This is a genomic window from Frankia sp. Cppng1_Ct_nod (assembly GCF_920656135.1).
Classification (GTDB): domain Bacteria; phylum Actinomycetota; class Actinomycetes; order Frankiales; family Frankiaceae; genus Protofrankia; species Protofrankia meridionalis.
In genome coordinates this window covers 115,344-166,119 of sequence record NZ_CAKKTK010000002.1, presented here as the reverse complement: position 1 = coordinate 166,119, position 50,776 = coordinate 115,344, and the positions used below count along the sequence as shown (strand labels likewise).

Here is a 50,776-nt window from a genome sequence, read left to right as displayed (position 1 = left end):
AAAAACAAACGATCTACAAGACCTGACCAGTTACGGTCAGACACCCGTATCGTCCCAAGTCAGAGGCACTTTCCCGTCACCGGGGCACCCCACCACCCAGATCAAATTGGCTCCGATGTGAACAGCCGAGGCCAGTGGAAACGCGGCAATTCTTGACGGTCCGATCCACGGCCCCTACGCTGTCATAATGAGTACATATGGTGCCGAATGCAACCGAAAACTCGTCAATGAATGATCAAAAACAAAGATCCAGGATTATTCGATGGACAGCGCTCTTCCTGTCTCCCGTTGCGGCATCCTTCGGATCCACTATTATGGGTTCCACCCCGGCCGAAGCTTATGCCTTTATCGGATGTAAATGGGATCATACTACCATTACCTATACGAACAAAGCCCCGGGTGGCTACGCGATCGGCTTTCGAGACCGAGCTCAATCATGGACGAATACGCCTACACCGATCATTTACAGCGAAATAACGGGTACCGGCGACGTCACGGTTAACGCGGGTTTCGCCGGCAACACAGGTTGGAGCGGGCTGACCACCTGGGGCTGTTCGAATGGGTATTTCATCCATCACGGACTCCAGTCCAGCGTGGTCGCCGTGGCAAACCGTACCTATACGGATGGCCGCGACGACAACACGAACAACGGTGTGCTCTGCCATGAGCTCGGGCACGCGCTCGGTCTTGGTCATAATACCAGTGACCAATACCAGGTCATGTGGCCGGACGACAGTCGATACAAAACCACACCGCAGAGCGATGACATCAATGGAATCAACGCTCTTTATTAGGAGCCCGGTATGCCTGTATGGAACTATCGGCGATCCGCGGTCGCTTTATCTTTGTTCATAGCTGCCGCCGCGTGTGCAGGTACGTCGACATCAGAACAGGTAACCAGACCGGCCGACGGCCGGTATATCGAGATGTCACGAGAGAAAACCTATACATCGCTGGACCAGCTCACTGCCGATTCCGACGCAGTGGCCCGGGTCAAGACGACGTCCAAAACCGCTGTCGTGGAAGTGGATAACATCCCGTTCACGATCACAGACGTCCGGGTGACAGAGGTGCTACGCGGCTCTCTGCCAGACAGCATTCGCATCCGGCAGACCGGTACGTCAGATACCCGCTACCAGGATTCTGGCAGCTCCGAAACCACACGGTCTCCGGTCCTGCATTCAAGTACCACATACCTTTTGTTTCTGGACCGATTCAACAGACCCGGCGAGGACGTCACCAATCAGTATGTCATCGTCGGTGTCGCTGCGGGAATCTTCCGAGAAGAGGGCGACCAGGCTCTGCTTCAAGACAACGAGTCGCCGAACCTGCCCGCCACGGTCAGCATACCCTCTCTCCGGAGCAGGATCGCGGGTTAGTTGGTGAGATGTGATGTCCGGAGAACAACAACCCCGCCCCGCCCTAAGTGGATCATCGCGGATGAACCGCCGGACAGCACTGCTTGCGCTAATGGCGCTCGGAGTGATCTCGGTTGGCTTCGTCACCTTCTACGCGAAGGAAAGAGCCGACCGTCGGTGTTTCCCAGAAATGCCGACTGCTACTCCGGCTACGGTAGAATCAAACCAGAGGATAACAATATCCAGCGTCGGATTCCTGTGTCAGCACCGCCAGTCGGGAATCATCTATCATTTGATCCTAGACCAGGCCGGAACAGAACCCGTCGATCTCGGTTCGATTCCGGTGGAACGCGATGGATCGTTCTCCGTCTCCGTGCATGTTCCGGAGAAAATCCGTCCCGGAGAGGTAGCTTTCAGAATAACCGGAAGCCCGTACGACGACTGCCGCGACACACGATCATGTATAAGCTATGGAGTCAGAGTAACGGTCGCCACACCGACGGAACCTCACTAGAAAAATGCACCAATGAAGAAACTAGGCTACCGGACAATCAAGCTCCTTCTTGGCATAATTAATCCATTTTCTCGTTCCTTGAGGGGAACACGAACTCCAAAACCTTCATCGAGTACCTGGAGAAGCTGCTCCACGACATACTGAAGAGAATCTTAGTAGCTGGACAGCTTCGAGCCCCTGACCTGGGCAGATGCGCCTTGCCGAGTCTGGCAACCAAGATTCTCGTTAGTACCCGGTAATATCTTCCTCATCGTCGACGGCTACCGTGCGCACACGGCCAAGGCGACCAAGAAGTTCGTGGAGTCCACGGACGACCGGATCAAACTGTTTTACCTACCGCCATACTCACCGGAACTCAATCCCGACTGAGTGGGTCTGGAGAAACGTCAAGGGCGGTCATGTCGGGAAGATGGCTGCATGCAGCCAAGACGAGCTCAAGGAAGGCGTCAAGAATGCGGTCGCCCGGCTCCACCGAATCCCAGAGATCGTCTGTGGATTCTTCCGTGACCCCGATCTTGGCTATATTCGCCAGGCGGAACCGAGTCCATTAGACTAGCTTCTCCTTAGTATTTTTAATACACAGGTAGACCCTTCCAGTAAAAAGTGTTAAATAACCGGCAATGGAGACGTGGGAAATGAATATCGATGCCTGCCGCCGTCGATAAAAAGATAATCATCTCTCTGATCGCCCGCCGTTTTGGCATCGATCCGGCTGAACTCGGCCCGCAGACGAGCTTCAGCGCCGACCTTAATTTTGACTCATTACGGATGCTTGAGCTGATGGCCACACTTTCCGAAGTGGGAATTATTTATACCGACAACGGTTTTTATCCGGTACGCACGGTCGGCGACCTGTACAACTACTGCGAACAGGCCGCCGAGCAGAAAACAGCGGTGAAGGTACTCTGGACGAGTGGGGAGAGTCGCCCGGATATCGGTGAGATACGCCCTTCCTCTGCGATCCAGGAATCTCAAGAACTACACCCACCCCTTACAAACGGACTTTTTTCACTCGAACCACCCGAAGGCGCGGACACCGCGTTCCTATACGCTCTTGCCACCGCCGATGAAACCGGTTATCGCTGGCGGTTCCGCGGTCATATACCGTCTTTGGAACAGTTCACGGCCGGCCTGTGGAAATCGGTGCTCACCCAGTTTGTCGTCCGCACCACCGTCGACCGGAAACCTGTTGGTCACGCGGTATGCTATAATGCCGACCTCATCAATGGGTATGCCTATCTCGGAGCAGCATTCGTCCCCCGCGTCATCTCCTCCGGATACCCCGTCGGTGGAGTCTCACTTTTTCTGGGACATCTTTTCTCCACCTGGGCTTTCCGGAAGATCTACCTCGAAGTGCCGGAGTTCAACTACTGGACCATCAGCTCCGGCGAGGGCCGCTTTTTCGATGTCGAGGGTCAACTTGTAAAGCATGACTTTTTTGGGGACCGATACTGGGATAAGTACATTCTGTGCGTCACCCGTGAACAGGCCCGCACATTTTGCTTGACACCTTTCGAATCGGGAGCCGACACGAACTCTTTCCCCGACAGGCACGGAGACTGACCTCCTGTCAACCATATCTGTTCACACGCAGAGAGACCTTCCACTAGCCAAGAGGTAGTTGTCGACCCGGACAACGTCGGGCTTTCAAAGCAAGGAATGGGAAGCTGTCGTCAATATGTCAGAATTCATCGACGCAATCGAACAGGGAACAGCCAGGTCGGGGCTGCTCCGTGTTCACACAGGCGGTCGGGTGGACACCGCAAGTTGGGCCGAGGTGCACGCAGAGGCACGCGGGATGGCCGGCTTACTCCAGCGTAATGGTCTCAGGCCTGGTACGGCGGTGGGTCTGCTCGGTGCGACCACCAGGACTCTGGTGACCGCGATACAGGCCGTATGGCTCGCCGGCGGCAGCGTGACCGTGCTGACACCGGTGCTCCGGCCGGGCACTTTGGGCGAGCACTACCGAGAAGCCGTGTCCGCAGCCCGGCTCGAAATGCTGCTCGTCTGCCCGCCGTTAGTGACAGATGAGACCGACGTCGCTGGTGCTCGGCTGATGGTTTTGGACGATACTCTGGGCGCGGGCTGTTGCGACTCGTTGTTCATACAGCCGCGGCTGTCGTCCCATGACGTAGCTGTACGGCAGTTCACCAGCGGCTCGACGTCGGCGCCAAAGGCCGTGCAGATCACGCATGGAAACCTCTTCGCGAACATCACGGCAATCAAGAAAGCCACGCGCCATGAGGAAGCACATCGTTGCCTGGTTTCGTGGTTACCTCTGTTCCACGATATGGGCCTGGTCGGCTTTGTCGCGCTGCCGATGACCTGCGGGGGCTGTGGCGTCGTCCTGCACTCACCCGAGCAGTTTCTGGCATGCCCACAGACGTGGTTGGAGAGTGTCTCCTCCTACCGAGCGACCGCGACCGCGGCCCCCAACTTCGCGTTCGGACTCGCAGGCAGGATGCTGCCGTCCTCATCGGATCTGGACCTGTCATCACTCATGGTCGTTCTCAACGGTGGCGAACCGATCGATACGGGGGTCGTTCAGAGGTTTTCGCAGACGACCAGGGGTCTGGGTTTCAACCCGTCGACCATTGTCTGCGGCTACGGGATGGCTGAGGCAACTCTTGCTGTCTCCCTGGTACCGATGGGGCGCGGCCTGACATATACCTCCTTCGACGCGGCATCGATCGAGATCGACCAGCACGCGCGGATCACGGACGGGCGGAACCGTGTCCTGCGCCTTCCGCTGCTCGGTCCGCCGTTGCCAGGAGTCGAAGTCAGGGTCGTCGACCCTGAGAGCGGTCAGGTCCTCAACGGGAAGAGAGTCGGCGAGCTCCAGGTGCGTGGCGACTCGGTCGCTGATACATACGTGGGCGAGCCCGATCCGGACGCGTTCCACGACGGTTGGTTTCGATCCGGCGATCTCGGTCTGCTCACGGATGGCGAGATCGTCGTGTGCGGTCGCCGAAAGGAAGTCGTGATCATCGGTGGGCGAAACATCTTCCCTTATGAAGCCGAACGCGCCGCCTGCCGAGTTCCCGGCATCAGACCGGGGCGGGTCGCCGCATTCCGTGGCACTGCCGAAGGCGGAGAAACTCTGCTGATCGCGGTGGAATCACGTGAAGGAGACATCCCGCAACTACGTCGTAACATCGCCCGGGAGGTCCTCGACCAGGTCGGTGTCCGTCCCGGCGAAGTGGTCGTCCTCCCTCCGGGAACGTTACCCAAGACGACGTCCGGCAAGATGCGCCGCGGCGAGGTCCGGCGTCGCTTCCTCACCGGTGAACTGCTGCCGGGAGCCGTGCGATGAGCCCATTCCAGCAGGCTGGATCCACGCATGGACAACAAACCGTCATGACCTCCCGGTCGGGACGGGGCGGTGGCCGAGGGCGTAGCAGGCGATCGCCGCGGTCGCCGCGACGTTGAGGGAGTCGACGCCGTGGGCCATGGGTATCCGCACCCGGATGGTGGCCGTGTCCATGGCGGCCCGGGTGAGACCCGGGCCTTCCGAGCCCAGCAGCAGCGCCAGCCGCTGCTGCTGACCCGTCCGCAGCGCGTCCAACGGCACCGCGTCCGGGGACGGGGTGAGCGCGACCACCGCGAACCCGCGGTCCGCCAGGAGGGACAGAGCCGCCGGCCAGGGGTTGAGACGGGCGTATGGGACGGCGAACACCTCCCCCATCGACACCCGCACGCAGCGCCGGTAGAGCGGGTCCGCGCAGCGTGGGCTGAGCAGGACCGCGTCCATGCCGAGCCCCGCCGCCGACCGGAAGATCGCGCCGAGGTTCGTATGGCTGACGATGTCCTCGCAGACCAGCACACGGTGGGCCCGGTCGAGCACATCGGACGCGTCCAGGGGCAGGCTGCGGCACATGGCGGCAAGTGCCCCACGGTGCACCTCGAAGCCGGTGATCGTGGCGAGTACGTCCGGGCCGGCGAGGTAGATGGGAACGCCCGGGTCGAGGTCGTCCGGCACGCCCGCGAGTTTCGACGGCCCGACCAACAGCGAACGCGGCCGGTAACCGGCGCGCCGGGCACGTTCGATGACCAGCTCACCCTCGGCGATGAACAGCCCCTCGGCGGGCTCCCGCCGCCGGCGCAGCGCCACATCCGTCAGGCCGACATAGTCGCGGACCCGCTCGTCCGCCGGATCATCGATCTCCACGATGCCCAACCGCCGTCACCTCCCGTCCACCGCGATCCGCCGCCGTAACAGTCGCACAGCAGAATCGGCGCCCATGACCGTACGTACTCCACGACCGGAACACGACGGCTTTCCGTCCGCGCCGGGATCCGCCGTCCCACCGGTCGACCTGCTCGTGCGCGGCGCCGAACTCGTCGCGACCGTCGACGACCGGCGCCGCGAGCTGCCAGGCGGCTGGGTCGCGGTGTCGGGGGGGCTCGTCAGCGCCGTCGGCGGGTCGGGCGACCCGGTCCCGGTGGCCCGGCGGACGCTGGAGGCGACCGGCTGCCTGGTCACACCCGGCCTGGTCAACACCCATCATCACATCTTCCAGAACCTGACCCGGTCGTTCGCACCCGCCCTGTCCGCCACGCTGTTCCACTGGCTGCGGACGCTGTACCCGCGGTGGGCGCGGCTGGACGAGGAGGCCGCGCACGTCTCCGCCTATGTGGGTCTGACCGAGCTGGCGCTCGGTGGCTGCACCACTACCACCGACCACCTGTACGTCCACCCCCGCGGCGGTGGGGACCTCATCTCCGCCGAGATAGCCGCCGCCCGCACCCTCGGGATGCGGTTCCATCCCACCCGCGGGTCGATGTCGCTGTCGGTGAAGGACGGCGGGCTGCCACCGGACTCCGTCGTGCAGGACCCCGACGAGATCCTCGCGGACTCGGCGGCCCTCGTCGCCGCCCATCACGACCCCTCCCACGGCGCGATGGTGCGGATCGCCCTCGCACCCTGCTCACCGTTCTCCGTCAGCCCCGAGCTGATGCGAGCCACCGCCGAACTCGCGGAACGTCTGGACGTGCGGCTGCACACCCATCTCGCCGAGGACCCGCAGGAGGACGACTACTGTCTGGCGACCTACGGCCGGCGTCCGATCGAGCACTTCGAGGATGTCGGCTGGGGCAGTGACCGGGCGTGGGTCGCCCACTGCATCTGCCCGAACCCGGCGGAGGTCGCCACCTTGGGACGGTGGGGAACCGGGGTCGCGCACTGCCCGAGCAGCAACATGATCCTCGGTGGCGGGCTCGCCCCGGTCGCGGAGCTGCGGGCGGCCGGTGTACCCGTGGGACTCGGCTGCGACGGCTCGTCCTCGGCGGACGCCGCGTCCCTGTGGCTGGAGGCCCGCACCGCGATGCTGCTCGGACGGTTGCGCGGCGGCGCGGCGTCCACGTCCGCCCGGGATGCCCTTGAGATCGCCACCCGGGGTGGCGCGGGCTGCCTTGGGCGGGTCGGCGAGATCGGCGAGCTGTCCGTCGGCGCGGTCGGCGACCTGGTCGTCTGGCCGCTGGACGGAGTCGGTTTCGCCGGAGCCCTGTCCGATCCGGTGGAGGCGTGGCTGCGCTGCGGGCCGGTCGCCGCCCGGCACACGGTGGTCGCCGGTGAGACGGTGGTCCGCGATGGTGTGCCCGTCCACCGGGACCTGGCCGAGATGCTGCGCCGTCACCGTGTCATCGCCGCGGGCATCCAGGCGGACCGGTGACCGGTCGGTCGCCGCGGCCCGGGTGGTCGCCGCGGCCCGGGTGGCATCGACCTCGGACCACACGGATCGGGTGATCCGTTCAGAGCCGCCGGGGACGAGACTCCAGGAGGTCAGCCATTTAATGATCTTAAGGTTTTCCTGAGGGAGATATCATGGCCAGTCAGGCCACGCAGGCGCGCATTGTCGTCCCACCGACCGCCGGCGCCTACCGCATCGACCCGGCCCGTTCGTCCGTGTCGTCCACGTCCAGGAACTTCTTCGGTCTCCTACCGGTGAAGGGGACGTTCTCGATCCGCGAAGGGCGTTTCACCGTCGGTCACCCGTTGACCGCCTCCACGGCACACGCGGTCGTCGACACCGCGAGCTTCTCCACCGGCAACCGCAAGCGCGACGAGCATGTGCGCGGCAAGAACTTCCTCGACGCCGTCACCCATCCGACGATCACGTTTACCGCCGATGAGGCCCGCGAGCGCGACGACACATGGGTACTCATGGGAGTCCTGACCGTACACGGCGTGACCCGACCGATCGAACTTGCCGTTGACCACGCGGAAACAGCCGGTGACGAGGTCCGTTTCCACGCGGCGGCCAGGGTCGACCGCCACGAGTTCGGGGTCACCAAGATGAAGGGCTTCCTCGCGCGGGCCGTCCGTGTCCACATCGAGGTGGCCGCCACCCGGAGATGACCGACGGGCAGGCCCCGTCCGACACTGACAGGCGTGCCGACGCTGCCGGATGACGTGACCGCCGCCCTGACCGCACCGCTCACCCGTCTCGACACCGATCTCGCCGCGGGGTTCCCCGGCGACCCGGGCACCCCCCATCCCGTACACACCTGTTACGTACCGGCCGACCAGGTCACCGCGACCCTCGCCGACGACTGGGGTGCCGCCGCGCGGGCCGTGCTCGACACGCACGCCGGGAACGCGTCCGTGCTGGCCGCGGCAACCGGCATTCCGGCCGCCCTCGCCGAGCAGGTCCACGCCCATGTTCGCCGGGTCCTCACCGACAGGCCGGTCGCCGACCTGCGGGTCGACCTCGAGGACGGTTACGGTATCCGCACCGACGCCGACGAGGACGCCGACGCCGCGGCGGCGGCCGGGGCGCTGCGCGCGGCTGCCGCCGCCGGAGGGCTACCCGCGTCCTATGGGCTACGGCCCAAGTCGCTGGACCCAACCGTGCGGACCCGCGGGCTGCGCAGCCTCGACATCTTCCTGACCACGCTCACGGAGGGCGGCGAAACCCCGCCCGGGCTGGTGGTCACCCTGCCGAAGGTCAGCGCGCCGGGTCAGGTCAGCGTGTTCTGCGACGTCCTCACGGAGCTGGAACGGCGCCTCGGGTCCGGATCCATGATCCCACTCGAGGTGCAGGTCGAGACCCCGGCGGCGGTGCTGGCGCTGCCGGCGATCGTGGCGGCGGGCCGGCCCCGTCTCACCGGTCTGCACATCGGCACCTACGACTACTCCGCGGCGCTGGGTGTGAGCGCCGAACACCAGGGCGGTGACCATCCAGCGGTGGAACTCGCGACCGCGCTCATGCAACTCGCGACGGCCGGCACGGGTGTACGGGTCGCGGACGGATCGTCCAACCTGCTGCCGGTCGGCGACCGGGCCGCTGTGCACGCGGCCTGGCACCGGCACGCGGACCTGGTCCGCCGAGCTTGGACACGGGGTCTCTACCAGGGTTGGGACATTCACCCCGCACAACTGGTCTCCAGGCACGCGGCCGTCGCGGCCTGCCTGCTCGCCGGCCTACCGGCGACGCTGCAACGGCTGTCCGCCTGGGTCGGCGCGTACCCGTCCGGGTCGGTCGCCGACGAACCCGCCACCGCCAGGGCGCTGGCCGGTCACGTCCGGCGGGCACTGGACGCGGGCCTGCTCGACGACTCCGGCCTCGCCGCCGCCGGTCTGACCCGCGCGGCGGTCACCGATCCTCGGATGTGAATCCCGACCTGTGCGGCGCCCAGGCCTGTCAACTGCCGCGGTAGGTGGAGAAGCCGAAGGGCGACAGCAGCAGCGGGACGTGGTGGTGCGCCGCCGGGTCGCTCACCACGAAGGTGACCACGACCTCCGGGAAGAACGCCGAACGGGACTCGGTGTCGAATACCAGGCGCCACGCCCCGACGCCGTCCACCGGAAGATCCCGTACCCGTCCGTCCACGTCGGTCGCGGTGGAGGTGACGGACCGCCAGCCCCGGGCGTCGCCAGCAAGGCCGACGATCATCCGTTCCAGACGGACCGGCATGCCCTCCACCGGGCCTCCGGCGGCGGTGTCGAGCACATGGGTGGAAACAGTCACTCTGGAATCATGCTCCTATGCCGGCTGGTGACGGCACGACGCACAACCGCCGACGCACAACCGCCGACGCACAACCGCCGACGCACAACCGCCGACGCAAGGCAACCGACGCACGGTCCGGTCAGGAACCACTGATCAGCCGTTGCAGTCGCAGCGCGGTGATCTCGGCCTGCTGCCCGGCCGCCACCCGCAGCTCCGTGGCCGGATCATTACCCAGCCGTTCCCGCAGCAGATCCAGGATCTCCTCGGCGCCGCGGCCCGCGGCGCGGACCAGGAAGATGTAGCCGAAACTGTCCTCGTACTCCTGGTTACCGGCAACCAGGGCCGCTTTCAGGTCAAGGCTCGCGTTGTCCACCGCGGCCTGTTCACGGCGGGGCGCGTCAAGCCCGGCGACGGTCGCCCGGGTGGACGTCGTCGGCGCCGGCGCCGGGGCACCGCGCTCGCCGATCCGGGGATGGGCGGTGAACGCCTCCAGCCAGTCCGCCTCGGTGAGCTGCCACCACTGCTCGGCGGCGGCGTCGAGCAACGCGGGCAGGGTCGGGTACGGCCGGCCGTCCACGACGGCCGCCGCCCAGTCCTCCGAGCCGCAGCAACCCAGTAGCTCCGCGTGAGCAGCCCCCGGGGACAGGGCGTTGAACCAGCGCATGGCCAGTTCCTGGCGTCCGGGTGGTGTCGGGGTGCCGATCAGGCGGAGCCGGGCCAGCCCCCCGTCCGGGATCGCGTCCACCCGCACGTGGGTGGCCTCCACCGGAACCTCCAGGTCGAACAGGTGCCGCGTGTTCGGCTGGACCCGGACCTGCGGCAGCAGCGACTGCCAGTGGGTGATCGACGAGATGTCGTCGCTGTCGAACAGGTCAGGGGCGGACGCCGCCCACAGCGCCACGGCCCGGGGGGCGTTGCCGTGGAAGTGCCGGGTGTCCACCTCGGCCCGGATCACCTGGCCGGTGGTGGCCAACCGGATGACCGCCCAGTCGTAACCCATACCCCGGCGGCGGCGGGTCTCCCAGCCCTCCCCCATCACCCGGGCCTCCCCGGAGGCGTTGAGGTTGTGGCGGTCGCCATAGTGCATGTCACTACATGCCACCACCACCCCACCGAGATAGGCTGCGGCCAGGTCGGAGGTGACCCGATCCAGCATCCGCGGGTCGGCGATCACCGTCCCGTGGACGCGCAGCCGCGCCACCCCACCGTCCGGGTGGATGGTGAGCCGTAGGTGTGTGACCCGGGTGTGACCGGCATGCACTACCGGCAGGACGTTGACCGCATCCGCTTTGATCGGTGTGCGGGGCACCAGCGCGACCCAGTTGACCGACGCCTCGGCGACCTCGGCCGCGGACGGGTAACCGGCGATCGTGGCACCGTGCAGCTCCACCGACTCCGGGGCGTTACCGGTGAAGTGGGTGGTGTCGACGGTCACCGCGCGCACCACACCCGGGGCGCCGAGCCGGACGATCGCCCAGTCCGAGCCGTACGGTTCACGGCGGCGCCGGGTCTCCCAGCCGTCCGTCCACGCGCCCCGTTCGGTGAAGACCCCGGGCCGGGCGATCGGCGGCTCGGGCAGCAGCATCCGCTCGGCCAGTGCGAAGAACTCGTCGTTGACGGCCACCACCGACCCGCCGAACCGGGCTCCGGCAAGGTCGACAAGGTTCGTCAGATCGGGAGCGTCACTCACTGATCGTCTCCTCCTGCGGGATGGGTCCATCGGATACGAGGTGGGTCCCTCGGATACTCGGAACGCCGATACTCGAAACGCGGGTGTTCGGGACACGGGTACACCGAAAGCGGGTGTGCGACACGCGGGCGGGGTATCCGGCTCATCTCGACCGCAGGTCATCTCGACAGCAGGTGGCCACGCGGCGGCCGGTCGCCGTCGACGCGCTCACCGCGCAGGTAGGTCGCTCGCACCACGCCATGCAGCGTCCGTCCAGCGTATGGCGTGACCGGATGCCGATGTGCCAGCTTGGCCGGATCAACGACGAAGGTCCCGTCCGGGTCGAGTACCGCAAGGTCGGCGTCCGCACCCGGGCTGATGCGTCCCTTGCGGTCCAACCCGACGAGGTCGGCCGGGCCGGTGCACATCCAGCGGACGACATCGGCCAGGTCGTGGCCGCGGCGGCGGGCCTGCGTCCACACCGCGGCGAGACCGAGCTGCACGGAGGCGATCCCGCCCCACGCCTCGGCGAAGTCGCCGGATTCGACCGCTTTGCGCGCCGGGGTGGACGGCGAATGGTCGGTCACCACCCCGGCGAACAGACCCTCGGCAAGCCCCCGCCACAGTGCCTCCCGGTTGCCGGTCCCCCGGATCGGCGGCGCGCACTTGTAGGCGGTCGCGCCGTCGGGAACCTCCTCGGCGGTGAACGTCAGATAGTGCGGACAGGTCTCCACAGTCAGCGGGAGGCCGCCGTCCCGGGCGGCGAGCACGTCGTCCAGGGCCGCCGCCGCGGACAGGTGCAGGACGTGCAGGCGGGCGCCGCTCGCCGCGGACAGCGCCGCGAGCCCCGCCACCGCCTCGGTCTCCGCGACCGGTGGGCGTGAGGCCAGCCAGCTCGCGAACGTCCGGCCCGCCACCGGCGGCGCCGCGTCCAGGACAGACGGTGACTCGGCGTGGATGACGGTCAGCGCGCCGAGCCCGGCGGTGCGGGCGGCGGCCCTGGCCAGGACGTCCATGCAAACGTGCGGGAACTCCGCCACCCCGGACGGTGCGAGGAACGCCTTGAACCCGAACACCCCGGCGTCGTGCAGGGCTGCCAGATCGGCGAGGTTGCGGGTGTCCGCGCCGATGATCCCGCCCCAGAACCCGACGTCGACCCGTACCTGGCCGGCGGCGACGGCCCGCTTCGCGGCCAGCGCCGCGAGCGACGTCGTCGGCGGGAGCGCGTTGAGCGGCATGTCGACGATCGTGGTGACACCACCGGCGGCGGCGGCACGGGTGGCGCTGGCGAACCCCTCCCACTCGGTCCGCCCGGGTTCGTTGACGTGGACGTGGGTGTCGACCACCCCCGGCAGCAGGGCGAGGTCACCGAGTTCGGTGACTCCCGGGCCGGCACGCACCGCCTCCGGCCGGGTGACGGCGATGATCCGGCCGTCCGCGATGTGGACCGCGGCCGGGCGGACGCCATCGGGGGTCACGACCCGAGACGAGCGCAGTACGGTCGGACGTTCTGGAAGGTCGAACGGCCCGGGCGGGACCGCCCATGTTCCGTTCACGTCCCCTCCGCCTGTTCACCTGCACCGAGATCTCCACCTGCACCGAGCTCCACCAGATCATCCGGGCGGATCGGGACCCGGCGCAGGTCACGGCCTGTCGCGTTGCGGACCGCCGCCACCACGGCCGGGGTCGCCGAGCAGGTCGGAGCCTCCCCCACTCCCTTCACCCCGTAGGGTGCGTCCCCCTGCGGATAGGTCAGCGCGACGAAGTCCAGCACGGGCACATCGGCGGCGGTCGGCAGGACGTAGTCGTGGAACGTCGGATTGCGCACCACGCCGCCTTCGACCACCAGCTCCTCCATGAGGGCCAGCCCCAGTCCCTGGGCGGTACCGCCCTCGACCTGCCCACGCAGCGACATCGGGTTGAGCACCGTCCCGACATCCTGGGCGAGCGACATGGACACGACCCGGACCAGACCCAGGTCGACATCGACGTCGACGACCGCCCGGTGCGCGGACGCCGCGAACGCCACGTGCACATCACCCCGACCGGCCGGGTCCAACGGCTGGGTCCGCCGGTGGTGGAAGACCTCCACGGCCTCGACCGGTCCGTCGGCGAGCACGTCCGCGACCGGTATGCGCACCCCCGCCTCGGTTCCGACGATCTCACCATCGGTCAGGGTCAGCACCCGCCTCGGTTCGGCGACCACGTCGTCTGGCAGGCCCAGCAGCAGAGCCGCCCGGGCCAGCAGCTGCCCCGCGACCGTGACGGACGCGGCACGCACCGCGCCGCCGCTCATCCACGTCTGGCGGGACGCGCTGGTCGACCCGGCGCTTGCGACGGTGGTGTCCGCCGCGGCGAGCACCACCTGCCCGACGCCGAGCTCGGTCCGCACGATCTGGCCGGCGATCGTCACGAAACCCTGGCCGACCTCGGCGCACGCACTGTGTACGACAACCCTCGGGTCGCCGTCCGGCCCGAGCTCCAGACACACCCGGGCGGTGGAGGAATCATCGAAACCCTCGGAGAACAGCAGGTTCTTGTATGCCAGGGCATAACCGACACCGCGGCGGACCCGACCCGGGTCGGCGGCGGCCGGCCGCCCGCCGGGCAGTGAGGTCGCAGGCGTCCGAGCGGACACCGGCGGTGGCAGCGGACGGGATGCAACCGTCTCGATCGCCTCCCGCAACGGCAGCGGGTCGGGCACGACCTGCCCGGTCGGGAGCACATCCCCTGGTTGCAGCGCGTTACGGCGACGCAGCTCCACCGGGTCGATGCCGAGGGCGTCGGCGAGCCGGTCCATCTGCGCCTCGTGCCCGAAGGCGACCTGCGGCACGCCGAAGCCGCGCATCGCTCCGCACGGCGGGTTGTTCGTTCGCACCACCCATCCGTCCACCACGGCGTTGGGCACGAGGTAAGGCCCGGCGGCGTGTGTCACCGCGTTGGTCAGCACCGCCGGGGACGACGACGCGTACGCCCCGCCGTCCATGAGCACCCGTGCGTGCACGCTGACCAGTAACCCGTCGCGGGTCGCGGTATGCCGGTACCACATGCGGGCCGGATGCCGGTGCGGATGACCGAGGAACGACTCGACCCGGTCGTAGGCGATCCGGACCGGACGCCCGGTGACCTGCGCCAGCAGCGCGCCGTGGATCTGAAGGGTGACGTCCTCGCGTCCGCCGAACGCCCCGGCGACACCGGCGAGAGTGAGCCGCACCTTGTCCTCGGGGATGGCGAGGCAGGCCGCGATCTGCCCGCGGTCCGAGTGCAGCCACTGCGTTGCCACCCGCATGTCGACGCCGCCGTCCGCCGCCGGGACCACCAGGGCGGCCTCGCAGCCCAGGAACGCCTGGTCCTGCATGCCCACGACGTAGGAGTCGGTGACGCCGACCTCGCCGTGGACGTCCGGGTCACCGTGGCGCAGGTGGATCTCCCGGAAGATGTTGCCGTCGGGATGCAGCGGCTTGGTGCCGGTGCCGGTGCCGGTGCTCACCATGTGCTCCGGATCGGTCAGCGGGGGGAGCCGCTCGTAGTCGACCTCGATCGCGGCGAGCGCCAGCGCGGCGGTGCGGGCGTCCACCGCCGCGACCGCCGCGACCGGTTCGCCCTGGTAGCGCACGACGTCGGAGGCGAACACCGGCTGGTCAGCGACGATCAGGCCGTAGGTCGCGGTCCCGGGCACGTCCGCCGCGGTCACCACCGCGGCCACACCGGGCATACGCCGCGCCGCGGCCGTGTCGATCCGGCGGACGCGGGCCCGCGGGTGAGGGCTGCGCAGCGTCCGGGCGTGCAGCATGCCCGGCACCCGCAGGTCACCCGCGTACAGGAAAGTACCGCCGACCTTGGCCGGGCCATCCGGACGCGGTACGGACACGCCGACACCCGCACCGCCCGCGACCCGTTCCCGTGGGAGCGCCTGGTTCTGCGCCGCGGGCGGGTCTGTGGTCACCGGCGGGCGTCCTGGACGGACCTGATAGCGGCGATGATGCGCCCGTAGCCGGTGCACCGGCAGATGTTGCCGGCAAGTGCCTCGCGGATTTCGTCCTCGTCCGCGTCGGGGCGCCGGGCCAGCAGATCGGTCACGGCGACCACGAACCCGGGCGTACAGAAACCGCACTGGACGGCGCCGTAGGCGAGGAACGCCGCCCGCACGGCCCGTGCCGGACCGCCCGAGCCCAGCCCGGCCACGGTGGTGACCTGGGCGTCCGCGGCGTCGGCGGCGAGAACCGTGCAGCTCGCCACCAGCCGGCCGTCCATCAGCACCGAGCAGGAGCCGCACCGTCCCTGCTCGCAGGCGTCCTTGACCGACATCACTCCCAGATGGTCGCGCAACACGCCGAGCAGCGACTCGGAGAAGCAGACGTCGGCCACTTCCCGCACGGCGCCGTCGAGGTACAGGTGGTACGACACGCGAGGGTCGACATCAGCGCTGATCGGGGTGTCATCGATCCCCGTGTCGCCGATCCCGGTTTCGCCGGACGCGTCGGTGCTCATACCCGCAACCGTCCGTCAGGCGCCGATACAACCGGTGCTGTGGATGGTGTGGCTGTGACAGATGCCGTGGACGCGTCCCGGCTCCGTACCGGACCGGACAGGCAGCGCCCGGCAGCTCGGGCCGCCAGCACCCCGGCGGCGTGCCCACGGTAGGCCGCCGACACCAGCAGGTCATCCGGGAGCGGGTCGACGGCGATGCCCGCGGCCTCGGTGACGAGTTCCCCGAAACGGATGACCGCATCGGCGGAGAGGGTGGCCGTGGACCAGTCGACCTGATCGCGAACGAACTCCTCGGCGGCAAGCGGACGCATCGGCCGACCCGCCACTCCGCTGATCGCGCAGTTCACCCGTTCACGGACCCGGTCGACGACCAGCGCGCACGAAACCACAGTAGCCGACGCAGCCTGGCGCGAACCGACCTTCAGATAGAGCTGGGGACCGCACGGTCGGGGCAGCCGGACCGCCGTGACCAGCTCGGTCGGGCTGGCGCCAGCGTCCAGGAACGACCCGACCGGCACCGTGCGCATCCCGTGCACGCCGCGGAGCACGACTTCGGCGTCGACCGCGGTCAGGAAGGTCAACAGGTCTCCTCGCGGGTTGGCGGTACCCAGCGCCCCACCCACAGTGCCCGCGTTGCGGATCTGGGGCGAGCCGACCACCCGTGCCGTCGCCGCGAGACCGGGTGACAACGACCAGCCGACCAGATCGTGGTAGGTCACCCCGGCGCCGATGATGAGAGTGTCGGCGCCGGCGCCGCGGGAACGCAGTTCCAGGACCCGACGCAGGGCGACGATCCGCCGCGGTCGGCGCCGGCCGGTGCGCAGCGCCGGGACCAGATCGGTGCCCCCGGCGAGCAGCTCCGCGTCCCCGTCGGCCAGGACTTCGACCGCGTCCGCCACGGTCAGTGGCCGATACAGGCGAGCGCCGGCCGCGATCACAGAGCACTCCTGACGAGCGCACCCACGGCACCGATGCCGGGTCGCAGGGACGACACCGCACCACACACAACCCCCATGGCAGCCGACGATAGTCGCGGGAGGTTACATGCATGTTCACCATCGGCGACGTGACGCATCTTCCCGTTTGCCCTCGACGACAGCCGACGTCGACCGCCCCGCCCCTATTCACACGGAATATCAAGCCGGTTACCTGCACAGACACACATACCATCGTCTCATGAAACATGACCGTCGCGAACATTCACCCGCATCAGATAGCGGTCACCCTGGGCACGAGATATCAATCACCGTCACCTTGTGTCATATATGGGACGCGAACCCGAAACAGAAATCAGCTTGAATAGTCATACTCGGAGAACGCGATCCACCGAAGATGACTCGACACCATCAGCCGACCCGGCATCCAACGGCCCCTGACCCAGGAGGTGGTTGACGTTCAGCAACGACTGACAAACACGGATCCTTCGCTGCGACGCGGCTGGCATCCGGTCGCGCTCTCATCCGACGTCGGCGAGGAACCGGTGGCCGTCCGCCTCCTCGGCGAACCCTGGGTGATCGCCCGGCTCGACGACAAGATCGTGGCCCTCGCCGACCGCTGCCCCCATCGTCTGGCGCCGCTGTCGGCCGGCCGGGTGGACGGCCCCGAGCTGGTCTGCGGCTACCACGGCTGGCGTTTCGTGGCCTCGGGCGAGTGCACCGCCGTGCCCGCGCTCGGGCCGGGGGCTCCCGCCCCGAAACGCGCCCGGGCCAAACCCGCCTGGGGCGCCACCGAACGCCACGGAATGGTCTGGCTCGCTCCGGAGGAACCGTTCGCGGACATCATCGACCTGCCCGAAGCGGACGACCCCGCCTTCGACTCGATATGGCTGGACGTCGTCCGGACATCGGCCTGCGCGGGTCTGCTCGCGGACAACTTCCTCGACACCGCGCACCTCCCGTTCGTCCATGCCGCCACGATCGGCGCCGGGGAGGACACGGTCGTCCCCCCGTACCGGGCCACCCCGGAAGGCAACGGGTTCCGGGTACGGATCGAACAGGAGGTCGCGAACCCGGAGGATCCGGGCGTGGCCGCCGGGCTGCGACCGCTGGTCCAGCGCCGCCGTTCCACCTATGTCTACCGACCGCCTTTCCAGCTCCGGCTGGCACTGGAGTACCTCGACGCCGGGACCCACAACACGATCCTCTTCTGTCTGCAACCCGAGGACGCCGGATCGACCCGCATCTACACCCGCCTGCTCCGGGACGATCTCGGTGGGGACGCGGGCCGCCTGCGTGACGCCGCCCGCTTCGAACTCGACATCCTGAACGAGGACCTCGCCCTGCAGGAGATGCTGCCGCTCGACGGCCTGCCGCTGGCACCCGAGGCGGGCGCCGGGCCCGAGGAGGTCAGCATCCGGGCGGACGCCGCCGGGCTCGCATTGCGGCGCGTGCTGTCCGTGCTGGTCAGGCGTGCCCGGCGGAACACACCGTCCGACCCGCCGGGCGGTGTCCGCTACGCCCGACGCACGCCCGCGGACTCCCGGCCACTGACCCGCCCATGACCCGCCCATGACCCGCCCGAAAAACCCTGCTTTCGTATCGCCTTCATGCCAGGTGCTTTCGCTCCCCGAAGGACCAGGCCCGGTTCGGCGGGGCCGAACGCTCAGGCTGCGGACTCGGCCTGCCGCCAGGTGCGGGCCCAACCTGCCAGGGCCTGGACGCTGTCGGCCCGCGCATGGTCGGCTCGCAGCACCGCCAGTGTTGCCCCGATCGGGCGGCCGACGGCGCGGAAGGGCCGAGGAGCCAGATCGAGAGCCACTCCGACCCGGTCGACGGCGGCATCGATCTCGCCCCGGCGGGCGTCGGCCAGGGCCAGATGGGCAAGCGCGACAGCAACGAAACCGGGACGGTCCATCGCGGTCAGGGCCGGAAGAGCAAGATCGGCATAATCCATCGAAGCGCGGTAGTTCCCCACGATCGCCGCGGCGATCAGCGCATGGTAGGTGATCTCGACCGGGTGGACCGCGTCCGGATCCTCGCCGCCGACACTTCCCCGCTGCACCGCCGGTAGGTCGAACGCCTGGTCGATCGCCCGGTCGGCGAGCCGGGCGACGTCGTCGGGTTTCCCACCGGGCAGTGCCGCCACGGCCCGCGCCTCGAGCGCGAGCGCAGCGGTCGCCACCGGCGTGGCGGGTGCCCGACGTTGCCCGTCCACCACCAGGGACAGCGCCGGGCCCGGTTGCCCTTCGTTGAGTTCCACCATGGCGGCGACCTTCCGGGCGTAGCCGACAGCCAGCGGATCGCCGGCGTCCCTGCCATGCCGATAGGCCGCCGCCACCAGCCGGCGGGCCTGGTCGACACGGCCGGTGTTGAACAGGGCGTCCGCGCACAGCGCTCCGACCCGGGACGCCGTGGAGTTGAGCGCCTTACGCTGGGCCGGAGCTATCCGACGTCCGGACATGCGGATGGCCTCGGCATGCATGCCCTCCAAACGCGGCAACGACTCCGTCAACGGGATGTCCTCATAGGCGTGGACCAGCTCCCGTAGGCGGGTGTTCAGGTCGGCAAGCTCGTCGACGAACGGCGCGGTCATGAGCGCGCCGCCGGTGCCGAGAGCAACCAGGACGGCGAGCTGTCGCCGGTTCGGAGTTGCTGCGTCCACCGTGACCTCCCTGGCCAGGGCCATCTTTGGTCAGTGTCGGTCCACCGTCGCTGATCGTGCGGTTGATTCAACATCCTTACTCCCCGTGTCCATACAGTCTGCCTGTCGGACAGTAACGGGATGCATGGCTTACAGTGAGCGGAACGCGCCGATGAGTCCACGCAGGACCCATCCGGCCCACTACGAGCAACCTGTTACGAGTGCCGGTCACCACGGGCCCGGCAGACACGACCAGGATCGGTCCCGCGGGGGCGAGGCGGGGGCGGGGGCGCCACCAGGCATGTCAGGTGCAGGTGGTGCCCTCCGCCGGTGACTTCAGATCGACGAAATAGAGGTCGACCGCATCGTCGATGCACTCGCTCAGATGGCCGTAGGCACCATGGCTGACGCCGCGCCAGGTCACCAGCACACCGGTGGCGAGTTCGCCCGCGAGCGCCTTGGCCCCGGCGTAGGGCGCCGCCGGATCACCGGTGGTACCGATGACGACGATCGGCGGGGTACCGTCCGCACGGAACGGCCCTGTGTAACGGGAGGCTGCCTTGACCGGCCAGAACGCGCAGGGAAGATGGTCGAATCCGACCATCCGGCCGAAGCGGGGATTGCGCCGGCCGAGTTCCTCCGCGAGCCGGTCATAGACGGCGATGTCGACCGGATTGATCTCATCGGTGCAGACGGTGGCCGCATTGGAATCCATAAGATTGCTGTAGGTGGCGTTGGGCTCACGACCGCTACCCAGGTCGGCGATGGCGAGCAGCTCCGAACCGTCGTTCTCCTCGTCCGCGGCCTTCAGCGCGTGCTCGAGCGCAGGCCAGGTGAGCTGGCTGTAGAGCGCGGTGATCATCGCGTCGAAGACGACCGACCCGTTGACCGGTCGCGGGTCGGCGCTGGACACGGCCGGGATCGGCTCCCGGTCGAGCCGATCGACCAGGCGGTCGTACGCGGCCGACGGGTCGTCCTTGCCGAAACCGCACTCCGGCCGGGCCTTGCAGTACGAGAAGAAAGCGGTGAGGGCCGCCTCGAAACTCGCAGCCTGCTGGCGCACGAGCTCCTGGGGCCGGTTGAACCAGAGGTCCGGGTCGACCGCGGCGTCGAGAGCCATCGCCCGGACCCGGGTCGGGAACAGACTTGCATAGGTCGCACCGAGCACCGAGCCGTACGAGAACCCGAGATACGACAGCTTTTCATCGCCGAGCGCTATCCGTAACAGGTCAAGATCTCTTGCCGAGGCCTCGGTCGACATGAACGGCAGGAGCGCGCCGCTCGACCGCTCACAGCCCTGCGCGAAACGGCGTGCGTCGGTGACCAGCTCGTCATGCTCCGCCGCGGTGGCGGGCAGGACACGCCCGGTGGATGTCAGCCGATCCTTCTCCGCGTCGGAGATGCAACGCACCGGTGCGCTCCCACCGACACCACGCGGATCGAACCCGACGATGTCGAAACGGTTACGCAGCGGGAGTCCGATGGCACCGGTCGCGGCCCCGGCGCGGACGAACTCGACGCCCGACGCACCAGGCCCGCCCGGGTGGAGGACGAGCGAGCCGATCCGCCGGTACGGCTGACGGGCCGGTGCGCGGATGAGCGCCAGCTCGATCTTGGCCCCGTCGGGTCTGGTGTGGTCCACCGGAACGGGAAACCTGGCGCATTCCAGCCCGCCCCCGCACGGTTCCCAATGCAGCCCGGGTGGACTTCGGACGCCGGCCGTCGCCGTCGCCTGCCGCGGTGGGGCCGGTTTGGGCCGGGCCGGGCTACAGGCGCCGGTTGTGAGCAGGATGACCACCGTCAGCAGAGCCACCGTCAGCAGGGCAGCGAGCGGCGGGTAGGCCGGGCGGGCCAGCCGGGGCAGGGGCATGAGAGTTCGGATCTCCGATACGACTGGTCAGCGAGTCAGGCCAGAACAGCCCAAACCGGATGACTATCACCATAAGAGCTTGACCGGATGCGCACCGCCATTACAGATGAGCGCCCATTCCAGAAAAGCCCGCCCATCACCCACCGCCCAGGGGAGTCCACCCACCCAGGGGAGCTGTAGGTGGAAACCATTGTGGGGATGACGGTTCCTACCTACTGCTTCGCCGTTGAGGCCGGTATCGGGTCTGCGGCTCGTCGTCCACAGGCAGGTGACCTGGGCAATCCACAGGATCGTGATCGCGGTGACGGGCACGGCTCAGGTCGTGCCACCGTGTAGGCATGGCCCCTGACCCCGGCCCCAGCCTCTGTCCCGGCACCTGTCCCGGCACCTGTCCCGGCACCAGCCTCCATCCCAGTGGTTCCGGCAGGGCCGGCGCTGCCCCGGCGCGCGGGCGCGGGCACCACCACGACGCCACCTCGGAGCACAACGCCACCTGGGAGGGGATCGCGCGGTCCCAGTGTGGAGTGATCGCGGTCCGCACCGCCATGAGCTCCGGCCTGACCGAGTCGGAGATCGGATGGAAGCTCCGGACGGGCCGTTGGCAACGCCCGATGCGGGGCGTCCTCGTCACCCATTCCGGCCCGGTCACCGACATCCAGATGATGTGGGCCGCCCTCGCGTCGATCGGACCGGGCGCGGTACTGGGCGGGGCGTCGGCCGCGTCCCTCGACCGCCTGCGTGGATTCGACCGCGGGCCGCTCGTCGTGCTCGTTGACGCCGCACGCCATGTGGCGCCCCGGCGGGGAGTCATCATCCGCCGGAGCAGGTACCTCGGTTCAGATGATGTTCACCCCCGGCGCCTGCCGCCCCGGACACGACTCCCCCGCTCGGTCGTGGACATGGCCAACTGGGCCGCCACCGAGGACGACGCACGCGCGGCACTCGCCGCTGCCGTCCAACAGCGGTTGGTCACCGTCGCCGAGCTTCGCGGTGTCGTGGAAGGGCGTAGGCCGCTCCGCCGCCACAGACTGATCACCGACACCCTGAGCGACCTCGATGATGGTGCACACTCCGTGGCCGAGATGCTCTACCGGACGATCGAAAAACGCTTCGATCTACCCGCCGGCCAACGACAGAAGCAGATCGACGCCGGCGGCCGGCGTTACCTCGATGTCTGGTACGAGCCGTGGCGGGTCTGGGTCGAGATCGACGGCGGATACCACCGGGAGGCAAGCCACTGGTGGGGCGATCTGGCCCGGCAGAACGCCGGTGTCCTCCAGGACCGCCTGATCCTGCGTTTCCCCGTCCACGTGCTGCGGACCTCACCCGCCCTCGTCGCCGAACAGGTCACCGCAGCGCTCCGCCAACGCGGATGGCACCCGGACCTGTAGAGGCCCGTAGGTAGAAACCTTCACCCCGACGATGGTTTCCACCTACAGCCACGGCCGACTCTGCCCAGCCATAGGTAGAAACCATCGCTATCACGCCGGAAACCACCTACGCAGCCCGGCTCAACCTCAGCGAGGAGGGCGACTATCCAAGAAGGCCCGTCGCCGCGGCAACAACATATTTCAATCCGATTCGGTTTTGGTGATCGCCGCGACTTTCAGTAGAGAGAAGGACAGTCGTGACTCAGGAGTTTCAATCCGATTCGGATTTGGTGATCACTACGATTTTCATCCGCATCGTACCCCCTCCGACCTACAGGTTTGCAAGATCATACAAAAACCTCTTTCAATCATCGAGGGAGATGATCTTTATCGGATCTTGAAAAACGATGTTTTCCCAGCTCAGCGAGAATGTGGATGTCGACGCCACATGCGGACGGATCTCCAGCATGGCCAACAAGAGCGGGGTACGGGTGGATGTCGATCCCGGCCTGATCCCAGCCTGACGAGAGACCTGGAAGGCACAGGTTCACCCGGATGACCGGCGGATCAGCAGGCCGGTTCGCACCCACCCCGCAGCATGACCGATCATCGGTCCCGGACGCGATCCCGGAACCGGACGCGATCCCGGGACCGGGACCGGACCAGGGCGCCAGGGGTCCATGACCAGGGCGCCGGGACCGCGCCCGCGAAACCGATGACAGGGAGATCGTAATGCCGGCACGGATCGTCGTCGGACTGAAGCCGGAGTCGGCTGGATCGCTGCCGCCGCCGCAGACCGGCCCGGCGGTGAGCGCGGCCGTCCTCGCGTCGCTGCGCGACGGCGGGTATACAGAACTGGCCACCGCCATGCACGACGCCCATCCCCCCAAGGCGTACGCGGTGACCCCGCTCCTCGACGAGGCGCACCGAGCGCCTGGCCGGGCATCGGAGCAGGTCCGCTTCGAGGTCGGGGTCCTGCGTGACGAGCTCATGGCTCCGGTGCTGGCCGCGCTGACGGCCCGATCACGCTGGGAGTTCGGCCGCACCGGCTACGTCACCGACACCGTCTTCATGGGCGCAGCCGAGCCCTACCCCGAACTGCTGGCCGCCGCCCGGCCTGCGACCACATGGGCGTTCCATCTGCTCACCCCGGTCGCCTTCATCACCGGCGGCCTGCAGGGAGCACGTCGACAACAGCCGTTACCTGATCCGGAACGGCTCTTCGGTGCGCTCCTGTCCCGGTGGAGGGCCCATACCGGGGACCTCTCGCCGCTGCCGGACGGAACGCCTGAGGCGATCGAGGGCCATCTGGAGATCACCGATTTCGAGTTGCGGGCCACCGAGCACCTGATCAAAGCGGGAGTCGGGCCGTTGCGGGGCGCGGTCGGCACCGTCCGCTACACCCTGGTGCAGGCGTCCGCAGTGCCGGCACCGGCCCGGTGCGGGCTCGACGCCCTCGCTCGTTTCGCGCTGTACGCGGGGGTCGGTAACCGTACCAACGTCGGAATGGGCTATGTCCTGCCCGACCTGTCCCGCGTCCGGCCGGGAACGTCAGGAAGGCCGGGGGCACAGCCGCAGACCCAGCGGCGCGAGCGCCAGGAACGGTGAGGGCAACCGGCAACCGAGTGACGCCGCCGCGGAATCGACACCGGCCAGTTGGTCGCGGACGGCCTCCCATGGCGCGTCGCTCATCACTCCGGCTACCGGTAGCGGGCAGGCCGCGAGCACCCATCCGCGATCGACCACGACGAAACCGCCGCCCATTCCCTCCAGCGCCCGCGCCGCCGTCATCATGTCGTGATCGCCAGCGCCGATAATGGCCAGATCGCCGGGTGCGACGCTCGTGGTCATCGCGATCGCACCCTGGCGTAGACCGACCCCGCGGATGAAGCCCACCCGTGTTCCGGCGGCCCGGTCCGGCCGCTCCACCCGGCCTGTCCCCCGGAGGAGGAGGGCGATCTTCAACAGGTCGTGCTCGGGGTCGGCCACGGCGTGAGCGGTACCACTGATGATCACTGGTTGCACCGGAACGGTCTCGATATGGGGTGTCCCGGTCGCGGAGACTCCTATCCGTGTACCGCTGCCCGTCCCCGCCGACAGCGCGGGCACGGCGAACGAGCCACTGTGTAGCCCGAGGGGCAACGCCACCCGGTCACGGCTCCAGTCGGGGACACCGTCGAGGTTGTCGAACAACGGACGGCCCCGGTCGGCGGCCATCCGCCCGTTCACGAGAACGACCTCGGGCGCAGCCGACCCTGCAATATCGCTGACGATCTGGATGTCGGCAAGGCGTGCGGGTGCGAGGGATCCGAGCAGGTGGTCCAGGCCGTACCGCCGGGCCGGATCGAGGGTTGCCATCCGGACCGCGATCATCGGATCCATGCCGGCATCGACCGCACGGCGGACATCCCGGTCGAGATGACCGTTCACGGTCAGGTCGACGACCGTTCGCCCGCCGGACGCCTCCATCAGCGCATCCCAGGCCTCGTCGGCCTCGGTGCGCTCCACCGGCGGATGCACGGCCCTGGGGGGCTCAGGTAAGGGGACGGCCTGGCGCGGCACTCTCCTCGCCGGGTCCGGGAACGCCGCGTCGGGCGGCACCCCGGGCACCCCGGGCACCCCGGGCACCCCGGCGAGTAGTCGGACGGGCGTCCCGGTGGCTGTGACGAGCTGCCCGCCACGCGCGCCGCACAACGCAACCAGCTGACTTGGGTCCGCCAGCAGTGTGGCCGTCCCGCGGGGCACGACAAGGCGGGCAAGCTCTCCGGGCGTCAGCAACGTCCGCTCCACCCGGATGAACCCGTCGACGTAGGCCGGTAGGAGAAAGCGGCCGGACGCGTCCAGAGCACGACGGCCGGCGAGCGCCCCGGGCCGGGTCACCGCGGCGATGAACCTCCCGACGATGAGCAGGTCCCGGCGCAGCAGGTCGCCGGTGTGCACGATGACCACCGTGCCGCCGCGGACGACCAGGTCCGCCTCCTCCTGGCCGCATGCGACCCGCCGGAGCCGCTCCAGCTCCGCTGGTGTCGGGGACAGGTGGGCGGCGGAAACCGCTCCGAACCGCGCGATCCGGGCGGACGTCGCCATGTCGGACGAAGCCATGTCGTGCGTCCCACCGGCCCGTGCCGCCCGCACCGTCGGCGTAGCGCCGGATGGCGAATCGTCATTCACCGAAAATGCGGCCGCAGGCAGGCCGGTGACAGGTCCGCGCGCGAGACGCACGCGCCTGCGGTCACGCTCGGTAGTCATAGGGCCTCCGGAGACACCGTTTTCGTGAGCATGGCTTATGACGCGACGCAACGAACTCGCTCGGCGATGTGATGTAGGTTACGCCTCGACGTAGGCCCGCGACCCGGGGTCGGGGCCCTCCATGGCATAACGGCATAACTGTGCCGCCCCGGATGCCGACCCGACCCGGGAACCGGCGGGTTGTAACCGGCCCGTCATCGGATACCTCTAAGCTTCGCCAGCGTGCTACTGAAAGCGTCGCGACTGTGTTACTGAGCCCGCATGAACAGGAACGGCTGCTGATCCACGTGGCGGCCGGACTCGCCCGCGAACGGCGGGCCCGCGGCCTGCGGCTCAACCACCCCGAGGCGACCGCCATGATCACTTCGTTCCTTCTGGAGGGCGCGCGGGACGGCCGCAGCGTCGCCGACCTGATGGCGGCCGGCCGGACCGTGCTGACCCGCGAGGACGTGATGGACGGTGTCCCGGAAATGCTCGGTGAGGTCCAGGTCGAGGCGACCTTCCCGGACGGCACCAAACTGGTGACCGTCCACCAGCCCATCCCGTGAGCGGCGTTGGCGTTGGCGTTGGCGTTGGCGTTGGCGTTGGCGTTGGCGTTGGCGTTGGCGTTGGCGTTGGCGTTGGCGTTGGCGTTGGCGTTGGCGTTGGAGGGATCAGACCGGGCGAGGTCCTGCACGACGACGACCCCGTCGAGATCAATCCCGGGCGACGGGTGCTGACACTGCGCGTTCGCAACATTGCCGACCGTCCGGTGCAGGTCGGGTCGCATTACCATTTCGCCGCGGCCAACCCGGCGTTGGAGTTCGACCGGGACGTCTCCTGGGGATACCGGCTGGCCGTTCCCGCGGGCACCGCCGTCCGGTTCGAACCCGGGGTCGAACGCGAGGTCGACCTGGTGCCCCTGGCCGGCCGGCGGGTCGTGCCAGGCCTGCGCGCCGAGTGGGCCGGCCCCTTGGACGGCCCCCCGAAGAGCCCCTCGGACGGCCCCTCGGACGGCCCCTCGGACGGAGCGCGCCTGTGACGCAGTACCTGGACCGCGCCCGCTACACCGCCCTGTACGGTCCGACGGTCGGTGACCGCATCCGCCTCGCCGACACCAACCTGTTCATCGAGGTGACCGAGGACCGCAGCCGCGGGCCGGCCGGTGCCGGCACCGGGGACGAGGCGGTGTTCGGCGGCGGCAAGGTGATCCGGGAGTCCATGGGACAGGCCCGGGCGTCCCGCGCCGAAGGCACCCCCGACCTGGTCATCACCGGGGCGGTCGTCCTCGACCACTGGGGGGTGGTCAAGGCCGACGTCGGGATCCGCGACGGCCGGATCGTCGCGCTGGGCAAGGCGGGCAACCCCGACACCATGGACGGCGTCCACCCCGACCTGGTCATCGGGCCGGGCACGGAGATCCTCGCCGGCAACGGGAAGATCCTCACAGCGGGCGCGGTGGACTGCCACGTCCATCTGATCTGCCCGCAGCAGGTCCCCGAGGCCCTCGGCGCCGGCATCACCACGCTGATCGGCGGCGGGACCGGGCCGGCCGAGGGCACCAAGGCCACGACCGTCACCCCCGGACCGTGGAACCTCGCCCGGATGCTGTCCGCGATGGACACGCTGCCGGTGAACGTCGTCCTGCTCGGCAAGGGCAACACCGTTGGCGAGGACGCCCTGTGGGAACAGCTGCGCGCCGGTGCCGCCGGGTTCAAACTGCACGAGGACTGGGGTTCGACCCCGGCCTCGATCGACGCGTGCCTGCGGGTCGCCGACGCATCCGGGGTGCAGGTGGCACTGCACTCCGACACCCTCAACGAAGCCGGTTTCGTCGAGGACACCCTGGCCGCGATCGCCGGCCGGGGCATCCACGCCTACCACACCGAGGGTGCCGGCGGCGGGCACGCACCGGACATCATCACGGTGGCCGCGGCACCGAACGTCCTGCCGAGCTCGACGAACCCGACCCGGCCGCACACGGTCAACACCCTCGACGAGCACCTCGACATGCTCATGGTCTGCCACCATCTGAACCCGACCGTGCCCGAGGATCTCGCGTTCGCCGAAAGCCGCATCCGGCCGTCCACCATCGCCGCCGAGGACGTCCTGCACGATCTCGGCGCCATCTCGATGATCGGTTCGGACTCGCAGGCGATGGGACGCATCGGTGAGGTGGTGCTGCGCACCTGGCAGACCGCCCATGTGATGAAGGCCAGGCGCGGCGCGCTGCCCGGCGACGGCCGCGCCGACAACGCCCGGGCCCGCCGTTACGTCGCCAAGTACACGATCTGCCCGGCCGTCGCGCACGGCCTCGACACCGAGATCGGCTCGGTGGAGCCGGGAAAGCTCGCCGACCTCGTCCTCTATGACCCGGCGTTCTTCGGTGTCCGGCCGGCCGTCGTCCTCAAGGGCGGGTTCGTGGCGTGGGCGGCGATGGGCGACGCGAACGCGTCCATCCCGACCCCGCAGCCGGTGCTACCGCGTCCGATGTGGGGGGCGGCGCCGGGCCCGGCGGCGGCGGCGTCGCTGTCGTTCGTCGCCCCGGCGGCGATCGAGGATGATCTTCCGGGCCGGCTCGGCCTGGCCAAGCCGATGGTGGCGGTCGCCGATGTGCGGCGCCGCGGCAAGGCCGATCTGCCCGGGAACACCGCGACCCCGGACATCCGGGTCGACCCGGAGACGTTCACCGTCACCATCGACGGCGACGCCGTCGAGGCCGCGCCCGTGGCCGAACTCCCCATGGCCCAGCGCTACTTCTTGTTCTGATCCGGATTCTGATTCTGATTCTGATTCTGATTCTGAATTCTTTTCTGACGTCTCCCGTGCCCGTCAGGACGGGCCGTGCTCCTGGCCGACGCCCCGACGGCGCCTGCGTCGTGACGAGCCGTCCGCTCCGGACAGCGGCTCGACGACGACCGTGCGGTAAGGGCCGGCCAGACGAGCCAGATCGTCGGGGTCACCGGTCAGGACCACCCCGCCGCCCGCTTCAACCGCGACGGCAACGGCATGTGCGTCCGCCAGGTAGTCCGATCCGAGATCGGTTTCGGCGAGCAGCGCTCCGACCAGGCGTGCCAGGTCACGATCGGTGTTACGCATGAACAGTCCGTCCGGGGCCTCCCTGGCGAGCATCGCGTCCAGCGCCCGGCTGCGACCAGCACCGCGGTACAACTCGGCGAGGGTCACCGTAGCGACCGCTACGTCCCGCCGCAGCCTGTGCGCGGCCTCCATGGCACGGCGTACCGTGCGCTCTGCGGGATGATCGGATTGCACCAGCGCATTGACGGCCTCCGCATCCAGGACGACTCGCGTCACAGTTGTGTTCCGGGGCCGTGTGCAGAGTGATCCGCGGTGACCGGGGCGGCACCGTCGGTCGTGCCGCCCAGCAGACGCATGAATCTCATGATTTCTTCGGCATCTTCGGCGGTGTCGAGCGGCCCCCGTTCAGCAGCGAGCCTGTCGAGCATGTCGCCGAGCGCCCGGTGCCGTCGCCGTCGCGCAAGTTCGTCCCGAAGAGCCATGTTGACCTGGGCGGACAGGTTCTCGCCATCCGCTTCGGCCGCCGCGACGAGGTCGGCGTCGAGGGTCACCGAGACCTTGCGCTTCGCAGGAATGGTCATACCAGAATGCTACTACTATCGCACCTTCCGCTCGTCCGCATCCGCTGCGGTGTCCCTCGCCGGCCGGTGTCCCTCGCCGGCCACGGCCTCTCCTACACTCCCGGCTGGGAGGTGGCGACCCGGATGACATCAGGACCGTCCTCGGCGGCGTTGCTGCTGCTGGCGGACGGGCGGCTACCGGCCGGCGGGCACGCGCACTCCGGCGGTGTCGAGGCGGCGGTCGTCGACGGCGGCATCCGGGACATCGGAGATCTTGAGGAGTTCCTGCGCGGACGGCTGGCCACCTCCGGCCTGGTCACCGCCGCTTTCGCCGCGGCCACCCGCCGGTCGTGCCCGGCGAACGGGCCTGTCCCGGACGGGATCATCACCGAGCTCGACATCGAACTGGATGCGCGGACCCCCTCCCCGGCGCAGCGGGCCGCAAGCCGTGCCCAGGGCCGGGCATTGCTACGCGCAGGCCGGGCCGCCTGGCCGGGCCTGTCCTGCCCGCTCTCCGCTCCCCATCAGCCGGTGACGTTCGGGATCGTGGCCGCGGCCGCCGGTCTCTCCCCCGCGGACGCGGCGCTGGCGGTGGTGTACGGCGCGGTCAGCGGCCCCGCCTCCGCGGCTGTCCGCCTGCTCGGCCTGAACCCCCTCGCGGTCACGGCCCTACTCGCGCGGCTGTCGCCCGATGTCGAGGCGACCGCGGACGCGGCGACAGTCTTGTCGGAGCGCCCGCCCGCGGACCTGCCGGCGCTCACCGGACCACGCCTGGACCTGCTCGCCGAGCGCCACCGCGCCGCCGAAATCCGCATGTTCGCGTCATGACCGGTCGGCGCTGTCTGAACCATTCCGGGCCGGGGTGCGGATGGGACGGAAGTCCGGGAAGGTGTAGCGATGCACCGCGAGCATGACCTTCAGACGTTCCCGGCCGGGGGTGGCGGTCCGGCCCAGGCGGCCACCGCAGGGCAGACGCCAGGGCAGACGCCAGGGCCGACGCCACGGCCGGCGAAAGCACCAACGACAACGGCAGCGGCAGTGACCCCGCACCCGCTCCCGACCGGCCGCGCCGTCCGGATCGGGATCGGCGGGCCGGTGGGCAGCGGGAAGACAGCGCTGGTCGCGGCACTGTGCCGGATCCTTGCCGGCACGCTGCGACTCGCGGTGGTGACCAACGACATCTACACCACCGAGGACGCCGACTTCCTGCGCGCGGCCGGCGTGCTCGACCCGGCGCGCATCCGCGCGGTCGAGACGGGATGCTGCCCGCACACCGCCATCCGGGACGACATAACCGCGAACCTGGACGCCGTCGAGGACCTGGAATCGGAATTCGGGCCGCTCGATCTGGTTCTCGTCGAAAGCGGCGGCGACAACCTGACCGCTACCTTCAGCTACGGCCTTGTCGACCGGCAGGTATTCGTCATCGACGTGGCCGGCGGCGACAAGGTTCCCCGCAAGGGCGGCCCCGGAGTAACGGGCAGCGACCTGCTTGTCATCAACAAGACCGACCTGGCCGGGCTGGTCGGCGCGGATCTCGCCGTCATGGCCCGGGACGCCGAGCGGGTCCGGCGCGGACGTCCGGTGCTGTTCACCTCGCTCGCCGCCGAATCGGGAGCGGCCGAGGTGGCCCGCTGGGTCCTTGCGCAACGTCCGGACCTCAGCCAGGCCCCTGCTTCGAGCCGGCCCGCCTGACCAGCGTGGCGGCGGATACCGGGACCCACCGCGCGGGTATGGACCGGCCACGCGAACGCACCGGCCGGACGTCGATCAGTGCGCACGCGGCTGTGCGGGTCGAGCCCGGCCCCGGTGGCGGGGTCCGGGTGAGTGAGCTGCGGTCCGAGGTCCCGCTGGTGCTGCGCCGCACCGGCATCCAGGCCGGATCAGCCACAGGTGCCGGCGCCGACCATCCAAGGCTACCAACCGTAACCGTGTATCTGGTGAACGCGGCGGCCGGGCCGCTTGCCGGTGACCGGCTGCGGCTCGACATCAGCGTCGGAGCCGGGGTCCGGCTGGTGCTGCGGTCGGTGGCGGCGACGGTGGCGCTGCCCGGGCACGGTGACGGACCCTCCCTGTTCGATGTGCACGCGACCGTCGCGTCCGGTGGCGTGTGTGAGTACCTGCCCGAGCCGACCGTGGCCGCCCGTGGCTGCCACCACCTCATGCAGGCGACCGTCAGGCTGGCCGCCACCGCCCGTCTGGTTTGGCGGGAGGAGATCGTCCTCGGGCGCTTCGGTGAAGCAGCCGGCTCGGTCTCGTCCGCCCTGCGCGTGGACGTCGATACCGCCGGCGACCCCGGGACCAGGACCAGGACCAGGACCAGCACCAGGACCGGCAGCAACACCGCGAGGATGACGCGACCGCTGGTGCGTCAGGATCTGCGCCTCGGGCCGGATGCGCCGGGGCTCGACGGGCCGGCGGTTCTCGGCGGGGCCCGTGCCATCGGTTCGCTGCTGGTCGCCGGACCCGGACCGGACGGGCTCGCCGTAAGCCCGGCCGTCACTGACGTCTTCGCCGTGCTCCCCCTTGCCGGGCCGGGCGTCCTCGTCAGCGCCCTGGCACCCGACACCGTCACCCTCCGGCGGGCACTGGACGCCGGGCGGGCCGCGGTCCCCGACCCGTGAACAACCACCCGTGAACGACCACCCGTGAACGACCACCCGTGGCCTCGCCCCGACCGGCGCCACCGTCAGAACGACAGAGCGATCAGAACGACAGAGCGATCAGAACGACAGGGTCTCGGTATGGATGTGGCGATGGTCGACACCCGCCGTGCGCAGCGACGTGACGGCGGTCGTCACCATCCCCGTGGGGCCACACACGTACACGTCATGCCACCGCAGCGCCGGGACCAGGTCGGTCAGCCGCTCCGGAGCCAGCGGCTCAGGTCGGCCCTCCCCGCCGGGCGGCCCGGCAAGGTAGTGGACGCCGATGCCGCAGCGCCGGGCCAGGTCATCGATCTCATCCCGAAAGATGACGTCCTCGCTGCACTCGACCCGGTAGATCAGGGTCAGCTCGCCCGGATCGGCGGTGAGCCCTTCCAGCAGGGCCCGTAGCGGCGCGATTCCCAATCCACCCGCCAGCAGCAGCACCCGCTGCCTGCGTCGACGGCATTCGGTGAGCGCGCCGTACGGGCCTTCGATGGCAATGCGTGTCCCGACCCGCACCCGCCCGAGGGCCCGGCTGTGGTTACCGACCGCCTTGACCGTGAAGCGCAGCCCGTCCGGCCCGGGCGGCGCGGACAGCGAGTAGGGATGGGCGGTGAACCAGCTCCACCGGGTGAGGATCCGCCACCGTAGGTACTGACCGGGACGTGCCTGCAGCTGCTCGATCCGGCGTCCGCGCACCCACACGGACACGACGTCTGGAGCCTCCCTGATGACGGCTGTCACCCGCAGCCGGTGCCGCAGCGATGCGCGCACCGGTGCGACAACCCGGAACCACAGCACGAGGACACCGACGAGCACATGCACGCCCGTCCACAAGGCGGTACCGGCGGACCCGACCAGGTCGGCTCCGAGGAGCTGGTGGGCGAACCCGAGTCCGACCGCGGCATAGGTCGACAGGTGGAGCAGATGCCACCAGCCGTAGGCGATCCTCGCGCGGACACTCCGGGCGGATGTGGCTGCGGCCATGACGAGCAGAGCGAGCCCGGCCGCGGCAGCCATGACGTGCGGAAAGTGCAGGACCATGCCGATCGCGGCGCCGACGAACGGCGACTGCGTCCGTGCCGCCTCGACCGCGACGGCGAGACAGGCATGCAGGACGATCAGGGTGAGCAGCAGCCGCCCGTTACGCGCGTGCCAGCGCCGGAGCACGATCACCGAGACGTCGCGCTCCAGCCATGGCAGGCGCGCGACAAGCAGCATCTCCACCAGGAGCAGGTAGCTGCCGAGCAACCCGCACAGGCGCGCCCCGGCTCCGAGCCAGCCGGCCCTGTCGCTCGGCGGATTGTTGACGATCTCACTGATGCACCAGATCACCAGGCCGGAGCAGCCGTAGGCGACAACGACAGGCAGGACGACCGGTAGGCGTTCGTGGAGCGAGGGGGATGCGGGAGACCTCCGGGCCTTCGTGGGGTACGACCCGGCGGCTTCCTGTGTCACCCGCGCTCCCGACTCCGGACTCACCCGCCGGATACCGCGAACCCAACCGGAGGATCACGGCCGAGATGGGCCGTACCCGATCTACGGCCCGGTCGGACCCAGGACCGGCTCGAACCTACGACGTCAGGACATCTCGCACGACACCGGCCGACGGGTGTTCTTCGCCGTCGAGCGGGAAGACGAGGCAGGTACTGCTCGCGGTCGCGACGATCCGGCCGTCGACATCACGGACGTCCCCTTCGGCGAAGACGATGCGGCGGCCGGGCCGGACAACCCAGCCGTGTGCGGTCAGTTCACTCGGCCGGCCGTCGATCACGCGAACCGGGCGAAGATAGTTGACTTTGATCTCGATGGACGTGTACCCGAAGCCGGCCGGAAGCGCCGTATGCACCGAGCAGCCGGTGACCGTGTCCAGGAGTGTGCAGACGAGACCGCCGTGGACGACGCCGATCGGATTGTAGGCGGACTCGTCCGGGGCGCAGCCGAAGACCACGTCCCCGTCGCCGACATGGCCGATCCGGAAGTCGAAGTGGGCGGCGATCGGTGGGGGTGGCACAGCCCCGTCCCGCATCGCCAGCAGGAAATCACGACCCGTCATGGTCTTCCCCACGGCCGCGATGGCCATCGGGTCGTGCCAGACGAGGGTCTTGCTGCGCGGCTCGCCCCAGGTGACATCCGGTGGGCGTGGCTCGGTTGTCGTCATGGTCCGACAGTCTAACCCGCTAAGTTCGGAAAACGAATCCAGATATGGCATAGTGGATGCATGGACTCCCCCCGGGTATGCTCGATCGCGCGCACACTCGGGGTGGTCGGCGAACGTTGGTCACTACTGGTCATCCGCGAGGTCGCCCTCGGTGTCCAGCGATTCGAGGCGATCCGGATCGCGACCGGTGCCCCCCGGGCCGTCCTTGCCGAGCGGCTGCGCACCCTGGTGGACGCGGGTGTTCTCGAACGTCGGGCCTACCGGGAGAACGGCGCCCGCTCCCGGTACGAGTACCGTCTCACCCAAGCTGGCCGCGAACTCCAGCCGGTGCTGACCGCGCTACGACAGTGGGGTGACCGTCATCTCGCCGGCCCGGACGGTCCGCCGGCGCCCATCGTCCACGCCGACTGCGGGGCGATCGTGCGCGCTCGGCACATGTGCGAACGCGGACACGTTCTTGATGACACCGGTCGCGGTCTCACCGCATTACCCGACCTTGACCCCGGTACACGATCGGAGATATGCCACTAACGCCATCCAAGCACCGTGACGGACATTCCCACCGCCGAAGTGGCCCATCGGAAGATAGCGTGCAACATAATCAGCGAATGAGCAGGATGCGCGTTGGCGAGCCCCCGGCCGCCACCCGACAGGTTCTCCTTGCCGCTGCGCGGCAACGTTTCGGGACCCAGGGGTACGCGGCCACGGGCACCGAGGAGATCGTGGCGGACGCGCAGGTGACCCGGGGCGCTCTTTATCATCACTTTCGCGACAAGGCCGACCTGTTCAGCGCCGTGATGGAGCAGGTCGCGCTTGAGGTCGCCGAGCAGCTTGTCACAAAGGAACTTCAGCGCGCGACAGACGCGGCGACCACCGACGCCTGGGAGCAGCTACGCACCGGCTTCCAGTCGTTCCTCGACATCTGCACCGACAGCGACTTCCAGCGCATCGTCCTGGTCGACGGCCCTGCTGTGCTCGGCCACGACGCCTGGGACATCCTGGTCGAGCGTCACGGGTACCGGCTGCTCGCCGAATGGCTGAGCAGGGCCGTCGAGGAAGGGCGGATCGACCCGTTGCCGATCGCACCCCTCACCCGTGTGCTCGCAGCCGTCCTGTCCGAGGCGAGCCTGCTGATCGGTCGGGCCAGTGAACCGGCGCGGGCCCGCCGCGAGGCCGGGGAGGTTCTCGACCGACTTCTGACCGGTCTTGAAGCGGGACACCAGTAGGACCCCGAGGCCTTGAAACGAGCGAGAAGAACCGTGATCACTCACTCTTCGACCAACTCGGAAAGCCGGCCACCGTGACGGTGGCCGGCTTTCCGCCGGGGTTTGAGGCGCGCGGCGTCCGCCACTCAGACGCCACACGTGTGATCAGACTTTATACGGGGATCACAGACTGCGCATCGCGCGCAGCGACTCCTTCAGCGAGGACGTGGTGGCGAGAACCGCGGAGGTCTCATAGCCGCAGTGCGCCATGCAGTTCGCGCAGCGCGGGTCCTTACCCCGGCCGTAGGCGTCCCAGTCGGTGGTCTCGACCAGCTCCTTGTAGGACGAGACATAGCCGTCACTCATCAGGTAGCAGGGCTTCTGCCAGCCGAACAGCGAGTAGCTCGGGATACCCCAGGCGGTGCAGGAAAGATCGCGCTTGCCCTCCAGGAAGTCGAGGAACACCGGCGAGTGGTTGAGGCGCCACTTCGCACGACGACCGTCCCCGAAGACCTTGGAGAACATCTCACGGGTCTGCGAGACGCCGAGGAAGTGCTCCTGATCGGGCGCCTTCTCATAGGCGTACGCGGGCGAGAGCTGGATCTGGTCCACCCCGACCTCGTCGTTGAGGTAGGACAGCACGTCGATCACGTCCTGCGGGCTGTCGTTGTTGAAGAAGGTCGAGTTGGTGCCCACCCGGAAGCCGGCGGCCTTGGCCGCGGCGATCGCCTCGATCGCCTCGTCGAAGGTGCCCGCCTTCTCCACGACCGCGTCGTGGCGCTCACGCAGGCCGTCGATGTGGACGATGAAGGTAAAGTACGGCGACGGTGTGAACTTCGCCATCTTCTTGCGGAGCAACAGCCCGTTGGTGCACAACAGAACAAACTTCTTGCGTGCGATGAGCTGACGGACGATCTCGTCGAGCTGCGGGTGCATCAGCGGTTCGCCACCGGCGATCGCGACCACCGGCGCGCCGCACTCCTCGACCGCAGCCATGGCGTCCTCGACGCTCATCCGCTGCTTGAGCACGGATGCCGGGTGCTGGATCTTGCCACAGCCGGTGCATGACAGATTGCAGGCAAACAGGGGCTCGAGCTCGAGAACGAGCGGGAAGTGCTTACGACGCAGCACCTTCTGCTTGGCCAGGTACATCCCGATCCGCAACGAGTACCGCCACTCCACCGCCACGGCAATACCGCCCTTCGGCGTCGACGTCGTGCGGCCGGCCGGCCGCTCCAATCCAAGAACATACAGGGTGTACGTACAGCTTGTATGTTCATCGAGAAGGTCGGATCGGCCACTATCACACCTGGCGTCCCGTTTCCGACCGACCGCACGCGGCGCCTGTCGCCGCAGGTCAACGGCTATAGTCGGACTTTTTGATCAAAGATTGGGACGGATCGGTGTCGGGTACCCGACACCACCCCAACCATGATTAAGACAAGGCGGACGGGCTTGCCCGGCGGGCACACGTGCCCGCCGGGCGACGGCCGACCAGACCCCGCAAACCCGGCCCGGCGACCCAGGCCGTGGAAGGCAACGCGACCGGTACCGACGGCGACCGCGACAGCATACCGGTGATCGATATCACCCAGGGTCACCAAAATCACGGCTGACCACTTCTTCATCGATTCGGAACCCGCCGAACCCGCAGGCCCGCGCCCAAGCCCACGCGAAACGCCGAGTAATCTCAGTCACAGGACTCCCAAGGAGTGACGTACGCCATTGCCGATCGGCCCACGGTTCCTCAAATCCGCGACATCCAGCCTGTATGACCGGCCCTGTGACATTCCAGCGGACAGCTGAGCGTGGACCGGACCGGTGCGGCTGAACCCGCCCGGTCAAAGGCCGGCCGCGACAACGCCTAACATCGGCGAAAAGAAAGCTGGTCAACCGGCGCAGAGGTCACATGGGGTTGGACACGCGTTGCAGGGTGAAGGCGGGCGTATGACATCAGGCGGGCACACCGCCACGCGGATGGTCGGCGGGCGGTACCGCCTCGTCGAGCGCCTCGGCTCGGGCGGTATGGGAACGGTCTGGCGGGCATATGACACCGGTACCGGTGCCGAACGCGCCCTCAAGGAGATCCGGATCCCGGACAACATCCCGTCCCACGACCGTGAGCTGTTGGTCGAACGTGCCCACCGTGAAGCACGTAACGCCGCAAGACTCGGCATCCACCCCAACGTGGTCACCGTCTACGGCCTGGTCGAGGACCACGGCACACAGTGGATCGTCATGGACCTGGTCCCCGGACGCTCGCTGGCGGCAGTCATCGCCCAGGAGGGCGCTCTGAGTGAGCGAGAAGTCGCCCGGATCGGTATCGCCCTGCTGGACGCACTCGTACACGGTCACCGCCGCGGTGTTCTGCATCGGGACGTCAAACCCTCGAATGTCCTGATCACCGCTGACGGAACGGTCCGGCTGGTGGACTTCGGCATTGCGGCGTTCGAGACCGACAACCGGATCACCGCTGCCGGCGGGTTGGTCGGTACCCCCGCCTACATGGCACCCGAACGTATCCGCGGTGGTGACAGCGGACCCGAAAGCGATCTGTTCTCACTTGCGACCACACTGATCCACGCGGCGGAGGGCGCATCCCCGTTCGAGCGGGACACCACCTTCGCGACCATGCACGCCGTCGTCTACGAGGGGCCGAGCACGCCGGTGCGCGCCGCACGGACCCAATCGGTGCTCCAGCCGATGCTGGCCAAGAATCCGTCCGACCGGCCCAGCGCGGACAGGCTTCGCCGGCAGTTGCAGGCCGTCCTGTCCGCCCCCCTGTCCACACCGGATCCCCAGCCGGCCTCGACGGTGGCCGCCTGGCCGACCGCGAGTGCCTTCTACGAAGCGCCGACCATGCATTCCCTGACCACCATGGAACACAGACCCGACGCCTACAGCTACTTCCACGACGAGCTGGACACCGGCGAGCTGCCCGCCACGGTCGGGACAGCCAGCCGTACGACCGGTGGGAGCAGCCCGACCGGCATGCCCTCGTCCCCCGAGGAACTCAACACGGTCGGCCTGAAAGATCCCGCAACCGGGGTGCCGAAACCACGCCGGTCGCAACCACAGTCCGCTCCCGACATCGACCCGGCCACGATCGAGCAGCCGGCATGGACCGGCGCGGCCCCAAAACCGGCCCCCGGCGACCACGACGAGATGGCCGATCCCGACGACCCGCCGCGGCCGTCCCGGCGGGGTGTCCTGCTCGCCGCCGTCGCCGTGGCCGGGCTCGGAGCCGGCGGCGGGACCGCGGCCTGGGCGGCCCGCCGGATCAGACGGCCGGCGACCGCCGGAACGTCTAGAACCGGGCTGGGTCCGCTTGCGGTCCTGCTCCCGGCAACCCGCGACGTCGAGTTCGCCGGCTCCTTCATCGCCGACAACCGCGGTTACTACCGCAGGGCCGGATTCACCCGGACGGAGTTCCGCGACAGCGGGCCGGATGCCGCGACCGTGGCGGCGTTGGCCTCCGGCAAGGCGTTCGTCGGTGTTGCCAGCCCGGACACGGTGGCCCGGGAGATCTCGGGCGGTGCGCGCCTGCGGGTCATCGGCACGCAACGGCAGAAATCCCCCTGGGCGATCGTGTCACTGGCGGACCGGCCGATCCGGACACCACAGGAGATGATCGGCACAAGGATCGGGATAGCGCCGGGCAGCGTGGCCCTCTGGACGGCGTTCCTGTCGGCTGCGGGAGTCCCGGAAACGGAAGTGACAAAGGTCGTCACGGCCGACCACGCGCAGGCCGTCGCGGACCGCCGGGTCGACGGCGTGCTGTCCTCCCTGGCCGACGCCCCCGTAGTACTCGCCCGCCAGGGCTTCACCACCTCGACGTTCCTGCTCGCGGACCACAGATACCCTCTGGTTTCCGACGTGTACGTGGTTGCAGCGGAAACAATCAACACGATGAAAGGAAAGGTCAAGGCATTCCTCAGCGCTGAGATCCGCGGTTGGCGGGACAGCCTCGCCGACCCGATGCTCGGCGCGCGGCTCACCACGGACGTCTATGCGAAGTCGCGTAGTCTCGACGTCACCGAACAACTGGAACGCAACAAGGCGTTCGGCACTCTCGTCCAGACCGAGGAAACACGTCGCAACGGCCTGTTCACCATGACCGACGCGTTGATCGAGGCGAACATCCGCACGCTGTCACGTACGATCCCGATAACCGCCCGGCAGATGTTCGACCTCTCCATCCTTCGGCAGCTGTACACGGAGCGACCTGATCTGATCTGATCTGATCTGATTCACGCAGACACCATGCCGACCGCCCAGGCGGACGACGAACATCCGTTGGGTCCGCCCCTACCGAACTCGCCTACCCGCACGACGGGTCCGGCGCCGCGTTCGGCTACCGGGCAGCCTTGTTCCCGTCCGGGTGATGAGGCACCGGGCAACCCCCCGTCGGGAAGGTCCCGAGCTGCCGGACATCACAGCCGTCCTGGTAGAGCGTGAGCTGCGGCAGCTGGCGAGGATACAGCGGCTTACCGCGCGGCGGCAGGAAGCGCACCAGCGCGCCGCGGGCCCGCAGACCGCCGGCGGCGGCTACCCGCGCCAACCGCGACGGGTGGGGATAGCCGAAGGCGTCCAGCAACGGGTCGTCTAGCAGCGCCAGACTGAAACGCCGCACCAACGGCGCGAGCGGTCGTGGGTAGAAACGGGTCATCAGGTCGAGCGTCGCGTCGGATACCGCCCGACCGCCCGGGTCGAAGGCGAAGTTCGCCCGCTCATAGTCGTCGAGGTAACTCGCGAACTCCTCATGCGTGGTCGGGCTGTCCCCGATGCCCATGTGCCGGCCGAGTTCCCGGTAGTAGTTCGCACTCGCCACCCGTTCACGCTCAGTGAACGGTCGTCGGCCGAACCGGTCCATCCAGCGGATCGGCACGACGACGAACGTCGCCTGGACATAGCGGAAATCCTCGTTCGAGATGGTGTACGCGCCGTGCATCTGATTCATACGGCGGATCGCCGCACGCCCGGTATCGCTCGCGAACCCGTGCTCGAGAACGGCGTCCAGGATCACCACGGTGTCCTCGTAGCGCTTTCGGGTCCGGCCGGTGAGCTCGCCGGTGCGGGCCAGCAGGGCTCCGATGCTCGGCACCGCGTACGTCCGGTAGAGGGCGAAGCTGAGCGCCTGGTTCATGTCCCACGGGAACTCGTGGGCAACCATGATCCGGTAGATCTCCGCGAAGTCGCGTTCCGGGTCCAGTAGGTCGATCCGGCGCCGCCAGTAGGCACGGTCCACGCGCTGTCCCTTCACCGGTCCACCATGATCCGCCGTGGCCCGACGCCAGGATCCTCGGGTCCTTCGACCAACCTGGATACCGGACCACAGCAGGGTGTCATCTCAGGAGTTGAACTTATAGGTCGGGAGGTTCGCGGGGACGATGTGCTGGTGGAAGCTGAAGACCTGAGGGTCCTTCGCGTCGACCGTGGCGCTTGTCCAGTGGTTGAGTGAGCTGCCGAACGTCATCACCGGGGTGCAGTTCTCGATGACGTTACCGGCGCGGTCGGTCCATTCGTCATCGCCTGGAACAGGATAATCACGGTGCCGGTGGGCATCCGTACATACGGCCACAGGAAGAACGCCGGGTAGTCGAAGGAGGCTCCTTCGACTACCCGGCGCGATATGAAGAACATCGGTTTCCGCTACCCGGAATCACCCGTCAGGTATTACATCACCCGACATCATCCGATATTATCTGACGTCACTTGGCCTGGCGACGCAGCTCCTTGGGAAGGTGGAAGGAAATCGTCTCGGCGCCGACCGAACGCACCGCGACCGTTGTCGGGCCGAGGCCGGACAACGCCCTGGTCAGCTCGTCGACCAGGGTCGGCGGTGCCGACGCGCCCGCGGAGATGCCGATGGTGTCAGCACCGACCAGCCACCGCATGTCCACGTCACCGACATCCCCGACGAGATACGCCGGGACACCCTCACGTTCGGTCACGTCGACCAGGCGGCGTGAGTTGGCACTGTTCTCCGAACCGACCACCAGCACCACGTCGGCCTCGATAGCGACCCGCCGGATCGCATTCTGCCGGTTCGACGTGGCGTAGCAGATGTCGGCCGACCCCGGTCCGATCACAGACGGGAAGCGGTCACGCAGCGCGTCGACCACCTCCTCGGCCTCGTCCACCGCGAGTGTCGTCTGCATCAGGTACGTGACCCGCTCCGGGTCGTCGACCTCGACGTTCGTGACATCCGCCGGCGACTCGACCAGTTTGATCTTCCCGGGGGCCTCGCCGAGGGTGCCGTCGACCTCCTCATGACCGGCATGCCCGATGAGCAGCACGGTGTCGCCGCGGGCGGTGAACCGCCGGGCCTCCGCATGCACCTTCTCCACCAGCGGACAGGTTGCGTCGATCACGGACAGGCTGCGGTCATCCGCCTGCTCCCACACGGCGGGAGCCACCCCGTGTGCGGAGAAGACCACGGTCGCCCCGGCCGGCACCTCGTCCAGTTCCTCGACGAAGACAGCGCCGCGCTGGGCGAGGTCTGCGACCACATGGCTGTTGTGGACGATCTGCTTACGGACGTAGACCGGCGCTCCGTAGAGATCCAGGGCTCGTTCGACGACCTCGATCGCCCGCTCGACCCCGGCGCAGAACGCTCGCGGCTCGGCGAGCAGCACCTGCCGTGATCCGACAACCGCCGACCACCGTTCCAGCACCGGGCCGAGGGTCATCATCGTGCGCAACCCGGCGATCCCGCGGCGGGCCAGGTCAAGGCGTCCGAGCGGTTGCTCGTCCGTGTCGACGATGACGCGGACGATGGCCAGGGGCACCCCGTTCGCACCCGGCGCGATCTGTGCGGACTCCATGTCCACGGCGATCGCACCGGTGGCCGCGAGTTCGGCGCGTGCGGTACCGATCGCCAACCGGGCGACCGACACGACCGGCCCGACGTGCACGGTGAGTCCCTGCCTGCGCAGCTCACCGGCCAGCAGCGGCGCCGACGGACAGCGGGCGCTGACCGAACCGTCAGCGGTGCGGACCTCGTCGGCCACCACCACATGCCCGGGCTTCACCCCTTGGCCGAGCCCACCACCGAGACCGACCAGGGCGATCGCGTCGGCTCGGGCCTCCCGGATGATGCGGGTGGACCGGCTGGCCTGCTCGGGCCCCATGCCGGTGCGGATGAGAATCGTACCCGCCGGAAGGCCCGAACGGGCTGCGGCCCACGCCTCCAGCCGCAACGGTGCGGCGACGACCAGCCTTGGACGACGCCGGGTGGCCTGGGCTCGCGCAACCCGCGCGGCGTCCAAGGCTTCGGGCCCTCCGGACGGGGCCGTCGCGGACGCGGGCACCTGGAGATCGGACACCTTGAATGCCTGCGGCCTGGGCATCGCCATCTCGGAGGACGGTTCCCTGTGCCCCGCCGTCTCGGGAGACGATTCCCTGGGTGCCGACGTACTCGGTACCGACGCTTCAGCTGCCAGTACTTCAGGTACCGACGTTTCGGATACCGATTCTCTGGATGCCGACGTCTTGGACGCTTCGGCGGACACCGACGTCCTTGATGTGTCCGGTGCCGAGAAAGTCATGACGCGGACCCGCCGCTCAGGTACCGGCCTAGCGCGGTCAGTGGGAAGACCAGCCGGTACAGATGGTAGTTGATCGAAAAGTCCCCGGGAAACCCGGTGCCCGTGTAGTGCGGCTCATCCCAGGTTCCGTCCAGGCGCTGCGTGTCGACCAGCCACCGCACCCCCCGTTCGACGGCCGAGGATGCCGGGTCGGCAGCGAGCAGCGCCAACAGCGCCCACGCCGTCTGGGACGCGGTCGGCTCGCCACAGCCGATCCAGGCGTCGTCCGTGTAGGAACGCAGGTCCTCGCCCCAGGCGCCGTCGGGTCTTTGATGTTCGACCAGCCACCCGACAGCCCGGATGATCGCCGGATGGTTGGCCGACACGCCTGCGGCGATCAGTGCCGGGACGACCGCGCCGGTGCCGTAGATGTGGTTGACCCCCCACCGGCCGAACCATGAACCGCCCGGCTCCTGGTTGGCCAGCAGCCAGTCCACGGCCCGTTCGGTGATGGGGTTGGCGGACTGGCCTACCTCGGCGAGCATTTCCACAATGTGCGCGGTGACGTCCGCGGACGGCGGGTCGATCACCTGGCCGAAGTCACAGAAAGGCAGCTTCGTGGGGAGAGTCCGGGTGTTGTCTGCGTCGAACGCCCCCCATGCGCCGTTGGCCGAACGCATCCCGATGGCCCAGTCCACCCCGCGGCGTGCGGCGGACCGCAGCCGGGCGGCGAGCTGCGGGTCGACCGCGTCGATCCCATCGGGTGAACCGTGGGGGCCGAGCAGCCGGCGGATGGCCAGCACCACCTCGGCCGTGTCGTCGACATCCGGGTACCCGTCGTTGTCGAACTCGAAGGCCCAGCCCCCGGGAGCCAGCGCCGGGCGTTTCACGGCCCAGTCACCGGTGATGGTGACCTCCTCGTCCGCGAGCCACCGGGCCGCCCGCACCATGGCCGGGTGGTCGGCGGGAAGACCCGAGTCGCGCAGGGCGACCACGGCGAGCGCGGTGTCCCACACCGGGGACTGGCAGCACTCCACCCGGCGGACCATCCCCGCGGGCGTGTTCTCGCGGATCGTGTAGCGCTCCATCCCACGCAGTCCGGACGTGATCACCGGATGGTTCATGGGGTAGCCGAGCATCGTCAGCGCGATCATCGAGTAGACCCACGGCGGCTGGATGCCACCCCAGCAGCCGTCCGCCTCCTGCCGGGCGACGATCCACTCCGCGGTCCGGCGCAGCGCATGCCGGCGCAGCATCTTCAGCGGGCGACGCTCATAGCGGTGCAACATCGCGTCCAGGCGCTGGAACGCACCCGACCAGGAACGCAGCGGTGCCGGCGGTGTCGGCGGCAGCTCGACCTTGAGCTCGTCGACGCTGAAACCGAGCCAGCGCTGCGGCCGGAACGTCCCGACGATCGTCAACGGTGCGATCGACTGCCGGGCCCAGCAGCCGAAGTCATACAGGTTGAGCGGGAACCACGACGGCAGCAGCACGAGCTCCGGCGGCATCACCGGCAGGTCGTCCCACGACCACTCGCCGAACATCGCCATCCAGATCCGGGTGAACACCCGCGTGCGGGCGAGGCCGCCGTTCTCCCGGACGAACGCGGACGCGGCCCGCATGTGCGGCGCGTCCGGGCTGTCACCGGCGAGGCGCAGCGCCACGTAGGCCTCGAAAGTGGCGTTCAGGTCGGGCGGGCCGCCGTAGTAGGTCGTCCAGGTGCCCTGGTCGCTCTGCTGTGAACGGATCCACCGGGCGGTCTCCTCGGCCGTCTCCGGTGTGAGGATGCCGAGGAACTGCCGCATCAGCAGGTCCTCCGCCTCGATCGTGACGTTGGTTTCGAGCTCGCCCTTCCACCAGCCCAGATCGGACTGCAGGGACAGCAGGTGGTCTCGGGCCCGGACGGCGGCTGCCGCCACCGTGTCGGTGGAGACTTCGGATTCCCGGTAGTCGGTGGTCGAGCTCATCAGCGGCTCCCGTCCACATTGCGGTCCCGGTGCGGTATGAACTCCTGTTGCGGTACGAACAGCTTTGTCACAGTCAGATCACCGGTCCCGTTCCGTCACGAAACGGGCCAGGGCAAGCAGTTCGGCCTCGACCAGCGACGGCAGGGACAGCGAGGCGAGCAGCTCGGCGCATATGTCGAGCTGACGGTCGGCCTCGGCCGTGGTCCAATCCCGTCCGCCGGCCCGTTCCACCAGTTCGGCGGCACGGTGCAGTTCGGCTTCGGACGGGTCGCCAGCGGATTCGAGGAACGCGCGCAGTTCGTCCGCGTCGTCTCCGCCGCCTTCCAGCGCTACCACGACCGGCACGGACTTCTTACGGGAACGCAGGTCCGACAGCACCGGCTTGCCGGTCACCACCGGATCACCCCAAATGCCGAGAAGGTCGTCGACGAGCTGGAAGGCGGTTCCCAGCCGTGACCCGAACTCGGCGAGGCCGTCGACGAGCCGCGGCGGGCCGCCGGCGAGGACCGCACCGATCGCGGTCGAGCAGGACAGCAGCGCGCCGGTCTTCCCGTCCTCCATCATCAGGGTGTCCGCAACGGTGATGTCGTTGCGGGTTTCGAAGTGCAGGTCCTCGGCCTGGCCGCGGACAAGGTCCTGAACACCCGCACCGAGCATGATTGCGGCACGGCGACCCGGCTCCCCCTCGACCTCCAGCAGCACCTGGGTCGCGAGCCCCAGCAGGGCGTCGCCGGCGAGGATCGCGCCGTCCGCGCCGAAGACCGTCCACGCGGTGGGCCGGTGCCGCCGCTCGGTGTCGCCGTCCATGAGATCGTCGTGCAGCAGGGAGAAGTCGTGGACCAGCTCCACGGCGACCGCGCCGGGGAGCCCGGTCTCGACCGGGGCACCGGCAGCCTCGGCTGACAGCAACGCCAGCGCCGGGCGCAGCAGCTTTCCGCCGCTGCCGGTCAGCGGGGTGCCGTTCGCGTCGATCCAGCCGCGGTGGTAGGCCACCACCCGGCGCAGGCGGGGGTGGAGCCGGTCGACGGCGGCGCGCAGTGCCGGCACTGCCAGGGTCCGGCCCCGCTCGATCGCATCGGGAACCAACGTGGTCATGCCGGGAATCCCCCTGTCGGTGACGCTGTCGAAGTCGTGTTCGAAGTTGCGGTTGAAATGGATGTCGAGGGCGGTGCGGAGGGCAGCTGGGTCGAGGGCAGCTGGGCGGTCGACATGCCGGTCGATGATCCCGGCGGGGTAGAAGATGACGGTCCCTCGCCCGGGACCTTGGTCTCCGGCGTCTGGGACGATTGTGATGTTTTCGATGGGATGGTCGGTGACGAAGCGCAGCCACGCTGCCCTCCGGGGGAACCGCCCGGGGATTCGACCACTGGTAGCAATCTACGGGTCGGGCCTGGTACGGGCGGTCCGGAACGCCAACCGTCGAGCGCCACCTTCGCGGCAGCCAGTCCGCTACGGACAGCGCCTTCCATGGTCGCCGGCCAGCCCGTGTCGGTCCACGCGCCCGCCAGGACCAACCCGGGCAGCTCGGTGGCCGGGCCGGGGCGCAGCGCGCGGGTGCCGGGGGCCTGACGGAACGTCGCAGTGCGTTCACGGGTGACGAACACCTCGACCGCCTCGGCGCTCCGTGCCGCCGGTAGCAGCCGGCGCATCTCCTCGATGAAGAGGCTGCGGATCTCGCCGGCCGGACGGTCGATCCACTCGTCCGCGGCCGACAGGGAGATCGCCAGGTACTGCGCGCCGGTGCGGCCGGGCCGGCCCTCCCCCGTTCCCGTGACCCCACTTGATGCGGTCCGGTCGAAGACCCACTGGACCGGGGAGCCCACCACCGCCAGGAACGGTTCCTTGAGCACCGGCCGATCGTAGATCATGTGGACGTTGACGATCGGCGCGGAACCGAGCTTCACAAAGCGCGCCGGCTCCTTGACCGCGCCGTCCGGCAACAGCGCGGCAGCCGCCTGCGGAGGTACGGCGAGAATCACGGCATCGGCATCAACCGGGCCGCTGTCCGTGGCCACCTGCCAACCGGTCGCCGTCCGCGTCAGCGCACGCACCTTCACACCCGTCCGCACGTCCGCTCCGGCGTCGGCGAGCTCCGAGGCTGCCGCCTCACCGTGCAGCTGCTGCAGCGGGACGTCGGCCCATCCGATGTCACCGGCGTCGGCCCGCTCCAGCAGACCTGTACGCACGACCTTGGCGGCGAGCCCGAGGGACGCCGAGTCGGCCGGGGCGTTCAGGGTCGCGACGGTCAGCAGTTCCCACAACGCCTCGATGGCCGCGGGCCGCTGACCCCGGTCGGCGAGCCAGCTTCCGAACGAGACGCCGTCCACCTCGGGTGCGTTCGGGTCGAGGCGGCCGAGGCGGTAGGCGGCGAGCGCCGCGCGCAGCCGCTGGCCGACCGGGAACGCCCGGTACCCCAGCAGCGCCGGGGTGAGGTGCAACGGCGCAGGCCAGGGGATGCGGGTGCGCCGCAGCCGGGCATGCGCCCCCGATTCCGCCAGTAGTACCGGGACGTCCAGACGCTCCTGCAGGGTGGTCAGGTGCTCGACCCCGAGCCGACGCAGGAACCCGCGGTAGGCGGTGCAACAGCGCATGAACACGTGCTGGCCGGTGTCCACCCACATGCCGTCACGGACGAACGAGGCGGTGGCACCACCGAGCCGTGGCCGTGCTTCCAGCACGGTCACCTCGGCACCGGCGTCGGCGGCGACCAGCGCGGCTGACAGGCCGGCAAGACCGCCGCCGACCACGACAAGCCGGCGAACCCCCTGGCCGGGCGGCGCAGCGATGGGCAACCCCGCGGTGGACACGCTCATGCCACCGACACCTCCGGACGGCCGGCGAGGCTGCGGGCGGCAACCACCGCTTTCTCCCAGCCAGGCAGCGACATCCGCTCGTGTAGGACGGGGGTCGGGTCCATCCTGATCCGGCGGTTGAGCCGCAGGTAGATCCCGGCCATGGCGCCGCAGCACGCCGCACTGCGACGGTCGAGCATACCGAGCAGTTTCAGGCCGCGTCCGTACCACTCGTCGGCGCGCTCCGCGCAGCCGCGCAGGTACTCGACGAGTGCGTCGGGGGGGCCGCCGAGCTGGCCGTCGGGTCCGAGACCGAGAGTGATCCCGGCCTTTTCCAGCTCGGTCCGCGGCAGGTAGATCCGGCCGATGATCAGGTCCTCCCGGACGTCTCGGAGAATGTTGGTCTGCTGCAGGGCGATCCCGAGTTCGTCGGCTACCGTGGCGGCGCCCGCGTCCGCATGGGCCGTCTCGGTGCCGAAGATGCCGAGCGACAGGCGCCCGATGGTGCCGGCCACCCGCCGGCAGTACCCGACGAGGTCCTCGAAGGACTCGTAGGTGACCTCGTGCAGGTCCATCTCGACGCCGTCGATCAGCTCGACGAAGGCGTCCACCGGGATGGGGAAGCGCCGGGCGGCATCGGCGAGCGCGACCAGTACCGGATCCGAGCTGGATGCGCCGAGACCGGTGATGTCAGCTCGGGCCGCGGCCAGCGCGACGGCTTTGTCCGTGGCGGGCAGATCGCCGTCGCCGATGTCGTCGAGCCTGCGGGCGAAGGCGTACACCGCGGACAGCGCCGCCCGTTTGTCCGCAGGCAGCAGCCGGATGCCGTAGGAGAAGTTGCGTGCGGCCTCTCTCATCAGAGTTTCACAGGTCACGTATGCCTCGGTAACCGTCGGCGACCGAAATGGACCGGCGGTAGTCATTGCGTACCTCCGTGCGAGGCCGGCCGGGTGATGGTGCCGCCGCCGGTGACCAATGGTGGGAGCCCTACCCGCGCCGCGCGACCGGCCCGGCGGGCGGAGGGTGTGGCCGACGCCAGTGCGACCGTCAGGGCGAACCGGGCGATCCGGGGCTTCGGCGCGGTGGGCGCGCCGCCCAGGACGTCGAAATCAGCCCGCCGCACCGCGTCCAAGGCTCCCCGTCCGCCGCCGACGAACCCGGCGAACAGGAGCCGCAGCCGGCCGTTGACCAGGTTGACCAGCGGCGTGCCTTCGTCGAGGACGCGCCGGGCACGCAGCACCTGGAAGGCGATGAGTTCCCGCACCGCCGGGCTGGCCGTCGGCCGCGCCAGGTCCTGCTCACGTACGCCGAAGGCGTCGAGGTCCTCTCCCGGCAGGTAGATCCGGCCGGCTGCAAGGTCCTCGGCTACGTCCTGGATGTGCTCGACGAGCTGGAGCGCTGTGCAGATCCGGTCGGACAGCGCGACCCGGTCAGGCGTTTGGATACCGAAGACGCCCAGCACCATGTGTCCCACCGGGTCGGCGGACAAGGTGCAGTAACGCAACAGGTCGTCGAAGGTGTCGTAACGCGTGACGAGCTGGTCCTGTCGGTTGGCGGCCACGAGCCGGCGGAACGGTTCCGGTTGCAGGCCGCACTCCCGGACGGTCGGTGCCAGCGCCTGGATGACCGGGAGCGTGGGCGTACCACCCCAGATCCGATCAAGATCAGCTTCCAGGGTGTCGAGCAGGGCGACCCGGTCGCCGGTCGCCTCATCACCGATGTCGTCGACGAGGCGGGCAAATCCGTACAGGGCAAAAAGGTGCCGCCTCGCCCGAGCGGGCAGGATCAGCGGGGACACCGGGAAGTTCTCCGCGGATGCCGCCCTCAGCACGTCCTCGGGTGAGGATGTGAGGCTGTGGCCGGGCAGCGGCGCTCCGGATGTTCCCGCCGGCCCGCCCGGTGGCGGACCGATCTTCGCGTCGTTAGCAGTCATGCGCCTCCCCCTTGTCAGCGGATGGGCCCGACACGGATCGCCGGAGCCACCCGGCGATGCGCCTGAACTGGTCTCTACTGTCCAAACTCCTCAAGCCTCCGGAGGCAAGAAAAATCATGTTAACGCCGCCTTCGGCCAGTTTGCTCATACTCAACACACCCTGCCGGGTATACCCCATTCGATACTATTCGGCCCGGCACGACCGATATGATGATTGTCCGGCTGCCTGTTCCGGCTCTGCACCGGTACCCTCATCGATCGGGTGATGTGGGGTTGCCACGATGAGGTTGGCAACCTAGCCGAAGACACCCGCGAGACGACGGTAGAGCGGGGGTGCGGCTCCATGAACACGTGCGGCGAGCGAGAGCCAGCGCGGTACCCACACCTCGGCATGACCCCGCCCGGCCGCGAACAGCATGCGCTCGGCAACAAGGCGGGCCGGTTGGGGGCGTGGCCACCTGCGGACGTAGGGCGCTCCACGACGATGGAAGAACGGGGTGTCAACGGCCCCGGGGAAGCACAGAGTCACCGAAATGCCACGACCGGAAACCTCGGAGCGCAGTGCATTGGCGAACCCGACAAGAGCCGCCTTGGTTGCCGAGTAAGCAACCTCACCGCGTACGCCGAAGGCTCCGGCAACGCTTCCGACCAGTAGGATGCGCCCGTGTCCACGCTCAAGCATGGCTGGGAGCACCGCGCGGACCAGCGCCATCGGTGACAACAGGTTGACCGCCACCAGTTCGGCGAGAGCTTCGTAGGAGAGCTGGTCGTAGGGACCCGCGGAACCGAGACCAGCAGCGCATACCAGCAGGTCGAGGTCGCCCAGGAGATCCTCTCCGCGGGAGGCCACTGCCGCTTCGGAACCCGGGACCGACAGGTCGACCGCAATCCGGTGACCTTCCGTTGATGCG

General features: G+C 68.7%; 45 protein-coding genes (1 of these 45 running past the window's edge). 21 read left to right on the top strand and 24 right to left on the bottom strand.

Annotated elements, in window-relative coordinates; translation table 11 throughout:
* Positions 1-314 precede the first annotated feature (314 nt).
* From NBW77_RS01540 to NBW77_RS01525, 5 genes are all read left to right on the top strand, one after another.
* Complete coding sequence (locus NBW77_RS01540; RefSeq protein WP_131745811.1) at positions 315-794, top strand: matrixin family metalloprotease; 480 nt, start codon at positions 315-317, stop codon at positions 792-794.
* A gap of 9 nt (positions 795-803) precedes the next feature.
* Positions 804-1,379 (top strand): hypothetical protein, encoded by a 576-nt coding sequence (locus NBW77_RS01535; protein WP_131745810.1) that lies wholly within the window; start codon positions 804-806, stop codon positions 1,377-1,379.
* A gap of 652 nt (positions 1,380-2,031) precedes the next feature.
* Positions 2,032-2,241, top strand: a complete 210-nt coding sequence (locus NBW77_RS22215; RefSeq protein ID WP_131745823.1) for a transposase — start codon at positions 2,032-2,034, stop codon at positions 2,239-2,241.
* Between the two features lie 276 nt (positions 2,242-2,517).
* A complete protein-coding gene (locus NBW77_RS01530) occupies positions 2,518-3,435 on the top strand; it encodes a phosphopantetheine-binding protein (protein WP_250279178.1) in 918 nt (305 codons plus the stop codon).
* A gap of 190 nt (positions 3,436-3,625) precedes the next feature.
* On the top strand, positions 3,626-5,185 hold the full coding sequence (locus NBW77_RS01525; protein WP_165485888.1) for an AMP-binding protein: 1,560 nt from the start codon (positions 3,626-3,628) through the stop codon (positions 5,183-5,185).
* A 42-nt stretch (positions 5,186-5,227) separates the two neighbouring features.
* Here NBW77_RS01525 and NBW77_RS01520 read toward each other — a convergent pair whose 3' ends face one another.
* Positions 5,228-6,049, bottom strand: a complete 822-nt coding sequence (locus NBW77_RS01520) for a TrmH family RNA methyltransferase (RefSeq protein WP_175324664.1) — start codon at positions 6,047-6,049, stop codon at positions 5,228-5,230.
* A gap of 64 nt (positions 6,050-6,113) precedes the next feature.
* Between NBW77_RS01520 and NBW77_RS01515 the strand changes: the two genes are divergently transcribed.
* From NBW77_RS01515 to NBW77_RS01505, 3 genes are all read left to right on the top strand, one after another.
* Complete coding sequence (locus NBW77_RS01515) at positions 6,114-7,544, top strand: 8-oxoguanine deaminase (RefSeq protein WP_250279177.1); 1,431 nt, start codon at positions 6,114-6,116, stop codon at positions 7,542-7,544.
* A 152-nt stretch (positions 7,545-7,696) separates the two neighbouring features.
* A complete protein-coding gene (locus NBW77_RS01510; RefSeq protein WP_131745807.1) occupies positions 7,697-8,230 on the top strand; it encodes a YceI family protein in 534 nt (177 codons plus the stop codon).
* 33 nt (positions 8,231-8,263) lie between these two features.
* Positions 8,264-9,487 (top strand): DUF6986 family protein, encoded by a 1,224-nt coding sequence (locus tag NBW77_RS01505; protein WP_250279176.1) that lies wholly within the window; start codon positions 8,264-8,266, stop codon positions 9,485-9,487.
* Between the two features lie 28 nt (positions 9,488-9,515).
* Here the strand turns inward: NBW77_RS01505 and uraH are convergent, their stop codons facing one another.
* From uraH to NBW77_RS01475, 6 genes are all read right to left on the bottom strand, one after another.
* A complete protein-coding gene (gene uraH, locus NBW77_RS01500) occupies positions 9,516-9,842 on the bottom strand; it encodes a hydroxyisourate hydrolase (RefSeq protein ID WP_131745806.1) in 327 nt (108 codons plus the stop codon).
* A 121-nt stretch (positions 9,843-9,963) separates the two neighbouring features.
* On the bottom strand, positions 9,964-11,514 hold the full coding sequence (locus NBW77_RS01495) for an allantoicase (protein WP_131745805.1): 1,551 nt from the start codon (positions 11,512-11,514) through the stop codon (positions 9,964-9,966).
* Positions 11,515-11,672: 158 nt separating this feature from the next.
* Positions 11,673-13,049 (bottom strand): allantoinase AllB, encoded by a 1,377-nt coding sequence (gene allB / locus NBW77_RS01490; RefSeq protein WP_250279175.1) that lies wholly within the window; start codon positions 13,047-13,049, stop codon positions 11,673-11,675.
* The gene (pucD, locus tag NBW77_RS01485; RefSeq protein WP_250279185.1) at positions 13,046-15,364 is read right to left on the bottom strand and encodes a xanthine dehydrogenase subunit D; all 2,319 of its coding nucleotides are present in this window, start codon (positions 15,362-15,364) and stop codon (positions 13,046-13,048) included. The genes allB and pucD overlap by 4 nt, the downstream gene beginning before the upstream one ends.
* 71 nt (positions 15,365-15,435) lie before the next feature.
* Positions 15,436-15,984 (bottom strand): (2Fe-2S)-binding protein, encoded by a 549-nt coding sequence (locus NBW77_RS01480; protein ID WP_131745804.1) that lies wholly within the window; start codon positions 15,982-15,984, stop codon positions 15,436-15,438.
* Positions 15,981-16,922 (bottom strand): FAD binding domain-containing protein, encoded by a 942-nt coding sequence (locus NBW77_RS01475; RefSeq protein ID WP_131745803.1) that lies wholly within the window; start codon positions 16,920-16,922, stop codon positions 15,981-15,983. Before NBW77_RS01475 ends, NBW77_RS01480 begins: the two co-directional genes overlap by 4 nt.
* A 446-nt stretch (positions 16,923-17,368) precedes the next feature.
* Here NBW77_RS01475 and NBW77_RS01470 point away from each other — a divergent pair, with 446 nt between their 5' ends.
* Entirely contained in the window at positions 17,369-18,484 is a 1,116-nt protein-coding gene (locus NBW77_RS01470; RefSeq protein ID WP_131745802.1) for a Rieske 2Fe-2S domain-containing protein, read from the top strand.
* A gap of 101 nt (positions 18,485-18,585) precedes the next feature.
* Here NBW77_RS01470 and NBW77_RS01465 read toward each other — a convergent pair whose 3' ends face one another.
* Together NBW77_RS01465 and NBW77_RS01460 are read right to left on the bottom strand one after the other, a co-directional pair.
* Complete coding sequence (locus NBW77_RS01465) at positions 18,586-19,584, bottom strand: hypothetical protein (protein WP_131745801.1); 999 nt, start codon at positions 19,582-19,584, stop codon at positions 18,586-18,588.
* A 283-nt stretch (positions 19,585-19,867) separates the two neighbouring features.
* Complete coding sequence (locus tag NBW77_RS01460) at positions 19,868-21,433, bottom strand: alpha/beta hydrolase (RefSeq protein ID WP_131745800.1); 1,566 nt, start codon at positions 21,431-21,433, stop codon at positions 19,868-19,870.
* A gap of 545 nt (positions 21,434-21,978) precedes the next feature.
* Between NBW77_RS01460 and NBW77_RS01455 the strand changes: the two genes are divergently transcribed.
* Both NBW77_RS01455 and cas6 read left to right on the top strand, forming a co-directional pair.
* Positions 21,979-22,824: a putative endonuclease domain-containing protein gene (locus NBW77_RS01455; RefSeq protein ID WP_250279174.1), complete on the top strand. Its 846-nt coding sequence runs from the start codon at positions 21,979-21,981 to the stop codon at positions 22,822-22,824.
* Positions 22,825-23,535: 711 nt separating this feature from the next.
* Positions 23,536-24,411 (top strand): CRISPR system precrRNA processing endoribonuclease RAMP protein Cas6, encoded by an 876-nt coding sequence (cas6, locus tag NBW77_RS01450; RefSeq protein WP_131745797.1) that lies wholly within the window; start codon positions 23,536-23,538, stop codon positions 24,409-24,411.
* On the opposite strand, the gene NBW77_RS01445 is transcribed toward cas6, so the two are convergent.
* On the bottom strand, positions 24,355-26,052 hold the full coding sequence (locus NBW77_RS01445; RefSeq protein ID WP_250279173.1) for an adenine deaminase C-terminal domain-containing protein: 1,698 nt from the start codon (positions 26,050-26,052) through the stop codon (positions 24,355-24,357). The genes cas6 and NBW77_RS01445 overlap by 57 nt on opposite strands.
* A 245-nt stretch (positions 26,053-26,297) precedes the next feature.
* Here NBW77_RS01445 and NBW77_RS01440 point away from each other — a divergent pair, with 245 nt between their 5' ends.
* The 4 genes from NBW77_RS01440 to NBW77_RS01425 are packed head-to-tail and all read left to right on the top strand — an operon-like array spanning position 26,298 to position 28,800.
* Complete coding sequence (locus tag NBW77_RS01440; protein WP_131745796.1) at positions 26,298-26,600, top strand: urease subunit gamma; 303 nt, start codon at positions 26,298-26,300, stop codon at positions 26,598-26,600.
* A gap of 6 nt (positions 26,601-26,606) precedes the next feature.
* Positions 26,607-26,771, top strand: a complete 165-nt coding sequence (locus tag NBW77_RS01435) for a hypothetical protein (protein ID WP_250279172.1) — start codon at positions 26,607-26,609, stop codon at positions 26,769-26,771.
* Positions 26,705-27,073: an urease subunit beta gene (locus NBW77_RS01430; protein ID WP_131745818.1), complete on the top strand. Its 369-nt coding sequence runs from the start codon at positions 26,705-26,707 to the stop codon at positions 27,071-27,073. Before NBW77_RS01435 ends, NBW77_RS01430 begins: the two co-directional genes overlap by 67 nt.
* Positions 27,070-28,800, top strand: coding sequence for an urease subunit alpha (locus tag NBW77_RS01425; protein WP_250279170.1), 1,731 nt, complete (start codon positions 27,070-27,072; stop codon positions 28,798-28,800). The genes NBW77_RS01430 and NBW77_RS01425 overlap by 4 nt, the downstream gene beginning before the upstream one ends.
* Before the next feature lie 63 nt (positions 28,801-28,863).
* On the opposite strand, the gene NBW77_RS01420 is transcribed toward NBW77_RS01425, so the two are convergent.
* Together NBW77_RS01420 and NBW77_RS01415 are read right to left on the bottom strand one after the other, a co-directional pair.
* Complete coding sequence (locus NBW77_RS01420) at positions 28,864-29,346, bottom strand: PIN domain-containing protein (RefSeq protein ID WP_250279169.1); 483 nt, start codon at positions 29,344-29,346, stop codon at positions 28,864-28,866.
* Positions 29,343-29,651, bottom strand: coding sequence for a type II toxin-antitoxin system CcdA family antitoxin (locus NBW77_RS01415; protein ID WP_131745795.1), 309 nt, complete (start codon positions 29,649-29,651; stop codon positions 29,343-29,345). The genes NBW77_RS01420 and NBW77_RS01415 overlap by 4 nt, the downstream gene beginning before the upstream one ends.
* Before the next feature lie 123 nt (positions 29,652-29,774).
* On the opposite strand from NBW77_RS01415, the gene NBW77_RS01410 reads away from it, so the two are divergent.
* The 3 genes from NBW77_RS01410 (at position 29,775) to NBW77_RS01400 (ending at position 32,254) form a co-directional block, all read left to right on the top strand.
* Complete coding sequence (locus tag NBW77_RS01410) at positions 29,775-30,458, top strand: urease accessory protein UreF (RefSeq protein WP_250279168.1); 684 nt, start codon at positions 29,775-29,777, stop codon at positions 30,456-30,458.
* 69 nt (positions 30,459-30,527) lie between these two features.
* Complete coding sequence (gene ureG, locus NBW77_RS01405; protein WP_131745794.1) at positions 30,528-31,325, top strand: urease accessory protein UreG; 798 nt, start codon at positions 30,528-30,530, stop codon at positions 31,323-31,325.
* Between the two features lie 38 nt (positions 31,326-31,363).
* Positions 31,364-32,254 carry an urease accessory protein UreD gene (locus NBW77_RS01400; protein ID WP_131745793.1) on the top strand — a complete coding sequence of 297 codons (891 nt, stop codon included), beginning with the start codon at positions 31,364-31,366 and terminating at the stop codon, positions 32,252-32,254.
* 99 nt (positions 32,255-32,353) lie between these two features.
* Here NBW77_RS01400 and NBW77_RS01395 read toward each other — a convergent pair whose 3' ends face one another.
* Complete coding sequence (locus NBW77_RS01395; RefSeq protein WP_131745792.1) at positions 32,354-33,736, bottom strand: ferredoxin reductase family protein; 1,383 nt, start codon at positions 33,734-33,736, stop codon at positions 32,354-32,356.
* 115 nt (positions 33,737-33,851) lie between these two features.
* Entirely contained in the window at positions 33,852-34,439 is a 588-nt protein-coding gene (locus NBW77_RS01390; RefSeq protein WP_250279167.1) for a PaaI family thioesterase, read from the bottom strand.
* Positions 34,440-34,499: 60 nt separating this feature from the next.
* Here NBW77_RS01390 and NBW77_RS01385 point away from each other — a divergent pair, with 60 nt between their 5' ends.
* Positions 34,500-34,970 (top strand): winged helix-turn-helix transcriptional regulator, encoded by a 471-nt coding sequence (locus tag NBW77_RS01385; RefSeq protein ID WP_131745791.1) that lies wholly within the window; start codon positions 34,500-34,502, stop codon positions 34,968-34,970.
* 77 nt (positions 34,971-35,047) lie between these two features.
* Positions 35,048-35,665, top strand: coding sequence for a TetR/AcrR family transcriptional regulator (locus tag NBW77_RS01380; protein ID WP_131745790.1), 618 nt, complete (start codon positions 35,048-35,050; stop codon positions 35,663-35,665).
* Positions 35,666-35,827: 162 nt separating this feature from the next.
* On the opposite strand, the gene hpnH is transcribed toward NBW77_RS01380, so the two are convergent.
* Entirely contained in the window at positions 35,828-36,832 is a 1,005-nt protein-coding gene (gene hpnH, locus NBW77_RS01375) for an adenosyl-hopene transferase HpnH (RefSeq protein WP_131745789.1), read from the bottom strand.
* A 759-nt stretch (positions 36,833-37,591) separates the two neighbouring features.
* On the opposite strand from hpnH, the gene NBW77_RS01370 reads away from it, so the two are divergent.
* Positions 37,592-39,883, top strand: a complete 2,292-nt coding sequence (locus NBW77_RS01370; protein WP_250279166.1) for a protein kinase domain-containing protein — start codon at positions 37,592-37,594, stop codon at positions 39,881-39,883.
* Positions 39,884-39,998: 115 nt separating this feature from the next.
* Here the strand turns inward: NBW77_RS01370 and NBW77_RS01365 are convergent, their stop codons facing one another.
* The 9 genes from NBW77_RS01365 to NBW77_RS01325 all read right to left on the bottom strand — a co-directional run.
* A complete protein-coding gene (locus NBW77_RS01365; RefSeq protein WP_242605654.1) occupies positions 39,999-40,907 on the bottom strand; it encodes an oxygenase MpaB family protein in 909 nt (302 codons plus the stop codon).
* A gap of 87 nt (positions 40,908-40,994) precedes the next feature.
* Positions 40,995-41,225 carry a hypothetical protein gene (locus tag NBW77_RS01360; RefSeq protein ID WP_131745787.1) on the bottom strand — a complete coding sequence of 77 codons (231 nt, stop codon included), beginning with the start codon at positions 41,223-41,225 and terminating at the stop codon, positions 40,995-40,997.
* A gap of 130 nt (positions 41,226-41,355) precedes the next feature.
* Positions 41,356-43,002, bottom strand: a complete 1,647-nt coding sequence (gene ispH / locus NBW77_RS01355) for a 4-hydroxy-3-methylbut-2-enyl diphosphate reductase (protein ID WP_502799415.1) — start codon at positions 43,000-43,002, stop codon at positions 41,356-41,358.
* Positions 43,003-43,190: 188 nt separating this feature from the next.
* Entirely contained in the window at positions 43,191-45,140 is a 1,950-nt protein-coding gene (shc, locus tag NBW77_RS01350) for a squalene--hopene cyclase (protein ID WP_250279164.1), read from the bottom strand.
* 78 nt (positions 45,141-45,218) lie between these two features.
* A complete protein-coding gene (locus NBW77_RS01345; protein ID WP_250279163.1) occupies positions 45,219-46,235 on the bottom strand; it encodes a polyprenyl synthetase family protein in 1,017 nt (338 codons plus the stop codon).
* Positions 46,232-47,953: a hydroxysqualene dehydroxylase HpnE gene (gene hpnE, locus NBW77_RS01340; protein ID WP_131745786.1), complete on the bottom strand. Its 1,722-nt coding sequence runs from the start codon at positions 47,951-47,953 to the stop codon at positions 46,232-46,234. Before hpnE ends, NBW77_RS01345 begins: the two co-directional genes overlap by 4 nt.
* A complete protein-coding gene (gene hpnD, locus NBW77_RS01335; RefSeq protein WP_131745785.1) occupies positions 47,950-48,855 on the bottom strand; it encodes a presqualene diphosphate synthase HpnD in 906 nt (301 codons plus the stop codon). Before hpnD ends, hpnE begins: the two co-directional genes overlap by 4 nt.
* On the bottom strand, positions 48,852-49,865 hold the full coding sequence (hpnC, locus tag NBW77_RS01330; protein ID WP_250279162.1) for a squalene synthase HpnC: 1,014 nt from the start codon (positions 49,863-49,865) through the stop codon (positions 48,852-48,854). Before hpnC ends, hpnD begins: the two co-directional genes overlap by 4 nt.
* Before the next feature lie 295 nt (positions 49,866-50,160).
* On the bottom strand, positions 50,161-50,776 hold the 3' portion of the coding sequence (locus tag NBW77_RS01325; protein ID WP_502799414.1) for an SDR family NAD(P)-dependent oxidoreductase. It continues 215 nt past the right edge of the window; only the last 616 of its 831 coding nucleotides appear in the window; its start codon lies off the right edge, out of view — the gene reads right to left on this strand; its stop codon occupies positions 50,161-50,163.

Excerpts from the sequence above, each read along its gene's own strand:
- NBW77_RS01540 (WP_131745811.1), top strand. The coding sequence starts at position 315 with ATGGGTTCCACCCCGGCCGAAGCTTATGCCTTTATCGGATGTAAATGG.
- NBW77_RS01535 (WP_131745810.1), top strand. The coding sequence starts at position 804 with ATGCCTGTATGGAACTATCGGCGATCCGCGGTCGCTTTATCTTTGTTC.
- NBW77_RS01530 (WP_250279178.1), top strand. The coding sequence starts at position 2,518 with ATGCCTGCCGCCGTCGATAAAAAGATAATCATCTCTCTGATCGCCCGC.
- NBW77_RS01515 (WP_250279177.1), top strand. The coding sequence starts at position 6,114 with ATGACCGTACGTACTCCACGACCGGAACACGACGGCTTTCCGTCCGCG.
- NBW77_RS01510 (WP_131745807.1), top strand. The coding sequence starts at position 7,697 with ATGGCCAGTCAGGCCACGCAGGCGCGCATTGTCGTCCCACCGACCGCC.
- NBW77_RS01480 (WP_131745804.1), bottom strand. The coding sequence starts at position 15,984 with ATGAGCACCGACGCGTCCGGCGAAACCGGGATCGGCGACACGGGGATC.
- NBW77_RS01460 (WP_131745800.1), bottom strand. The coding sequence starts at position 21,433 with ATGCCCCTGCCCCGGCTGGCCCGCCCGGCCTACCCGCCGCTCGCTGCC.
- NBW77_RS01455 (WP_250279174.1), top strand. The coding sequence starts at position 21,979 with ATGAGCTCCGGCCTGACCGAGTCGGAGATCGGATGGAAGCTCCGGACG.
- cas6 (WP_131745797.1), top strand. The coding sequence starts at position 23,536 with ATGCCGGCACGGATCGTCGTCGGACTGAAGCCGGAGTCGGCTGGATCG.
- NBW77_RS01445 (WP_250279173.1), bottom strand. The coding sequence starts at position 26,052 with ATGACTACCGAGCGTGACCGCAGGCGCGTGCGTCTCGCGCGCGGACCT.
- NBW77_RS01415 (WP_131745795.1), bottom strand. The coding sequence starts at position 29,651 with ATGACCATTCCTGCGAAGCGCAAGGTCTCGGTGACCCTCGACGCCGAC.
- NBW77_RS01410 (WP_250279168.1), top strand. The coding sequence starts at position 29,775 with ATGACATCAGGACCGTCCTCGGCGGCGTTGCTGCTGCTGGCGGACGGG.
- ureG (WP_131745794.1), top strand. The coding sequence starts at position 30,528 with ATGCACCGCGAGCATGACCTTCAGACGTTCCCGGCCGGGGGTGGCGGT.
- NBW77_RS01400 (WP_131745793.1), top strand. The coding sequence starts at position 31,364 with ATGGACCGGCCACGCGAACGCACCGGCCGGACGTCGATCAGTGCGCAC.
- NBW77_RS01390 (WP_250279167.1), bottom strand. The coding sequence starts at position 34,439 with ATGACGACAACCGAGCCACGCCCACCGGATGTCACCTGGGGCGAGCCG.
- NBW77_RS01385 (WP_131745791.1), top strand. The coding sequence starts at position 34,500 with ATGGACTCCCCCCGGGTATGCTCGATCGCGCGCACACTCGGGGTGGTC.
- NBW77_RS01380 (WP_131745790.1), top strand. The coding sequence starts at position 35,048 with ATGAGCAGGATGCGCGTTGGCGAGCCCCCGGCCGCCACCCGACAGGTT.
- NBW77_RS01370 (WP_250279166.1), top strand. The coding sequence starts at position 37,592 with ATGACATCAGGCGGGCACACCGCCACGCGGATGGTCGGCGGGCGGTAC.
- ispH (WP_502799415.1), bottom strand. The coding sequence starts at position 43,002 with ATGGCGATGCCCAGGCCGCAGGCATTCAAGGTGTCCGATCTCCAGGTG.
- shc (WP_250279164.1), bottom strand. The coding sequence starts at position 45,140 with ATGAGCTCGACCACCGACTACCGGGAATCCGAAGTCTCCACCGACACG.
- NBW77_RS01345 (WP_250279163.1), bottom strand. The coding sequence starts at position 46,235 with ATGACCACGTTGGTTCCCGATGCGATCGAGCGGGGCCGGACCCTGGCA.
- hpnE (WP_131745786.1), bottom strand. The coding sequence starts at position 47,953 with ATGAGCGTGTCCACCGCGGGGTTGCCCATCGCTGCGCCGCCCGGCCAG.
- hpnD (WP_131745785.1), bottom strand. The coding sequence starts at position 48,855 with ATGACTACCGCCGGTCCATTTCGGTCGCCGACGGTTACCGAGGCATAC.
- hpnC (WP_250279162.1), bottom strand. The coding sequence starts at position 49,865 with ATGACTGCTAACGACGCGAAGATCGGTCCGCCACCGGGCGGGCCGGCG.